General features: G+C 57.2%; 67 protein-coding genes (1 of these 67 cut by a window edge). 17 read left to right on the forward strand and 50 right to left on the reverse strand.

Going from position 1 to position 54,913, the window contains the following annotated elements:
• Window positions 1-17: 17 nt before the first annotated feature.
• Window positions 18-539: a DUF3304 domain-containing protein gene (locus VA599_RS13215; RefSeq protein ID WP_346788941.1), complete on the forward strand. Its 522-nt coding sequence runs from the start codon at window positions 18-20 to the stop codon at window positions 537-539.
• Window positions 536-2,671: a phospholipase effector Tle1 domain-containing protein gene (locus tag VA599_RS13220; RefSeq protein WP_346788942.1), complete on the forward strand. Its 2,136-nt coding sequence runs from the start codon at window positions 536-538 to the stop codon at window positions 2,669-2,671. Before VA599_RS13215 ends, VA599_RS13220 begins: the two co-directional genes overlap by 4 nt.
• A 407-nt stretch (window positions 2,672-3,078) precedes the next feature.
• Here VA599_RS13220 and VA599_RS13225 read toward each other — a convergent pair whose 3' ends face one another.
• Window positions 3,079-4,431, reverse strand: a complete 1,353-nt coding sequence (locus VA599_RS13225) for a DUF3100 domain-containing protein (RefSeq protein ID WP_346788943.1) — start codon at window positions 4,429-4,431, stop codon at window positions 3,079-3,081.
• A gap of 35 nt (window positions 4,432-4,466) precedes the next feature.
• On the reverse strand, window positions 4,467-5,621 hold the full coding sequence (locus tag VA599_RS13230) for a M20 aminoacylase family protein (RefSeq protein ID WP_346788945.1): 1,155 nt from the start codon (window positions 5,619-5,621) through the stop codon (window positions 4,467-4,469).
• A 203-nt stretch (window positions 5,622-5,824) separates the two neighbouring features.
• On the opposite strand from VA599_RS13230, the gene VA599_RS13235 reads away from it, so the two are divergent.
• From VA599_RS13235 to VA599_RS13250, 4 genes are all read left to right on the forward strand, one after another.
• Window positions 5,825-6,730 carry a LysR family transcriptional regulator gene (locus VA599_RS13235; protein WP_346788946.1) on the forward strand — a complete coding sequence of 302 codons (906 nt, stop codon included), beginning with the start codon at window positions 5,825-5,827 and terminating at the stop codon, window positions 6,728-6,730.
• Window positions 6,731-6,837: 107 nt separating this feature from the next.
• Window positions 6,838-7,098, forward strand: a complete 261-nt coding sequence (locus VA599_RS13240; RefSeq protein ID WP_346788948.1) for a hypothetical protein — start codon at window positions 6,838-6,840, stop codon at window positions 7,096-7,098.
• Between the two features lie 32 nt (window positions 7,099-7,130).
• A complete protein-coding gene (locus VA599_RS13245; protein WP_346788949.1) occupies window positions 7,131-7,424 on the forward strand; it encodes a hypothetical protein in 294 nt (97 codons plus the stop codon).
• Between the two features lie 69 nt (window positions 7,425-7,493).
• A complete protein-coding gene (locus VA599_RS13250) occupies window positions 7,494-8,972 on the forward strand; it encodes a recombinase family protein (protein WP_346788950.1) in 1,479 nt (492 codons plus the stop codon).
• A gap of 63 nt (window positions 8,973-9,035) precedes the next feature.
• Here the strand turns inward: VA599_RS13250 and VA599_RS13255 are convergent, their stop codons facing one another.
• From VA599_RS13255 to VA599_RS13320, 15 genes are all read right to left on the reverse strand, one after another.
• Window positions 9,036-11,183: a peptidase domain-containing ABC transporter gene (locus VA599_RS13255; RefSeq protein ID WP_346788951.1), complete on the reverse strand. Its 2,148-nt coding sequence runs from the start codon at window positions 11,181-11,183 to the stop codon at window positions 9,036-9,038.
• A 2-nt stretch (window positions 11,184-11,185) separates the two neighbouring features.
• Entirely contained in the window at window positions 11,186-12,427 is a 1,242-nt protein-coding gene (locus tag VA599_RS13260) for an HlyD family secretion protein (protein WP_346788952.1), read from the reverse strand.
• Window positions 12,428-12,448: 21 nt separating this feature from the next.
• The gene (locus VA599_RS13265; protein WP_346788953.1) at window positions 12,449-12,637 is read right to left on the reverse strand and encodes a hypothetical protein; all 189 of its coding nucleotides are present in this window, start codon (window positions 12,635-12,637) and stop codon (window positions 12,449-12,451) included.
• A 69-nt stretch (window positions 12,638-12,706) separates the two neighbouring features.
• Complete coding sequence (locus tag VA599_RS13270) at window positions 12,707-12,994, reverse strand: hypothetical protein (RefSeq protein WP_346788955.1); 288 nt, start codon at window positions 12,992-12,994, stop codon at window positions 12,707-12,709.
• Window positions 12,995-13,296: 302 nt separating this feature from the next.
• Entirely contained in the window at window positions 13,297-13,458 is a 162-nt protein-coding gene (locus VA599_RS24175) for a hypothetical protein (protein WP_429838762.1), read from the reverse strand.
• Window positions 13,382-13,705 (reverse strand): hypothetical protein, encoded by a 324-nt coding sequence (locus VA599_RS13275; RefSeq protein WP_346788956.1) that lies wholly within the window; start codon window positions 13,703-13,705, stop codon window positions 13,382-13,384. Before VA599_RS13275 ends, VA599_RS24175 begins: the two co-directional genes overlap by 77 nt.
• 89 nt (window positions 13,706-13,794) lie before the next feature.
• Window positions 13,795-14,241 carry a CHAP domain-containing protein gene (locus tag VA599_RS13280; RefSeq protein WP_346788958.1) on the reverse strand — a complete coding sequence of 149 codons (447 nt, stop codon included), beginning with the start codon at window positions 14,239-14,241 and terminating at the stop codon, window positions 13,795-13,797.
• A gap of 65 nt (window positions 14,242-14,306) precedes the next feature.
• Entirely contained in the window at window positions 14,307-14,603 is a 297-nt protein-coding gene (locus VA599_RS13285; protein WP_346788960.1) for a phage holin family protein, read from the reverse strand.
• A gap of 28 nt (window positions 14,604-14,631) precedes the next feature.
• Window positions 14,632-15,108 (reverse strand): hypothetical protein, encoded by a 477-nt coding sequence (locus VA599_RS13290; RefSeq protein WP_346788962.1) that lies wholly within the window; start codon window positions 15,106-15,108, stop codon window positions 14,632-14,634.
• Complete coding sequence (locus VA599_RS13295) at window positions 15,105-18,116, reverse strand: pyocin knob domain-containing S74 family peptidase (protein WP_346788964.1); 3,012 nt, start codon at window positions 18,114-18,116, stop codon at window positions 15,105-15,107. Before VA599_RS13295 ends, VA599_RS13290 begins: the two co-directional genes overlap by 4 nt.
• A gap of 52 nt (window positions 18,117-18,168) precedes the next feature.
• Window positions 18,169-18,909: a hypothetical protein gene (locus VA599_RS13300; RefSeq protein ID WP_346788965.1), complete on the reverse strand. Its 741-nt coding sequence runs from the start codon at window positions 18,907-18,909 to the stop codon at window positions 18,169-18,171.
• Window positions 18,906-19,208 carry a hypothetical protein gene (locus VA599_RS13305; protein ID WP_346788967.1) on the reverse strand — a complete coding sequence of 101 codons (303 nt, stop codon included), beginning with the start codon at window positions 19,206-19,208 and terminating at the stop codon, window positions 18,906-18,908. Before VA599_RS13305 ends, VA599_RS13300 begins: the two co-directional genes overlap by 4 nt.
• On the reverse strand, window positions 19,205-23,050 hold the full coding sequence (gpJ, locus tag VA599_RS13310; protein WP_346788968.1) for a TipJ family phage tail tip protein: 3,846 nt from the start codon (window positions 23,048-23,050) through the stop codon (window positions 19,205-19,207). Before gpJ ends, VA599_RS13305 begins: the two co-directional genes overlap by 4 nt.
• A 14-nt stretch (window positions 23,051-23,064) precedes the next feature.
• Entirely contained in the window at window positions 23,065-23,628 is a 564-nt protein-coding gene (locus VA599_RS13315; RefSeq protein ID WP_346788970.1) for a tail assembly protein, read from the reverse strand.
• Window positions 23,625-24,332, reverse strand: a complete 708-nt coding sequence (locus tag VA599_RS13320; RefSeq protein ID WP_346788971.1) for a C40 family peptidase — start codon at window positions 24,330-24,332, stop codon at window positions 23,625-23,627. Before VA599_RS13320 ends, VA599_RS13315 begins: the two co-directional genes overlap by 4 nt.
• A 141-nt stretch (window positions 24,333-24,473) precedes the next feature.
• On the opposite strand from VA599_RS13320, the gene VA599_RS13325 reads away from it, so the two are divergent.
• On the forward strand, window positions 24,474-24,953 hold the full coding sequence (locus tag VA599_RS13325) for a surface-adhesin E family protein (RefSeq protein WP_346788973.1): 480 nt from the start codon (window positions 24,474-24,476) through the stop codon (window positions 24,951-24,953).
• Between the two features lie 6 nt (window positions 24,954-24,959).
• On the opposite strand, the gene VA599_RS13330 is transcribed toward VA599_RS13325, so the two are convergent.
• The 29 genes from VA599_RS13330 to VA599_RS24180 all read right to left on the reverse strand — a co-directional run bounded on the left by VA599_RS13330 (window position 24,960) and on the right by VA599_RS24180 (window position 46,060).
• Window positions 24,960-25,652, reverse strand: a complete 693-nt coding sequence (locus VA599_RS13330; RefSeq protein ID WP_346788975.1) for a phage minor tail protein L — start codon at window positions 25,650-25,652, stop codon at window positions 24,960-24,962.
• The gene (locus tag VA599_RS13335) at window positions 25,653-26,027 is read right to left on the reverse strand and encodes a phage tail protein (RefSeq protein WP_346788977.1); all 375 of its coding nucleotides are present in this window, start codon (window positions 26,025-26,027) and stop codon (window positions 25,653-25,655) included.
• On the reverse strand, window positions 25,996-28,662 hold the full coding sequence (locus tag VA599_RS13340) for a tape measure protein (protein ID WP_346788978.1): 2,667 nt from the start codon (window positions 28,660-28,662) through the stop codon (window positions 25,996-25,998). Before VA599_RS13340 ends, VA599_RS13335 begins: the two co-directional genes overlap by 32 nt.
• On the reverse strand, window positions 28,663-29,001 hold the full coding sequence (locus tag VA599_RS13345; protein ID WP_346788980.1) for a DUF1799 domain-containing protein: 339 nt from the start codon (window positions 28,999-29,001) through the stop codon (window positions 28,663-28,665). It abuts the gene before it with no gap.
• Between the two features lie 8 nt (window positions 29,002-29,009).
• Window positions 29,010-29,390, reverse strand: a complete 381-nt coding sequence (locus tag VA599_RS13350; protein WP_346788981.1) for a hypothetical protein — start codon at window positions 29,388-29,390, stop codon at window positions 29,010-29,012.
• A gap of 9 nt (window positions 29,391-29,399) precedes the next feature.
• Window positions 29,400-29,543 carry a hypothetical protein gene (locus tag VA599_RS13355; RefSeq protein WP_346788982.1) on the reverse strand — a complete coding sequence of 48 codons (144 nt, stop codon included), beginning with the start codon at window positions 29,541-29,543 and terminating at the stop codon, window positions 29,400-29,402.
• A gap of 75 nt (window positions 29,544-29,618) precedes the next feature.
• Window positions 29,619-30,545, reverse strand: a complete 927-nt coding sequence (locus VA599_RS13360; RefSeq protein WP_346788983.1) for a phage tail tube protein — start codon at window positions 30,543-30,545, stop codon at window positions 29,619-29,621.
• An 82-nt stretch (window positions 30,546-30,627) separates the two neighbouring features.
• Window positions 30,628-31,035, reverse strand: a complete 408-nt coding sequence (locus VA599_RS13365) for a hypothetical protein (RefSeq protein ID WP_346788985.1) — start codon at window positions 31,033-31,035, stop codon at window positions 30,628-30,630.
• A complete protein-coding gene (gene gp17, locus VA599_RS13370; protein ID WP_346788986.1) occupies window positions 31,032-31,412 on the reverse strand; it encodes a tail completion protein gp17 in 381 nt (126 codons plus the stop codon). Before gp17 ends, VA599_RS13365 begins: the two co-directional genes overlap by 4 nt.
• On the reverse strand, window positions 31,409-31,882 hold the full coding sequence (locus VA599_RS13375; RefSeq protein ID WP_221668841.1) for an HK97-gp10 family putative phage morphogenesis protein: 474 nt from the start codon (window positions 31,880-31,882) through the stop codon (window positions 31,409-31,411). Before VA599_RS13375 ends, gp17 begins: the two co-directional genes overlap by 4 nt.
• Window positions 31,869-32,189, reverse strand: a complete 321-nt coding sequence (locus tag VA599_RS13380; protein ID WP_221668842.1) for a head-tail adaptor protein — start codon at window positions 32,187-32,189, stop codon at window positions 31,869-31,871. The genes VA599_RS13375 and VA599_RS13380 overlap by 14 nt, the downstream gene beginning before the upstream one ends.
• Complete coding sequence (locus VA599_RS13385; protein WP_221668843.1) at window positions 32,186-32,767, reverse strand: head-tail connector protein; 582 nt, start codon at window positions 32,765-32,767, stop codon at window positions 32,186-32,188. The genes VA599_RS13380 and VA599_RS13385 overlap by 4 nt, the downstream gene beginning before the upstream one ends.
• Window positions 32,767-32,970 (reverse strand): hypothetical protein, encoded by a 204-nt coding sequence (locus tag VA599_RS13390; RefSeq protein WP_221668844.1) that lies wholly within the window; start codon window positions 32,968-32,970, stop codon window positions 32,767-32,769. The genes VA599_RS13385 and VA599_RS13390 overlap by 1 nt, the downstream gene beginning before the upstream one ends.
• 52 nt (window positions 32,971-33,022) lie before the next feature.
• Entirely contained in the window at window positions 33,023-34,342 is a 1,320-nt protein-coding gene (locus VA599_RS13395) for a phage major capsid protein (RefSeq protein WP_221668845.1), read from the reverse strand.
• Between the two features lie 86 nt (window positions 34,343-34,428).
• Window positions 34,429-35,385 (reverse strand): S49 family peptidase, encoded by a 957-nt coding sequence (locus tag VA599_RS13400; RefSeq protein ID WP_346788989.1) that lies wholly within the window; start codon window positions 35,383-35,385, stop codon window positions 34,429-34,431.
• On the reverse strand, window positions 35,382-35,534 hold the full coding sequence (locus VA599_RS13405; RefSeq protein WP_346788990.1) for a hypothetical protein: 153 nt from the start codon (window positions 35,532-35,534) through the stop codon (window positions 35,382-35,384). The genes VA599_RS13400 and VA599_RS13405 overlap by 4 nt, the downstream gene beginning before the upstream one ends.
• A 57-nt stretch (window positions 35,535-35,591) precedes the next feature.
• Entirely contained in the window at window positions 35,592-36,425 is an 834-nt protein-coding gene (locus tag VA599_RS13410) for a DNA cytosine methyltransferase (protein WP_429838733.1), read from the reverse strand.
• A complete protein-coding gene (locus tag VA599_RS13415) occupies window positions 36,422-36,544 on the reverse strand; it encodes a hypothetical protein (protein ID WP_346788993.1) in 123 nt (40 codons plus the stop codon). The genes VA599_RS13410 and VA599_RS13415 overlap by 4 nt, the downstream gene beginning before the upstream one ends.
• A 122-nt stretch (window positions 36,545-36,666) precedes the next feature.
• A complete protein-coding gene (locus VA599_RS13420) occupies window positions 36,667-37,614 on the reverse strand; it encodes a hypothetical protein (RefSeq protein ID WP_346788994.1) in 948 nt (315 codons plus the stop codon).
• Between the two features lie 169 nt (window positions 37,615-37,783).
• Window positions 37,784-39,034, reverse strand: coding sequence for a phage portal protein (locus VA599_RS13425; protein WP_346788996.1), 1,251 nt, complete (start codon window positions 39,032-39,034; stop codon window positions 37,784-37,786).
• Window positions 39,034-39,198 (reverse strand): hypothetical protein, encoded by a 165-nt coding sequence (locus tag VA599_RS13430; RefSeq protein ID WP_346788997.1) that lies wholly within the window; start codon window positions 39,196-39,198, stop codon window positions 39,034-39,036. Before VA599_RS13430 ends, VA599_RS13425 begins: the two co-directional genes overlap by 1 nt.
• A complete protein-coding gene (locus VA599_RS13435) occupies window positions 39,195-40,847 on the reverse strand; it encodes a terminase large subunit (RefSeq protein WP_346789211.1) in 1,653 nt (550 codons plus the stop codon). Before VA599_RS13435 ends, VA599_RS13430 begins: the two co-directional genes overlap by 4 nt.
• Before the next feature lie 47 nt (window positions 40,848-40,894).
• Window positions 40,895-41,722 carry a hypothetical protein gene (locus VA599_RS13440; RefSeq protein ID WP_346788999.1) on the reverse strand — a complete coding sequence of 276 codons (828 nt, stop codon included), beginning with the start codon at window positions 41,720-41,722 and terminating at the stop codon, window positions 40,895-40,897.
• 154 nt (window positions 41,723-41,876) lie between these two features.
• The gene (locus tag VA599_RS13445; RefSeq protein WP_346789000.1) at window positions 41,877-42,293 is read right to left on the reverse strand and encodes an HNH endonuclease; all 417 of its coding nucleotides are present in this window, start codon (window positions 42,291-42,293) and stop codon (window positions 41,877-41,879) included.
• A 164-nt stretch (window positions 42,294-42,457) separates the two neighbouring features.
• Window positions 42,458-42,979, reverse strand: coding sequence for a hypothetical protein (locus VA599_RS13450; RefSeq protein WP_346789002.1), 522 nt, complete (start codon window positions 42,977-42,979; stop codon window positions 42,458-42,460).
• Between the two features lie 92 nt (window positions 42,980-43,071).
• Window positions 43,072-43,836, reverse strand: coding sequence for an ATP-binding protein (locus VA599_RS13455; RefSeq protein WP_080762358.1), 765 nt, complete (start codon window positions 43,834-43,836; stop codon window positions 43,072-43,074).
• Entirely contained in the window at window positions 43,820-44,725 is a 906-nt protein-coding gene (locus VA599_RS13460; RefSeq protein WP_346789005.1) for a hypothetical protein, read from the reverse strand. Before VA599_RS13460 ends, VA599_RS13455 begins: the two co-directional genes overlap by 17 nt.
• Before the next feature lie 388 nt (window positions 44,726-45,113).
• Entirely contained in the window at window positions 45,114-45,692 is a 579-nt protein-coding gene (locus VA599_RS13465; RefSeq protein ID WP_221668857.1) for a toxin YdaT family protein, read from the reverse strand.
• A gap of 125 nt (window positions 45,693-45,817) precedes the next feature.
• Window positions 45,818-46,060, reverse strand: a complete 243-nt coding sequence (locus tag VA599_RS24180; RefSeq protein ID WP_104946430.1) for a transcriptional regulator — start codon at window positions 46,058-46,060, stop codon at window positions 45,818-45,820.
• Between VA599_RS24180 and VA599_RS13470 the strand changes: the two genes are divergently transcribed.
• Window positions 46,041-46,568 carry a helix-turn-helix domain-containing protein gene (locus VA599_RS13470; RefSeq protein ID WP_158677527.1) on the forward strand — a complete coding sequence of 176 codons (528 nt, stop codon included), beginning with the start codon at window positions 46,041-46,043 and terminating at the stop codon, window positions 46,566-46,568. The genes VA599_RS24180 and VA599_RS13470 overlap by 20 nt on opposite strands.
• A gap of 40 nt (window positions 46,569-46,608) precedes the next feature.
• Here VA599_RS13470 and VA599_RS13475 read toward each other — a convergent pair whose 3' ends face one another.
• Together VA599_RS13475 and VA599_RS13480 are read right to left on the reverse strand one after the other, a co-directional pair.
• Window positions 46,609-46,782, reverse strand: coding sequence for a hypothetical protein (locus tag VA599_RS13475; RefSeq protein ID WP_346789007.1), 174 nt, complete (start codon window positions 46,780-46,782; stop codon window positions 46,609-46,611).
• A gap of 116 nt (window positions 46,783-46,898) precedes the next feature.
• The gene (locus tag VA599_RS13480; RefSeq protein WP_221668859.1) at window positions 46,899-47,651 is read right to left on the reverse strand and encodes a helix-turn-helix transcriptional regulator; all 753 of its coding nucleotides are present in this window, start codon (window positions 47,649-47,651) and stop codon (window positions 46,899-46,901) included.
• Between the two features lie 430 nt (window positions 47,652-48,081).
• Here VA599_RS13480 and VA599_RS13485 point away from each other — a divergent pair, with 430 nt between their 5' ends.
• From VA599_RS13485 to VA599_RS13515, 7 genes are all read left to right on the forward strand, one after another.
• Window positions 48,082-48,300, forward strand: coding sequence for a hypothetical protein (locus tag VA599_RS13485; RefSeq protein WP_346789009.1), 219 nt, complete (start codon window positions 48,082-48,084; stop codon window positions 48,298-48,300).
• Window positions 48,297-48,476 (forward strand): hypothetical protein, encoded by a 180-nt coding sequence (locus VA599_RS13490; protein WP_346789011.1) that lies wholly within the window; start codon window positions 48,297-48,299, stop codon window positions 48,474-48,476. Before VA599_RS13485 ends, VA599_RS13490 begins: the two co-directional genes overlap by 4 nt.
• A gap of 111 nt (window positions 48,477-48,587) precedes the next feature.
• Window positions 48,588-48,962 carry a hypothetical protein gene (locus tag VA599_RS13495; protein WP_346789013.1) on the forward strand — a complete coding sequence of 125 codons (375 nt, stop codon included), beginning with the start codon at window positions 48,588-48,590 and terminating at the stop codon, window positions 48,960-48,962.
• A gap of 4 nt (window positions 48,963-48,966) precedes the next feature.
• The gene (locus tag VA599_RS13500) at window positions 48,967-49,722 is read left to right on the forward strand and encodes a P-loop NTPase family protein (protein ID WP_346789015.1); all 756 of its coding nucleotides are present in this window, start codon (window positions 48,967-48,969) and stop codon (window positions 49,720-49,722) included.
• Complete coding sequence (locus tag VA599_RS13505) at window positions 49,719-50,009, forward strand: hypothetical protein (RefSeq protein WP_346789016.1); 291 nt, start codon at window positions 49,719-49,721, stop codon at window positions 50,007-50,009. Before VA599_RS13500 ends, VA599_RS13505 begins: the two co-directional genes overlap by 4 nt.
• Before the next feature lie 45 nt (window positions 50,010-50,054).
• Window positions 50,055-50,414: a hypothetical protein gene (locus VA599_RS13510; RefSeq protein ID WP_346789018.1), complete on the forward strand. Its 360-nt coding sequence runs from the start codon at window positions 50,055-50,057 to the stop codon at window positions 50,412-50,414.
• Window positions 50,415-50,693: 279 nt separating this feature from the next.
• Window positions 50,694-51,005, forward strand: a complete 312-nt coding sequence (locus tag VA599_RS13515) for a hypothetical protein (RefSeq protein ID WP_346789020.1) — start codon at window positions 50,694-50,696, stop codon at window positions 51,003-51,005.
• Window positions 51,006-51,014: 9 nt separating this feature from the next.
• Here VA599_RS13515 and VA599_RS13520 read toward each other — a convergent pair whose 3' ends face one another.
• Window positions 51,015-51,356 (reverse strand): helix-turn-helix domain-containing protein, encoded by a 342-nt coding sequence (locus VA599_RS13520; RefSeq protein WP_346789021.1) that lies wholly within the window; start codon window positions 51,354-51,356, stop codon window positions 51,015-51,017.
• Window positions 51,357-51,752: 396 nt separating this feature from the next.
• Between VA599_RS13520 and VA599_RS13525 the strand changes: the two genes are divergently transcribed.
• Window positions 51,753-52,865 carry a methyl-accepting chemotaxis protein gene (locus VA599_RS13525; protein ID WP_346789023.1) on the forward strand — a complete coding sequence of 371 codons (1,113 nt, stop codon included), beginning with the start codon at window positions 51,753-51,755 and terminating at the stop codon, window positions 52,863-52,865.
• Window positions 52,866-53,029: 164 nt separating this feature from the next.
• Window positions 53,030-54,412, forward strand: coding sequence for an ATP-dependent RNA helicase DbpA (dbpA, locus tag VA599_RS13530; RefSeq protein ID WP_104947435.1), 1,383 nt, complete (start codon window positions 53,030-53,032; stop codon window positions 54,410-54,412).
• A gap of 80 nt (window positions 54,413-54,492) precedes the next feature.
• Here dbpA and tauD read toward each other — a convergent pair whose 3' ends face one another.
• Window positions 54,493-54,913: the 3' portion of a taurine dioxygenase gene (tauD, locus tag VA599_RS13535; protein ID WP_346789025.1), read on the reverse strand. Its footprint extends 413 nt past the window's final position; the window shows 421 of its 834 coding nt (coding positions 414-834); the start codon falls outside the window, past its right edge; it ends in the stop codon at window positions 54,493-54,495.

Consider the following 54,913-nt stretch of genomic DNA (forward strand, 5'->3'; position numbering starts at 1 on the left):
ATTGAACAGACAAGAAAATGCGCATTCTATTCATACTATCCCTTATAGCCATACTAGCTGGATGCAAAGACGAAATGGTTTCAGTTCCCGTCGGCGCATACAACTACACCAATCATGACATAAATACAGTTTGGGCAAATGGAAAATGGGTAGGCGGACCAAGAGTTAATGAAGGAGGTGGAATTGCAGGATCAATTAACATTCCGATGCAATACACTCCCGGAACAACTGTAAAAGTTGAGTGGGAAAGAAATGCTTGCGTTCATGGAACAGAAGAATGCAAAAAAAGAAACGCTAGCGGAGAGATTATTCAAATATTTGGGAGAAAAACCGTAACTATTCCTCCATATGATGGATCATCAATGGCGGAGGTACAAATTCTCTTATTGCCAAATGACGAAGTTAGAGTCTACGCAGATAATAGAGGAATCACCCATCCAGATCACCCATCCCATAAGGAGTTCGGTACACTCCTCGACGATGGATTACGCCCATTGAATGGATTGTGGCCTTCAAAAGAGAAAGAGGCATCCAAATGAGCATACAGAATGCAAGCTGCCCCTCCCTCGAAAAAGAAAGCTCAGCTCAGAAAGCAGCACGCTATCAAAAAAAAGCAGAATTAACTGATAATAAAAAAAATAATGCCCCAAGCTGCAAAACAGATGTTTGGGTTACACTTTTCTTTGACGGAACGAATAACAACCGAGACAGAGATTTAGAGGAAGCCAAAAAAACTAAACCACGATCCCGTTGTGACCACTCTAATATTGTCTCACTTTTTGATACCGCCAAGCTTGATCCAGACGCACACTATTTTTCCTACTATATGCAAGGCGTTGGAACCATTTTTAAATTAATTGGCGAAGAAGAACCCGACGATCTTGGCCTTTCCATGGCTGCCGGCGGACAAGCCAGACTAAGTTATGCTTATTATCAACTTTGCAATGCCATTAGTTATTCATTCAACAAAATTCGAATATTTTCCGCTTCCGAATTTAAAAAAGAACTGAAAGTATCTAAAGATAGAAATCCCAACCCTAGATTTCCTGATCTTTCATCACTTGATGCTGTTCAGAAAAAACTAGCAATCCATGTCGGCAACAATAAAAATACGCCTAAAATTGAAATCGTCAATGTCGCTATTTTTGGATTCTCACGTGGCGCAGCCCTAGCAAGAGTATTTTCCCGCTGGTTGGAATTATCTTGTAAGCGCCAGGGGGATACTTGGCTTTTTGCCGGATGCATACCGATTCGGCTTTATTTCTTGGGGATATTTGACACAGTTGCATCTGTCGGAATGGCGCACTCAACGCCAGGCTTAGGGAGAGCGCCTGGCCGCTCAGCAAATGGCGTAGTCGATGGACAAAATAGCTGGGCGACGCCAGATATGTTGAAGGTGACTGCCTTCACGAAACAATGCCGCCATTATGTCGCCTCCCATGAAATCCGCTATTCATTCCCTTTAACGAGCATTCGACATGAAGATGGCAGCATGCCCCTGAATGCAGTTGAAGTTGTTTACCCTGGCTCTCATTCAGACGTCGGCGGCGGTTATGGGCCTGGCGACCAAGGAAAGGCTGTAGGCCATCGCCGCAAGCTACTCAGTCAAGTTCCACTGTTGAATATGTATAACGATGCCAGATCGGCCGGCGTGCCATTACAAGCATTTTCAACATTAGCAGACAAAGAAGTACAAGGTGACTTTGAGATTGACTCATCTCTAATAAAACGCTTCAATGCATATATGGCATGGGCCAGCGCAGGCGGCCGCATTGTAGAAGAGGCACTATATGCCCACTTAAAGAAATACTGGCATTGGCGCATTGCTACCAGCCCACAGTTTATGCAGCAAGATTGCATCCAACAGCTTAGCAAAGGCACCACGCTGCGCAGCTCGCGTTCCGACAAACAAGATTTAGAAGACATGCGCGCCAGCGAAAAAGATTGGCAAGGCGATTTATCCAGAGCACGCATAGTACAAAGCGACGTTAATGAAGCTGCTGAGCTATTGCGGCTACAATCTGAAGAGGCCGGAAAACCCGTCCCCAAAGATGTTCATGACTTTTTTGATCAACACCTTCATGACTCTCATGCCTCGTTCTATATGATCGGCCCGACAACAGCATGGCAGCGACAACAACGCATCGCAGATGCAAGGTATAAGAGCAAGAGCGTAATATATAACCCCGCCACCGGCCTAACGCCTAAGAAGCTTAGCCCATTCGAACAGAAGTTAGTAAAGTGCGCGCCAGGTGACTCGTCCGAACCCAATAAAATCGATAGCTCAAATTATCCCGTAGTGACGGATAGTGATTATTCCGATCTTGTCAAAGGTGATGGTGCTGGCGGTCGGGTCGCATCGGCAATGACGAATACCCGCCGTGAAGTCGGCGGACATGCCCACCAGCGCGCAACATTCGTCGGCCGCTACGAACGGTATGCAAAAACCACCAGTGCAATCGATTTTCTTGCACGCGACACGCTAAAAGGCCGCCAGGAACAGCTAGCTTACGACTACAAAGAACAAGTTAGGATGCGCAATCTTGCATTTGAAAACCAGAAAACCATTCTGAAAGATCAAGGTCTGCCGACAGACAAACTAGAGCAGGTTCATAAGCAGGACATGTTCCAACTTGGCGTTAAATTCCGCCAACAAATTCAGAGCCTTTAAGGATTGTACAGTAGTTCTAACAACTGATATCAATTTGAATCACAACTAAAACAACTGTTCTTTAGAGTATTGCCAGACAGAGCAGACAGCTGTATGCTGGCGAATCACTCCCACTTGTAAGTGGGCGTAGAAAAAAAGGGCCGCATTAAGCGGCCCCAAACGGGTAGATCACTGAAGCCCTGGCATTAGAGACTTCAGCCCACAAATAATAACATAGGCATTATATTTAGCCAATAAAAACCAGCCGCTTTTATGCGGCTGTTTTCTTTTTACCACGCCAAATAAATAGCACCAAAATAAAACAGAACCAATAAAAACAGCCGCATTTCTGCGGCTGTTCGCTTTTACTACTCCCCAATTACTTCAAACCCACTTCCTATTATCTTCCTCTTTTACCACTCAATGAATCAATGCTGCCCCAGCAAGGCAAACAAGACATCACTGACCAATGCGGAACCTAAGAATGTCCCGCCAAATACCAACATGGCGACAATCATCAATCGCCAGCCATCTCTCTTAAATATCGTGACTTCCTGCTTTGTCAGCGCCAAGCCCGCATAGGCTAGCACCAACGTTGCGCAAGATAATGCATCCACCTGACTAAACCATTGGTTTCTCAGATCAGCACCAGGCAGGCCCGGCAAGCTGGCCAATACGCCAATAATGGAAATCCAAATCAGTGTCGAAATCTTGAAAGGCAAATAGCGATTCAAGAAATAGCCACTGAGACAAATCCCCAGCATCAGCGCGATGCCCGGCACCACCATCACCAGCTCTTTCTTAGGCCCCATGACATGACTCAGCACAATGATGGCACCAGCCATCAACATATTGCTGACAAAGCCGGCAACACCCAGCTTAGGCTCTTCCGTCTTTACAACTTCGATATCCGACTCATGTATCTGGGCAGCGGCAGCTTGACGCGGCTGGCGCAGCTTGCTCAACACCTTGTATAAGGCATTGGCGAATGGCAAAGCCACGTACATGCCGAATATGACCCCGGTTGCCGACGTCAGCAGATTACTCGCCGCTGCCAGCGCAAACAGTTCATCTTTATGCGCGGGCAGGATCGCCGTCAGCGTCGCGGCGCAGGCGGCCATCATGCTGCCGCTACCAACGCCGCAAGCGATGCCCAGCGCCTTATTGCTGAACACGTCCCAAGAGAAAACCAGCGGCACCAGCAACGAGAAAAAGATCGTGCCGAACATCGTCCCTATCGCGTACACACTAAGCGTTCCCATGCCCTCCAGGCTACGCAGGCCGTAGCGCTCGGAAATGACGGCAATGTTTGGCTCGCGATCAATAGAGAAAGTCGCTCCTACCGCCTCCCGCCCCATGCGGAACAGCAGCACGGCAACCGGCATGGCCACTAGGGAAGTCGCCACGTTGCCGATCTCATGGAAGACCAGCACCGGCCCGGCCGCGATAATCGCTTTGATCTGCGGGCCTAGCAGGGTCGCCAGCTTGGCCCCCAGCGGTAACACCGCGATCAGTATCACCTGGCTAAGCGAATTGCCGACCGTCGGCCGCACCCAGCGCGCCGCCAAAGGATTAACGCAAGGATTGCATATCGCTCCTAGAACGAAGGCGTACAACAGGGGCAACAGAATGATATTGCCCTTCCCTACCGCGAATTTTTGGATATAGATCAGCTCGGCAATGATCACGATGCCTATCGTGATCAAATGCGCGAGCTTGTTGAACCCAATGCCATCTACCCCTTGCGACTCCCTATACTGCTCAACACTTGCATGTGCCATTTTTCTTCTTCCTGCAGCTTTACAATGAACCCGGCTTAGGGCGCCAGGACGGTTTCCACCAGCTTCACCCAATACGCGGCGCCCACGGCTAGCGCCTGATCGTTAAAGTCGTAATGCGGGTGATGTAGTCCCGCGCGATGCTCTCCCCCCCCAACACCCAACCAGGCATAGCAGCCCGGTCGCTGCTGCAGCATGAAGGCGAAATCTTCGGACCCCATCGACGGCCGCAGATTGTTCTTGATGTTGTCAGGCCCCAGCAAAGCCGCTGCGACTTCAATAGCCAGCCTAGCCTCTGCCTTAGAATTGATGGTGGCCGGGTAGCGATACCAGTAATCAAACTCGGCCTCGACGCCCATGGCCAAGGCCAGTTGCGCGACAACTTCACGCATACGGGCTTCGATCAGGGTTTGCACGGCCGTGGACGCATGCCGCACCGTACCGCGCAATACCGCGCGCTCAGGGAGGATGTTCCAGGTTGAACCCGCCTCCACTTGGGTGATCGACAGCACGGCCGGGTCTAAGGGATCGACATTGCGGCTGACGATGGTTTGCAGCATGTTCACCAACTGCGCTTGCGCCGCCACCACGTCATTGACCCGATTCGGCATCGCGGCATGGCCCCCCTTGCCGCGCAGACGGATTTCGAAAATATCGAAGGCGAACATGATCGGTCCCGGATGCGTCGCCATCTGGCCAACCGGCAAGTCCGGCCAGTTATGCAAGCCATAGACGCTATCCACATGGAAGCGCTCAAACAAGCCGTCATCCAGCATGTCGCGGGCACCGCCTTCATTCTCTTCAGCTGGCTGGAAGATGAAGTGCACAACGCCATCAAAATCCTTGCTATTGGCCAAATGCCGGGCCGCGCCCAGCAGCATCGCGCAATGGCCATCATGACCGCAGGCATGCATGCGGCCCTGATGCTCAGATCGATAGGGCAAGTCGCCCTCTTCCTGCAGATGCAGGGCGTCCATATCCGCCCTCAGACCAATAGCCCGCGTTCCCTTCCCCGCGCGCAGCGTTCCCACTACGCCGGTCTTGCCTATTCCCGTTGCCACCTCTAGGCCAAAGCTGCGCAATTGGCTGGCAATCAATCCCGCCGTCCTATGTTCTTCAAACGCCGTTTCAGGATGGCGATGAATATCTTGCCGCCAAGCCGCCATATCCCGCGCCTCCGCATCGGTAATCATCGAATGGCCTGTCACTCTCCCATGCATCGTTAATTCCACAGCACCCCCTATTTATTCCTGTTTAGGACTATATGTCTGATCACTTGAGACAAGTAAGAACCATGTCATAATGAGGGGCAATTCTAACCATGTGTTACTGTTTCTCCAATATCGCAAAAGATTTTTTTTGTTGCGTACACCGCAACGCATCTAATGAGAACAATATGGATTTTAATGATCAGCGCGTGGAATATTTTTTTGAGGCAACGCGATTAGGAGGAATTCGGGCCGCAGCCGATCATCTCGATGTTTCGCCCTCTGCCATAAGCCGGCAGATCAGCCAATTAGAAGATGAATTAGGCGCAGTATTATTTGAGCGTCACCGCAGAAGCATGATCCCAACATTGGAAGGGAATATCGTTCTAGAATATTACAAGAGACACAAGACCGAACAAGAGACCGTGATAACTCGCCTACAAGAAGTAAAGGGAATTCATCGCGGCCATGTTGGTATCGTGACAGGCGGAGGGGTAATCGATGATCTGCTCGAAGCTTCTAAAATATTCAGTAAGCAATACCCAAACATTACATATAACATCGATATTCATGGCACCAATGACATCGTAAGCGCCATTGTTACGGATAAAGCCCACATCGGCATTGTTTTCTATTCCATGCCCAATCCACAGCTAAGAGTGCATCGAACCTCTGTTCAGCCACTTTATGCAATTGCAGCTCGCGGCCACCCATTGGCCAATGAAAAGCAACCTATTAGCTTTGCGCGCTTGGTACAAGAAAAAATCATCATGCCAGATATCAGCTTTGGCGTACGGCAAATTCTACGCGATGCAGAAAAGAAAGAACGTTGCGAAATTTCACCCTATATCCAAACGAATAGTTTTGCCGTTATGGTCGAATTTGCGATTGCGGGAGAAGGCGTCACAATACAGCCCAAATTCTCAGTACGAAAAGAAATTGAAAATGGCAGTTTAGTGGCCATTCCGATTCAACAACAAAATCTTGAGCAAGCGGAACTACACCTTATCACCCACCAAGGCCGACAACTCGGAATTGGCCCTGCGCGCCTGCTGGATATTCTGGCAAACAATATGCCTGCTTTTGCAATCTGAAAAAATAAAAACCATCTCCCCTTGACGTAGCCCCATTGGGGCTATAGAATTCGGTTCATAGGGTAGCGCATCAGGCGCAGCCCGCCACCCCTGAAAAGGAAGACAAAATGGCAACAACCATCGCACAAGAAATTCATCGCCTGAAAATGCTAAGCAATCAAATTGAATCCTTAATTAAAAAGGAAACAGGCGCAAATATCGAATGGACATTTCGCGGGCAAGGAAATGAAAGATTCACAATCTCAGGCACGCCTAACGATGTTAATGCTGCGGTGGCATTCTCTGCCAAAATTAACTCCCTTCGACTTGAAGAACCCATCGTCTACGACGAAGAACTAGATACGTCCTTCGCCTATTTATGTAAATAAAACAGGGGCCTCGCATTGCGAGGCTTTTTCACATGAAAATTATTGAAAACTATACCGCTCCCAGCACAGACGACCTTGGTAATCTCAGAAAAGCCCTCGGCTTCCAAGGCGAGGAAATGGCACGCCTTGCCGGCGTAGCGGGAAATAGTCAATGGAGGAAATACACAGGCGGCGCAGAACCAAGAAAAATGAGTCTGCATATGCTGTTTTACACTGCCGCGCGCCTTACACTACCAGAACATGAAATTCTTCAAGTCTTGGACAAAATGCGTGAGATTGGCGCAACGTTCGACTATAAGGATACCTCGCAAAAGCCAGAGGACTGATAAATCACTTTGGTTTCTATCTTGATACTCAATGAAACCAGCCTTCCCTTAAGATCAATAAAATAAAAAATGGACCAAGTAAAAGTTTATAGTTATTTGCGTTTCAGTGACCCGCGTCAATCTACAGGGACATCTATAGAGAGACAGACTCAATATGCGCGGCAATGGGCTGCAGGACACGGCCTAAAGCTGGATGAATCTCTCAGCCTGCGTGATGAAGGTCTCAGTGCTTATCACCAGAAACATATCAAGCAAGGCGCACTAGGAACCTTTCTTGAGGCTGTTCAAGATGGACTTATAGCGGAAGGCTCTGTTCTTATAGTCGAAAGCCTAGACCGACTAAGCCGGGCAGAACCTATTCTTGCCCAAGGCCAGCTTTCCTTAATTATTAATGCTGGAATTACCGTTGTAACAGCAAGCGACAACAAAGAATATAATCGCGAGAAGCTAAAAGCGAATCCGATGGACTTGGTTTATAGCCTGTTGGTGATGATTCGCGCTCACGAAGAAAGCGACATCAAATCCAAACGCGTGAAAGCTGCTTTAAAATCTAGGCTAAAAGGATGGATTGACGGCACCTATCGCGGCCGTATTGCCGCTGGCAGTACGCCACAATGGCTAAGCTGGTCAACAGATCATTGGGAAGTCATCACCGACCGCGCCCAAGCTTACCAGATAGCAGTTAAGCTATACCGCCAAGGCAAGACATCCAGATCAATTATTTACCACCTTGAAAATCTTGGACTGGCCATGAATGAAAATGGCCTGCCCAAGCCCAATAACTTGGCAACACTTCTCAGAAATCCCGCTCTAACAGGTGTCAAAACTGTAAGCGTTGATGGCGAAAAATTTGAACTGGACGGTTATTATCCTGCACTAATCAGCAGCCGGGACCGCAAATCACTATTCTTGCCTCGGCATAAAAGACATAGAAAACCAGACGATATCGCCAGCGTGGTAACTGGCTCTAAATTGCTACGCTGCGGATATTGTGATTCTGCCGTTGTAGGTGGCAACTCACTTCAAAGAAAAAGACGCCCCAACGGCACGCCACAAAATGGCCATCGAAGACTTCACTGCTGCGGCAACAACAAACCTAAAAGACGCAGATGCACTACAAGCGCGTCATGCTCTGTGGTCCCTGTTGAAAATGCCATCATGGCTTACTGTAGCGACTCCCAGGGCTTGCAGCCATCAAATGAAGCGCCAAACACCATGCTTTACGAGAATTGGGCAAAGCTAATGGATGGCGTCAACTCGCTGGATTTTGACGCTAGAGAAATGGCTCAACACCTGATCAAAGAGACGTTTCAAAAAATCATCATATACATGAATGGCTTCACCCCTAAAAAAGCCAATGGCCCAATTCATACGCAGCCCCCTATTGACTTGACGTTAATACCCAAGCACGGCGAACCGAAATCATTGCATATCAATCGAAAAACGGGCGAATGGATGATTGATGACTCCACAATTAATCAATCGCGCTCAGTTGCAGTATTTCATCAAGCCGTAGAGCCTGATGAACCCACAAACAGCGACATGTAAGACACGTCTAGCCCTGAAAAATGCCCCGCATCGCGGGGCATTTTCTTTCCTAGCTCAATAATACTAGGAGTAAATCGGCACGGCCATATTATCAGAAGTTTGATCATGCTCAGAATGCCAAATCATACCATCCCTCATGACTACTACTCTCTTAGCCGTGCGAATAGTTTCCGGTCGATGAGCTATAATAATCTTCGTCAAAGGCAATTGCTCCATAGCCTCATTAACTAAGCGTTCATTATTCACATCTAAGTGACTTGTTGCCTCATCAAGAAATAGCAATTTCGGTTTCTTATACAATGCTCTAGCAAGTAAAATTCTTTGCTTTTGACCACCAGATAGAAATGTACCCATATCACCAATCAAAGTCTGATAACCCATCGGCATAGATGTAATATCATGATGGATAGCCGCTTTTTTAGTACAACTCTCAACCCATTCCCAATCAATATGTGATGAGAAAAAGGTAATATTCTCTGCAATAGACCCTGCAAACAATTGATCTTCCTGCATGACAGCACCCAGCTGTTCCCGCCACGCCCTCAAACCCATTGCACTCATAGTAACACCACCAATTAAAACTTCCCCTTTACTAGGCCGCAATAAACCCAACATTATTTTAACCAATGTCGTCTTACCACAGCCTGAAGGTCCTGTTATAGCAACCGAACTACCAGCCTCAATTATCAGATTTACCCCATTTACTATCCATGGCTCACCTTCCCCATAGCGAAAATGCACATCTCTCAGCTCTAAGCTTGGCTGGGTAAACTTAGTCATTTTAGACCCTAGCATTATCTCATCCCCAGCTTCAGGATCAGACAATACAATATCTGCCAATCGCTCTCGTTGAATTTTCAACATTCTAATTTGAAAGATCAAATCAACCAAATTACCAACCCTGCTTGAGAACTGAAGTTTATAGCTACCATAGGCGAAAATCATACCAATTGAAAATTGATGATCCATTACAAGCAATGCACCAAAGTACACCACCAAAATTCCTTCAACGCCAAATATAAGCCCATTAGATAGCTGGTAAAGCATAGTCATTCTTTGTGTAGCGAGACTACGATTCGTTGTATTAGCCACAAGGCCCAGCCATTGAACTCTTCTATCACCCTCCCGATTAAAGAGCTTTATTGACTGAATCCCGCGTATGCTTTCAATGAAGTGGCTCTGTTCTTTTGCAGAAAGCATCACCTGTTCTTCATTAGCCAATCTAAACGGCTCATATGTCGATATACGTATAATGATATAAATTACCAACGCCAATAGTGTTATCGCTGTCAGCTGAACGCTGTAAAATAGCATCATACATAAAGCTAGAATGGCCATCATCCCATCTAAAATGGAACTTAAAGCAGTAGTCGTTAATGTCTGACGAATGGTTTGGATAGAACCAAAGCGTGATACAACATCCCCCAAATGTCTCTTTTCAAAATAAGAGATTGGCAGTTTCAGTAGTTTTGAAAAAACTCCCGACATCCACTGCATATTTAATTGGGTAGAGAAGTAAATGACCAGCCATGAACGTAGCGATCCAATCAAAATTTGCACTACCATCAACAACAAAAATCCAAGCGCCAGGGCCTTTAATAAATCCCTATCACTTTGAACAATTACACCATCAATCACCCACTGTTGAAAAAATGGCGCTAATAGCGTCAACAACTCCAAAGCGCTAGACAATGCCAACACTTGGAAAACTGAACGTGCCAAACCTGCTACATTACCCACCAAGGTTTTCAGGCTAACATCTAGCCTCTCTTCCTTTTTCTCAAACAATGGCGTTGGATAAATCTCCAAAGCAATTCCAGTGAAATGCTTAGATATCTCATTAAAGCTTAATTTTCTAACCCCAAAAGCCGGATCATGAATTACGGCACATTTAGCAGAAACCGATTTCAAAACAACAAAATGATTTAAGTCCCAATGCAAAACACAAGGCATCTGCAACTGGTCCAGCTCATGTAATTCCAATCTTAATGGGCGTGCCTGAAAATTTAACACCTCGCCAAAATCTATCAATTGCTCCAGCGTCATGCCTTTAGCAGATAACTCGTACCGCCTCCTTAAGGTCGATATGTCCGTTACATAACCATGAAAGTTTGCAATCATTGCCAAGCATGCCAGGCCACACTCTGCCGCCTCAACTTGCAATAGCATCGGCAGTCTTCGCCCAAAGCCATAATGCAAAGCTTCCAACATATTTAGAATTTTCCCTTAATTGCTAGCAACGGCTCAAATATCCATTCGATAATTTTACGCCGATCTGCAAGAACATCCCCTTCTACTTTCATATCAGGCTGTAACGGCTCTTGCCTTCCATATGCCAAAACTGTTTGTTTATCCGGGCGAACAGTTACCTTATATTGTGGTTCATAAGTTGCTAAACGACTTTCCGTCACTCCAGCTATAGGCTGAGCACTACGGGCCACCTCAATTACCGTGCCATCGTATTGCCCGAACTTTTGATAGGGAAATGCCGCATAACGTAGTTGAACCCGCTGTCCAACCTTGACGAAGCCAATTGCACTTGAGGGCGCATAAAACCAGGCTTGTAAATAGGAATGCTCTGGAACGATAGCGGCCAGTGTTTGCCCTGATGCCACGGCCTGCCCATCTGTCGCTTGAATAGCCGTAACAACTCCCGAGATTGGCGCCACAATGACGATCTCCCGGTGAGTTTCAGTTTCACTGATATCTTGCTGAAGGCTGAATAGCGAGCGCTCAACATCAGCGCGCTGTGTCGCATTCTTGCGAGGCTGGGCTAAAATGTCTGCACGTACTGAATTAATCTGTGACTGCAAGTCAATCCCACTACGCTCTAGATTGGACAAATGGGATTGTTGATCTAATAATCCATCGCTTTTTTCTTGCACCTGCAAAGCCGGCGCAAAACCAGACTTAGCTAATAATTGATAACGCGCCAGCAATGCCTTAGCTGATTCAACCCGTCGTGTTTGAAAATCCTGCTCCCGCAACAACTCTGTTCTTTGCACCTGCAAGTCATGTAAACGCTGCTGTAACGCTTCCCGCTGTTCACGATCCAAACGATTCAAATTATCTAACTCTACTTGATAATTCTGTTGCCTCTGATGTAATGAATTTATAGATGCTGCGGCGGACTCCCCTAATTTAGTTACACGTTCACCAGATATTGAGAAAAGCACTTGCCCTCGTTGAACATGCTGACCTTCCTGTACCTTTCGACTTGACACAATGCCAGCTTGAAACACTGTTACTTGAGCAAGTCCTTTATCTGGCTGAAGACTACCACTTGTTGATATATGCTTGGTGTAATCGACCAAAACGAGAAGTGCAATGACTGCCACAGTAAAAGCTACTGACAAGGATACCAAGGCCCAGACCAGTCTAGGACTTCGCAATAAAACAACGCCAATAGCCGTACTTTGACTGCTATGCTCTAATACTTCTTTCCGATAGAACATACTTTGCTACCAACAAAACTTTCATTTTAACTGCGCTTTGGATTTTTTCATTTTCTCAACCAAACCGCTAATTAAATTAGCAACACCATAAACCAGAATACCAAACATTAATGCTGTATAAACATCCCTAACAACTAAATGCGTCTGGCTAAATAAAATAGCTGCCACCAGGCCACCAAAAATATATGAAAGTATCTTTACTATGCCCATCACAAACCTTTCGAATTTAAGGTAAACAGAAGCGATTGCAACTGTGGTCAGATTGCAATCGCTGATTATTTAGTCGTTATCACGGCCACAATCGGAGCGGTCACGGCAGGCGCCACCACGATCACCACCATCATTATTTCCACCATGGTCGTTGCCACAAAATGCATCGCCCATCCAACCACCAACAACCGAACCTACAGTTGCACCAGCAACAGCACCTAACATACCAGCTTTAGACTCCCCAAAAAGACCACCCATTGCACCCATCGCGCCGCTATAGGCATTTCGGCAGTCTTGCCCGGAGCCATCTTTACCACCAGCCACCATCGCAACTTGATATTTTTCTAATACTTGCATTTTTTATTTTCCTTCAGAAATTTACACGGAACAATCTGACCACGGCAGGAATCCTAATCTCTAACTGACGCCTCCTTCTATCGTATGTATGAAATTTGGTAAAATAGCATTACTCATATTTTAGTTTCGTTGCTTGCTGAAATTAAATTTCAACAACTCAACATTTATCAGAAATAAAAATCACACACTAAACAACTCTCACAAATAGAACCAACAAGCACCATATCTGTTAGTATATTTTCAAACATTTAAATTCAGCACTTAGATTATTGTTTCATTTCCAAATAAACGATCCAAAATAGTCACATTCTATTCCCCTCAGATGACACCAGACATTCACCAAACTGTAATGAAAGTCGAATATACCCATGCATGACAGCATCCCAACTATCCGCCGTCACCGGCTCCAGCTGCGGGCATGGCTTGGCCAAGTTGACCGGAACGGGCGGCGTTGGCGGCTTCAATCGCGGCATTGAGTTCGCGCAGCCTGTCAGCACCAGGGCGACAATCAGCAGGCAAGGGCTGCTTTTCCACGACATGGTTGTACCTTTCCATAATTTTGGGTTGCGCCTGGCGCAGTGCGCTCAACATGGTTTCAATGCGCTGTGATAGCGCATGCAGCCGCTCTGTCTCTGCCCGGTAGCCCTCCAGATCGGCGCGGGCCTCGGCCGCACCCCGCCGCGCATCCGCCATGGTCCATTGCTGGCGCATAACGTCCACGCCCTGGCCATATCCCCACCAGACCGACCCAAGCCAACCCGCAACCAGCACAACGCCACCAGCAGCCCGCCAACACTCTTTCACAGTCCCACCCGCAGAAATCCCTTGCACAGCTTCGCGCTGCGCACGCGCCTGCAGACGGCATAGCCTTCGCGCGCCCCATTGGCATTGGTGTTGCCCTCGATCGTCAGCAGCTTGTCGCCATCGACCCGCTCAACGATGCCGGTATGTCCCAGCCCTTTACCGAAATCCATGATGAACACGTCACCCGGCTGCGGCACGCTCACGCGCAACGCCTGGCGTTCGTTCCACTGCCGCAACACACCGCCAGTCTTCAGCAGCGGATTGACGCCGCCCGTCTCCTCCGCCGCGCGCTGTGCGCACCAGTAAACGAACGCCATGCACCAGGCTGCAGGAAAACCGATCCCCACCGCCTGCAGGTACTGGCGCACCTTCGGCCCATCGTTGGAGCCTCGCGGCTGCTCCTCAACGCCCAATTGAGTCATTGCAGTTTGTACCAATTCCATAACACCCCCTTAAAACAACAAAGCCCGCATTTGCGGGCCTTTTGATTATCTAAACTACGTTGTATTTAATTACTGAATTTATTGGCTTGCTTCTTCAACCATGCTTCTAGCCACTGCGCCCCCAAGATGCCAACCACAGAGCCGGCACCGATCAAAGCCGGCAAAGGCATATCTGGAAACCGCATCAACACCAAACCGGCAACCGTAGAAGTTGCGCCGCCCAAAATAGCGCGCCCGACTGCTAAACGGGCCGTCATCTCCTCACCACTTACCAGCATCTTTGCCAAAGCGATAGAGGCTCCAACCACCGCCAACATGATTACAACTAAAAGCGCTGCCACTCCTTTTCCAATTTCTTGCATGACACCTCGCTGATTGCAAACCATCTATTTATTTACGCCACTGGAAAGTAATCGATAGTACAGGGCTGACACCGATCAACTTATCGTCAACCAGACGCCGAACGGTACACTGCCATTGCACATCTTTAACAGGCTCTTTGCATTCCACGATTAGCGTCCTTAGTGTTGCCCTACCATTTTGCACTCTGACTTTTGGATTAATCTTCCCGACTTGATCCCATTGATATTTCATCGAATCCAACCCCGCATAATTCACGATGCAATTCACTGGATTTGACTGGAACCAGCCACCCACAACTTTCTCGGAATAGTCCTCCATTTTGGATAGTGTAATTTCTATCTCCATTTTTTTTCCCATAAAATCCTTGGCGGAATAGGCCCCATCCCCAGCTTGTGCCAAACGTCGAAATATCGCCTCTCCCGCACTTCCCGCCATAAGCTCGGATCGACCAACTTCAATGTTTAATTCCCTCGCCGAAAACGACCCGCTAGCCGGTAAAGTCATGCGGCCTCCAGTTGGGCAATGCGGGCCTCTAGCCGCTCGATGTGGCTCTGCTGTTCCTTCATCGCCTCGACAAACAGGCCGGCCAGGTTGCCGTAAGCAACCGTCAGCGTTTTGTCTTCATCAGCGGCCTCGATTACCGCCTCGGGCTGCACTGCCCGCACCTCTTGCGCGATCAGCCCCACCTGACGCGCGCCGGTATCGGTTCGGGTGAAGGTGTAGCCGTTCAGCCTGCAAACCTTGCTCAGCGCGTCCGTAATCGGCCGGATGTCCTTCTTCAGTCGTCTGTCCGAAAACCACGCCACATTACCGGCCGCTGTCATGTCGCCAGTCTTGGTATCGACATACCAGCGCCACGCCTCTGCCGACCAGCCGCCCAGGCCGAACACGCCATCATGGCGAAGCGCCAATTTCACCGCCCACGCATTCGGCACGTACCAGACGGCGGCAGCTGTCTGGCTATCCCCCTGGCCACCTGGCAAACCGCGCACCTCTAGCGAGGACGATTGATCCCCCTTCGCCATCACACCCGCCAGCCTGCCCGTCAGCAGCTTGTCGCCGGCCTCGATAACGCCCGCCGCTTTGTAATCGTCGCCCTGCCACAAATGCGGCATATCACTGCCCGCGCCGGCCAAGTGAAGCACCGCTTGCGCCGTCGCGTCATCTTTGCCGCCACCACACACGGCCATCGCTGCCACTTGACGCTTGCCTTCCTGCACCGCCCGCCAAACCGTATATGCCGATCCGCTCGAAGGGCAGGCGACTTGCAGACCACCCCAGCGCGCATCTGTCGACCAATCTTTCCAGGAACTGCCGTTCGGCTGAGACGTCAGCGGCGCGAGAAACCGCTTGTTGCCCGTTACCTGCTGATCCCCGGCCAGCGCCAGCAGATCAGCCGCCTGCAAACCGTCCACGGTATCGGCATTCAGGCCCGACCCTGCACCGTGGTTTTTGTCATGCCAAACTTTGACCCAAGCGCCCCACCGCTCGTTATACCGGCTGCGGAAATACAGCTGCGTGCTGTCCGGGTGATAGGTTTGATACTGCTGGAAAGTCATGCTGCCCTGCTCCAGCACCGACAACGCGCCGGCCACTGGCCACGGGTAATTGCTGCCCGTTGACGCATTCGCGTTGGCACCCTGCCAAAACCAGCCATTCTTCCGGCACGCGTTCAGGTCAGCATCCTTCCCCAAGCCCTCCCGATACATCAACAGCGCGCCATCGTTGCCGGTATGCCAATGGCGGTTCCAATCGCTCCACGTACCGTTTTCAAGCCGGGCTTCGTACACCTCGCCGCCCCACGCGCGGTATGTCAGCACGCCCCATTTGTCGCTCAGATAGTTGACCGTGAACATGCCATTAGCGGCATTGCCCGGCGCACCCTTGACGCCTTTGCCGGCATTGGATTGCGCATGGTAGAAGCCATTCGGCCGCTTGTCGGTTAGCTCGCCGCTGCCAACATTTTGCGCATTGCCGCCCATGCCATAGCTGGCCAGGTCTTGCGCCTCCAGCTTCTTGGCCAGCTGGCTGGCGACGGTATCGGAGAATTTGGCATCATTGTTCAACGCCGCGCCCAATTCCTTCAGCGTGTTCAGCGCATCCGGCGCGCTGTCCACGATCTTCGCCACGGCGGCGTCAACATAGGGCTTATCCGCGAACTTGTTTTCCAACAGGCCGTAAGCCTGCGACCACACTCGCCCCTGAAGATCAACCTCCAGCGTCTTCTTGCTGTTGATGAAAAACGCCAGGTTCTTCGTCCCGGTCATGGGCTTGTCGCCCTCATAGTCGGCAAACAGGCCCGTATCGGCGTCGTCGTCAAACCCATAGCCGACCACGGACGAATCCCCCTTATCCGGGTAGCCCTTGCCGGCGCGGACAGTGTTCGCACGCGACTGGCCGACCACGTCCAGCCGGCTCGGCATGCCGCTGCGGCCGATCACCACCCGCCCGCCTTCCTGATGCAGCAGGGTATCAGCCCCGCTCGCGCCAATCCGATGCTGTAGCGTCGCGCTGCCGTCGCCGGCGTGAATGTCCACCAGCGCCGGCCCCTTAGTCGTCACATTGCGAAACAGCCGCAACGTCGAACCAGACACACCATCCAGCGGCTGCGGGTCCAGATCGATCAGCGCGCCGCCGGTCGCGGCCTGCGCGAACAACCGACCGTTGCCGTCGCTGTGCACCACGTCCAATGAGACATACCCTTTGTCCGGCGACTTGGCCGAATTGACGCGCACCGGGTCGCCTTTGCGCGCGGCCCAGCTGGTAATTTTTTTGGCCTCCTCAATTGCCTGTGCGACATCGCTGATGGACGCCGCGCTGGCCGCCGCAGCCGTGGCGCTGTCGCCGCCGGCCTTGGCGCTGGCCGCCGCAGCGGCGGCGCTGGCGGCGGCGCTCTTCTCGCTACTCGCTGCCGCCGTCTGACTGGCCTTGGCCGCGTCCTGACTGGTCTTCGCTGCCGCCTGGCTGGCCTTGGCCGCCTTCTCGCTGGCCGCCGCGTTCTTCTCGCTTTCCGCCGCCGCATTGCGCGAGGCGATCAGGTCGGCGGAATTGTCCACCACCACCTTGCGCGCCGCTTCCATCGCGCCCAAGCCCTCCCTGGCCCCGCGACTGATGGCCAGCCAGGACATCACCTGTCGTCCCTCGCCCAGCTCGTCGTAAAGCATCACCTGATCGTTGTCAGTCAACAGCACATCGCGGAAGCCGGCCAGCGTCACCATCCAACGCCTTTGCATCTTGGCCAGCTCGGCCGCCACCTCGCCCAGCGGCGAGCCGGTGAAGTTGCGGACGATGGCGTAAGCATGGCCGGCGGCATTGCCGCCCGCGTAGGGCATGCGCAACTGCAAAGCGGCATCGGCTACCGAGGCGATTTCATATAGCTTGCCGTCCGGGCCGATCAGGATATCCCCCGGATTGGTCTGGCCCGCCCAATTCGTGCCTTGCCCGCTTACGGTCAATGCCCCCTGCTGCACGCTGATCTTGCCGACGCGATACCACGCAACATCCGTTGCCATTTCATTCACCCATAAAAAAAGCCCGCCGAAGCGGGCATTAACTTGAATTCAATTACACGTACAAACTGGCATCGGTAATCATGATGGTTTGCGAAATGCAGTCCATCGCGTCGCCACCATCCTGCCCGCCTCTAGCCAAATAACAAAAGTCGGTTCGAAACCCGCCATCCTCCAGCATCCCATTTAGCAGATCGTAATAAGAGTAATGGCCGTAATCGCTGACGTACTTGCCATTGATCGAATAACAATAGGCAGCATTCGGGCTATTCCAGCGAACCGGCGTGAATGTTCCCTCTGCTCGACGTCCGGGATTTCCCCCTGGCTGTTGCTTGATAATGTGGATATTCGACGGCGTATGCACAACCGCATCCATCAACACTAGATTGCGCTGATTGCTGTCATAGCAGATTGCGCCATCCTCGCGCCGCAATACCATGCCCCAACGCCCGGCGACCGCGTTCGGCGTCCGGCAGAACACCAAGACTTGCGGCTGGTGATTCGGGTAGACCGCAAGCGTGATTTCCCAACGACCCGGCCCGGCTCCCTGCACACCGACAATGCCGGCCCAGCCGCCAGAGCGGCGAATGAACGGCAACGGTTCATACGGGCAACTGACGTAGTAACGCAGCGTATACAGCGCCTTCATGAAGTCGTACCACCTTGGCACAATGCCGTTCGGCGATCCCGTCACCGCGTTGAACTGCGCAACGCCGGCAAATACCAACGAATACGTCCGGTCGCTGACAACGATGCCGCCATTGCCATTGCGGACCATAAAACCATGCTGACTCATCGAACGGACATCACATAAAGCGTGGTCGGCGCGACGTCGCCTGTCTGCTGCCACCAACGAACCAACGGATGCCCACGGCCGTAATCGATCCCGACGCCGTGCATGCGTCGTCGGCCGCCGCCAATCGTCGGCCCGTAAATCTGCGTCACACCCAGGGCAAACCCGGCCAATTCTGGATACGCCCGTTCGCCGTTGCCGCCGCCCAGGTAGATCACGTCCACCAGGCTGCTCGCCATTGAATCGGTATGCAGCATCGCCCGGCCGCTACCGTCCTTCACCATCAATCCATGACTGCTCATGCCGCCAGGTCTCCTATCTTGACGCGCTCGACGCCGTTTTCGTCGAACACGCGAATGACTCGATTACTGATTTCCGTGCGCGCGCCGCCGTCGCCGCTGCGGATCGACACATTGCCGCCGTTGTCCACGCTGAACCGGCCGCCGCCCATATTCATGCTGCCGCCACGAATCGACGCGGCGTAGAGCGCCACCTCGGCCCGCACCTCGCCGGCCGAAATCTTGTTGGCCGACATCGTGCCGTCTAGGATCAGATCCCCTGAAACACCGACCGCCGACCGGCCGCCAATGCTGCCCACCGTGAACACCTGGCGCACGCCCTCGCCGTCCGGCTGCGCCACATAGAACTTGTCGGCCAACACGGCGAATTCGCTGCCGTTCGTTCCGTTGTTCAGCGCCAGGCCGCTGGCGAAGGTCTTGCCGTTCGCCGTGCGGGTAATCTGCACCGACCATTTCCCCATCAGGCCATCAACCGATTTTGCCTGTTGCGTGATAGTCGCCTCGGCGTCGCCGACGCGGGTAGACATCTGGTCCAGACGCTGCGCCAGCGATCCGCTGGAGCCGGTCGCCGCTTGCAGCTCCTGGCGCACCGTCGCCAGCCCCGAATCCGTTTTGCTGGATAGCGTCTTGATGTCGCTGGCCATCGCTTTGTCCGCTTCAGCCCGCGCGGTTTGCTCTTGCAGCAAGCCGGCTTGCGTCGTCCGCTGCCCGTCCTCATGCTTGGCTGTCAGCTGATCCAGCCTCTTGGCCAGCGCCCCGCTTGTACCCGTCGCCGTCTGCAACTCTTGGCGCACCGTCGCCAGCCCCGAATCCGTCTTGCTGGATAGCGTCTTGATGTCGGCCGCCAGCGAGTCGTCTGCCTTGGCCCGCGCGGCTTGCTCTTGCAGCAAGCCGGCTTGCGTCGTCCGCTGCCCGTCCTCATGCTTGGCCGTCAGCTGGTCCAGCCGCTGCGCCAGCGAGCCGTCCGGGCCTGTTGCGGTTTTGAGTTCCTGGCGCACGGCCGCAAAGTCGGATTGCGTGCGGCTGGCCAACGTCTTGACGTCGCTGGCCATGGCTTTGTCCGCCTCCGCCCGCGCCGTCTGTTCCTGCACCAAGTCAGCCCGTGTGCCATCCAGTTTGGCCGACAGCTCCAGCCGCGCCGTCGCTTCCTGGCGCATGGCCTCGTTCGTGGTCTTCAGTTCTTGCTTGGCCAAGGCGCGATGCCGAACTTGCGTATCGCCCAGCTGGTCGCTGGTCAATACGCTTTGCAACGCGGTTTCGACGGCCGACTCTGCCAGCTTGGCGGCGCTATCCACTTCCGCCGTGATGTTGACCACTTTTTCCATCGGCTTGCGCAACTCGTCGGCCAGCTCGCTGCCACTAATGCCCCCCTGCAACTGCTGCAACAACAGCGACGGGTCGCGGATGGTCGCGGCATCGGCGCGGGCGCGCGGCGACACATTGCCCCAGCTGTCAGTCACTTGCAGCCAATAGTAGTAATGCACGCCCAGGCCGACGCCTTGATGCGTGAAGCTGTTCGCCGGATACGCCCGGTCGCATAGCGGCGTCGGATTGCCGTCGTTGGCATCGGCGCTGTAGAACAGCTCGGCGCGGACAAGCTCAGGCACCCCGGCCGGATAGCGCCAGGTCAAACTGATTTGCATCGGCCCGCCCACCGCCGACAGCGCCGGCATCGGCGGCGGCGTGGTATGGCCGCGGGCGTTGACCTTGCCCAGCGCCGGGATGCTGCGCAAGCCGGTCGCCGATACGCTGGACACGCGAACTTGCCAGACGCCCGGCTGCAAATCCTCCAGTTCGGCATGATTGGCCGACTGCTCCGGCAGCTCGCGCCAGTTGCCGCCCTCCTCGCGGTAGCCGACGACATAGCCGCGCAGGTAGGGATGATTGACCGCCGGCCAATCGACTTCCAGGCGCACCGCGCGGCGGCCGTCGCCGGTCAAATAGGACACCTCGCGCAGCGCCACCGCGCCGACAGCCGGAATCTGTGACGGGTCCGGCAGGCTCGATGTCGGCGGCTGCTCGATGTACAGCCCCTGTTCAATCGCCTCCCACTTGTGCGGGTTGTGCTGAAGCGCGCCGATTTCGTAGACGCCCGGTTCGCGCTCGCGCTTGGACACGCAACGCCAGATAGTCGGCTGCAGATTGGTCCCAATCAGCGCCCAGGTTGTGCCCTCCACCGGCTGCGCCGGGAACGGCGTGACCAGCTGCAGGCGATCCGTCTCGCCCGGCTTGACCACGACGCCGCGTTGCACCAGCTGGCCGTCCGGCATCGGGCATTCCAGGCTATAGGCGATGCCGGCATCCAGCACGACCGTCGCGTCCAGCGTCACCGTCTTGCCCTTCACCGCCAGCAACCGGCCGCCCATGCGCCGCCCGGCGACCGTTGGGTCAAACACCGTGAACAACTCGCCCGGCAGCAGATCGGCGGCATACAGACCAGCCCCGAAATTGACCAGATCCGTTTCCGTCTGCGCCGTTTCGAGGATGTAGCGCCCCAACTGCTGGGCCTGCGCGCGGCTGGTACAGCCAACCGCGACCACTTCGGCCGGCTGGTAGCCGTAGCGCGCCAGGCCCTCGGCCTCCTCGACGTACTCAATCGACCGCTTCCAGCCGTCCGCCGGATCGACAAACGACACGCTGGCCACCGTGTACCTGTCCGATTGCTCGGTGCTGGTATAGCTGAAGCGGCCATCCAGCACATTGGCCGGCGCGAAGTGCTTGCCCGGCACATCGCCGGGGATGTCGGCGACAACCCGAATGCCGCCAGCGGACGGAATGACTTTGCCGCAGAACACCGACGCCATGTCTTGCAGCGCTTTCCAGGCGTCCGCGCCGTCGCCGTGGTAGCCGTTCATTTCGAAGCGGCGGCGCATGCCGCCCGCGCCGTCGCTGACAAGCTGGTCGCACCATTGCCCGATGCGGTACAAGTCCCACTTCCACGCGCCGTCCGGCGGCAAGTTGATATTGAACCGCTCGTCGGTGGCGAAGGTGTACAAGCACCAGGCCGGATTACTGCTGAAGGCTGGCTTAAACGTGCCATCCCACGCGCCGCTATACGTCCCGGCAGCCGGATCGTAGTTGCTCGGCACTTGCAGCACCGACAGATTCCATTCGCTGGTGATTTCGGGCAGCGACGAAAACTGTTTGGCGTCGAATGTCACACCGAGTAGCGCATAACCGGGGTAGCTCAGTTGCAGCGGCTGCAACACGGTATAGCTGTCCCAGGCCGTCGCGTTGATCAGCTTTTGCGTCGTGCTGTCCGGCGTCAGCCGGCGCACCCGCACTTGCCACGGCCCGCGCCCCGGCAGATCGACGCGGACGCTGCGCTGGTAGTTGCCGCGCGCCTTGCCCTCGATGCCGATATTGCGCACCTGTTGCCAAGCCCCGCCCGGCTGGCAAACGTCAACGGCTAGATCTACCCGCGACGGGTTGGTGTCGCCTTCATCGTTGATCGACATCAGCCCCCGCACCGATACCGTGATGCGAATCGCGGCGGCATCCAGGTTGTCGATATTGCGCGCGATGCCCGCTTTGTCGCCGGACTTAACCTCGACCCCGACCGCGTATTCCGTTTCGATCTCATCGAACCCGGCCATCGGCGTTTGCGCCGCCGTGCCGACCCGATGTTCCACCCGCACCCGCTCGGCGTTGCGCGAACCGTCCGAATTTGCCAGCGGCACCCCGCTAAAGAAAACGGACTGGTCGCCATTGACCAGTCCGTCCATTTGTCCGATCCCCACCAGCATCAACACCCTGGCCGTGGCCAGTGATTGCAGCGAGTCAACCGCCTCGACAGGCCGGCGCGGCGCATCTGGCTTGCCGCCGCCAGCGCCGATGATTTCCATCACCTCCATATCCCTTACATGTCCTCTACGCTAATACCCGCCGAAATGATGATGCCGCCGGCCCGATGCCGCCCCCAGCCCCAGGGCGCCGGCACGCCCTGCGCGCTGCTGTTCGCCGCGCCGTTGAACAGGTAGGACGGCTTGCCCTGCTGCTGCTCGCTCTGCGACTGATCCAGGCGCGGAACCGGCGTCAACATCATCACCGCGCCGCTAACCATCAGACCGATGCCCAAGGCCATCAGCTGCGTTCCGCCGAATGCCCACGTCGCCGCGCCCACCGCGATCAACACGCTTCCCAAAATCTGGCGGCCGCCGCCGGCCCCGAACACTTCAGGCATCAACAGCACGTCGCCGCACGAAACCAGCGTCAGTTCTTGTTCCGCGATGTCCCTATCCGCGACCGTCACCCGAAACGCCAAGCCGTCCGCATCCATCGCCCGCAAAGCATTGTTGAAGCCCGGATGCAACGCATTCAGCGCAGGCACCACCTCGGCCACTGACGCCACAGCAAGCCGATGCTCGCGGCCGTATTGCTCGCCTAGTTCACCCCCAAGGCGAATCGTTCGAATCTCGTTCATGCGCGATACCTCGCCCGGCGCACCGTCACCCGTTGCCACCAGCCGCCATAGATGTGTGTTTCCGATTGCCGGTCGCGCAGATGGTGGAGAATGCGGCCATCGCCCAACCAGACTGCAACGTGGTTCGGCCGCTGGCCTCGTATCTGCATCAACAGCACGTCGCCCGCCTGCGCTTCGTCATCGACCCAAATAAAACCGGCGGCCTCGGCCGCCGTGCTGAACAGATCTAGACCGCGCTCCCACCAGCCGTCAGGCTCGTTCGGGCGCGGCAAGGACACGCCGCGCTCTCGCGCGTACCAGTCCCGCACCAACTCCCAGCAGTCGAACACGCCATAGCAGTAGGGCCGCCCCAGGTAGTCGGCCCGCCAGCCGCTCGGCGCGATATGGCGGTAATCGCCGCCCGGATGGCTGACGACATGCCACGGCAGGCCGGAACGCTCGCACATCGCCCGATCCACCAGCGACGGCTCGGCCGTGCCGTTCGGGTGGCTGTGCCAGATGCCGACGACGCGGCCCAACTGCTCGGCCGCCGCTCGCCCGGCGGGATCAATGCGGAAAAAGTGCTCTGGATCATCTGCCAGGTTGCGGCAGGGATAGACACGGCCGGAATCCAGCACCAGGCCGCAGGCTTCGCGCTCACCCGCCTGCGCCGCGTAGTCCAGCATGGCGGCGATTTGTTCGGATGTTGCAGTCGTTGCAGTCATCGCTTTACCCATGAAAAAAGCCGCTTTCGCGGCTTCTAAATTTGACAATCCTCTATTGCACATCTGGCAAATGCCATTATCTTGTCCGGCAGGGCATCCAGATTGCTCTACTTAACCTTATTTTCCGATGGAGAAGTACGAATGAAAAAAACTCTAATTGCTGCTTTAATGCTCTTTTCAGGCAGCGCGTTTGCCGCCAGCTGGGACTCCCACAATGGAACGATCAACAATGGATCACTATTGATTGATGCAGATAGTATTGCAGAAGCAAATGGCGCGACCAAAGTTTGGACCATTTTCTCTCCACTCGTTGACTATGGTCGCCCAAGTGCCGGCTATGCCTACAATATGACTCTACGCAATATCAATTGTGGAGCCAAAACGGTCTCTTACGTCAAAACCATCTACTACGACGCTGATCAAGTTCCCCATGAAGCCGCCGTATCGGACAAATCCTTTCAAGACATCATCCCAGACAGCGAAAACGATGTTTTGTGGAATTATGTTTGTAAACCGAACACCCGCAATGACTTAGTAACCCGCGTAACAAAAGTGCCTGAATACCTCAGAGGGCAGGCCAAGCTAACAAAACAGCAAGAACAAATGAACGCAAAAAAATAGTCACATTTAGTTATAACGCCTCATTCCAGGGCACCCGCCATAATTGGCCAGGTTGCCCCGGATACGGCAGCTGGCCAACCGTTTGCCGCATTTATCTAATCGCGGGTCAGTCACCGGCTGTTCCCGCGCGTCGAACATCGCCACGCCCTGATAGCCGCAATGCGCCCCCCGATAGACAACATGCGCCGGGCAATAGCGTGTCACCAGCACCCCCGGCGCACGCTTGCCCGCCAGGTCTAGCCGGCTGCGCAATTCGAACGTGATGGCGTCGCCGTTATCTGCTTCGCGGCGATTAATCAGCCAGATTTCCTCCGGGTACATTTCCGGGAAGTCGGCTAGTTCGCCCCCCGCGCAAAACTTGGCATGCGTCACCCGCCGCACCAACTGCCAGCCGACAAGGCCCTGATGCTGCATCACCAGGGCCGTGAAAATCCCCCGCACCTCTCGACCATCCGGCAGCGTCGCGACATTGCCGATTGACAGCTTCGGGCGCGGTGCGCCCTTCTGGCTGCTCTCGAAACCACGCGCATCTATTGCCCATGGCTCATAAGCCAGCCCTTGGAATGTCACCGCCTGGCCGTTGCCGCTGGCGGTAAACCGCATCGCCGGCACCGACACGCCAGGCGGCGGCCGAAGCTCGAACAGCTGCACAATCGCGTCAGGCACCAGGCGCTGTTTTTCCGCGTGTATCACACCCATTTATTCCCCCGGATCGAATACTTGTTCAAAGCTGGCGCTGATCACCTCTTCCCCCGCCGACAGATAGGAACGGTCCCATTCGGCGCAGCGCATCTTGCAGCGCACGGCGCCGGGATAGGTGAACCAGAACCAGCGTGCGCCGGCATGACGTATTAAGAACGCCTCAATGGCATCCGCTTCGGCCTGGCCAGCTGCAAATGACAGCTTGCGCACGCGCGGCATGCTGTTGATACCGTCCGGCACCCGCTGGCCATAGCCATCGCCAAACCGGGCTTCCTTCACTCGCGCCCGTATTGACGACGCACCACCAAACAACGGCGTCCAGCTAAAAACCTCCGCCACATCACCCCCTGACAAAGTTGTAGATGCCACCATCCGGCCGCATCGATTCTGCAAGCTTGTTTTCTACCACTCGCTCGACCAGAACCAGAATTTCCCGGCCGCCATCCGCCCCCTGCCGCTCCTCTGTACGCGCCGTCGCGCCCGGAGCCAGGTTGTTGACGACCACCCGCACCGGCTGGGCCGGCGCTGCAGGCGTGGCCACCGCCCCATTGACCCGCGACAAAAAGTCTTTCAGGTCACTGTTTGTCCTTCGGTCAACAACCCGCTCGCCGCGATCCAGCAACCACGTCCCTTCACGTGGGATAGTGTCGATACCGTCGTGCGCCATCCCCGACAAGTTCGTGCTGCTGATCGTGGACACCAGGCCAGCCGTAGACGACACAACCGACGCCATCGCGCCCATGTTCGCGGGCCACGGCGCCGAAGCGGCAGCGGTGGCGATGGCTTGTTGGATTTTGATAATGGAGTCAGCGATGGCAAAAGCTTTGCTCATGGCGAACATCGTTCGATAGAGCGCGGAATTCTTGCCTTTGAAGTTCGCCGCCAGACCGGCCAGGCCATCGAAAAGCTGGCTCGAACTCGACAGCATCGCGGATGCGCGGTTGCGCTCAAGGTTCAGCAAATCCGCGTTCAGCTGTTCCTGATTGCGGCGGATGTAGTCTGCGCGCTCGGTCTCTGTCAGCGTGGTCGCTTCCATGATCAACTGATAGCGACGGTCATACTGGTCGCGCAGCTGCTGGTCTTCGGACTGCAGGCCGATCCCCTGGCGCTCGCTGCTGCGAAGCGCCTCGGTCGCCCGTTCGTGCCGCTTGTCCTCGGCCCTGCCGAATTGGTCTTTCTCCTCCTGCGAAAGATTGCCGTTGTATTCGATATCGACTTTGCGTTGGCCATGTTCGCGCTGCAGGCGCTCGGCGGCGTTGTCGTACTCGCCGCCGCGCAGGCGCTGCGCCGTGTCGCGCTGCTGGGCCTCGTAGCGCTCGACATCGCGGTGCAGCTCGTCTAGGAAGCGCTTGTTTTCGGCGCGTAGCTGGCGGGTCGCGTCCAGCTCGGCCGCCAGCGCCAACAGCCGGGCCTGACTGGCGGTACTCCAGCCCGCATACTTGCCTTCCGCGATTTCAAAGCGCGCCTTCTCGACGGCAGACAGCTTTTCAACGCCCATGATTTCGCGTTGCATCGCATCGATGGCGGCATCCTCGCGCCGGCCCTGAACGCCAGCCCGTTTGCGCTCAGCGGCCTGTTTCTTGTCGAAGTCGTCGCGCAACTTGCTGACAGCCGTCTGGTGCGCGCTCTCTGCCTGCAGATACGCCTTGCTACCTTTCTGCAGCTCGGCCACGATCGACTTAAACGCTTCCTCCTCTTTCTTGACGCGCTTGTCGTATTGCTCCCGGTCGCTCAACCGGCTATCGTCTTCGGCGTATTTCTTCGCGCGGGCCTCGGCGTCCTTGCGCGCCGCCTCCGCCGCTTCCCTGGCTTTTTGCGCCGCGCCGGCATCCTTCGATACCACCTTCGCCCGGTTCTCCAGCTCGGCCAGCTCCGACCGCATCGCCACCAGGCCCGCCCGCTTTTGTTCCAGCGTCTGCGAAAACGACCATTCATACAGATTGGCTTCGCCGTCCTTGATGCGGCCCTTCAGCTGCGCCATCCGGGCGTTGTCGCTCGATGCGTCGTAGTGCAGCGCGTTGACCGGATTCAGGAAGCGCATAGCCGCGCCGCCGGCAGCCATTGCCTGCCCCCAAAACCCTGCCCCCTCTTTCCGGGCCTGGCGCATCGACTCTGCAACATCGTCGAAAGCGTCCGTCAAAATGGCCAGCTGGCCAGAAATGAAGGACGCGACGCCCGATTGCGCGACCTCGGTTTTCATCGCCTCCCAGGCATTGACGAAATTGGCGCTGGCCTTTTGCGCCTCCCCGCCAAAGGCTGCCGCGTCCGCGCTCATGCGCTTCAGTTCGGCGGCAAACTTGGGCAGGAAGTCAGCGGCCAGCAACTGGCCGCTTTCCAGCATCTTGCTGAATTCGCCCGTTGTGACGCCAAGCGCGCGCGCCGCCGCCTGCGTTGCCACCGGCAAATGCTCGGCCAGCTGGCCCCGGAACTCCTCCGCCGATACCACACCCTTGCCGGACATCTGCACCAGGGCCAGCATCGCCCCCTGCGCCGTTTCCGCCGACAAACCGAAAGCGCTGGCGGCCGTGGCCAGCGAGTCGAACACCTGGCGCGCATATGGCGCTAACGGCGTGCCTCTTACCGCGCCGGCAAACTGCGCATAAGACGCGGACGCCTGGCCAAATTCCGCCCCCAGCTGGGCCGACAGCTGACGCAACCAGGCGATATCCGACGCAATCGCGCGCAAGTCGCCGCCGTTGGCGTAGAACAACGATTTCTGCAGCCGCTCGCTGGCGATCTGCGCACCATTCAGTGCCTGTACAACGGAAAGAACGCTGTCTTTCATCGCCTGCAGCGAAAGCGCTGCAGCAGCAAACAGCCCACCTTGCGAAAGCATCGCCGCGCTGGACGCCATGCTTTCGAGTGCCTTGCCTGCCCGCTTGCTGTCGCGCTCGATGTTGGCGGCGGCGTCCTCCACCGCCTTCTTACCCGCAGCCATATCGCTTTGCAGTTGGCCGACACGCGCTTCCAGATTGATTACCAGCGAACCAACGTTTTGCGCCGCCATTTACTCCCCTTTCCCCGACATCAGGCGTAGCGCCTCCCGCTCCATCCCCTGCAAGGCGTCAAACAGCCCGCTATCCAGCGCCGCCCCACAGCGAGCCTCGACCACCGGCAGCGCGGCATAGTCCAGCCCGTAGGCACCGGCCGGGCCGACCCGCCATTGCGTTTGCATCGCGTTCCAGACCCGCCACGCCGGCAAACCTTCGGCCAGCAACTCGAACACCTCCGGCGCCTGCTCGGCCGGCAGCAACGCATCCACCTGATCCGCCGGCACACCGGCATCCAGCAGCGCGCGGCGGTTTTCCGACCGCGTGGCGGCGCGCTCCCCAAACTGCCAGCGCACCGCCTCAATCAGTTTTTTCGGACGGCGCCGCCAAACCGCAGCTCATGAACAGCGCGCTGCAGCGCGGCATTCACTGCCGGCCCATCGACGGACAACAGCGCAGCCTCCAGCGCCGCCAACGACAGCGGGACCGGCTGGCCATCCGGCCCCTGCACGCCATCCCAAGCCGTGAACGTTTCAGCGTACAGCCGCGCGTTCTGGCGATAGATGGCCGACAAGTCGGCCGCCTCATCTGCAGCGGCATGGCGCTGGAACAGTTCGTCCCAGGCCGGTTGCGACAACAGCCGGCCCGTCAGCTGGATGGTGATGACGCGTTCGGCGCCGGACTCGGCGCGCGCATGGATTTCGGCCGGTACTCGCGCCAGGCCGTCGTTTTTGATGATGAACATGCATACCTTTCACCAGGGCCAGAAAATCAGCACCGCCGCCACAACCGCCCTGACACGCAACGCAAAAGCGAGTGCCGCGCCGATATCGACAGGAAACGAAAGCTCGATGACACAACCCCGGATGGAGAACTTGAATTGAAAATTTCTCGACATGACTGGTCCTTTGTTTGAAAAGCCCAGTCACTATTGCAGCCCCTAGCTGGTGGGATAAGGGGTGGATTTGGACGGTTAGCGCACCGTCAGCTTGAATTCGTCGTCGCCATTGGTTGGCAGCAGCGACAGTTGCAACGTGGTCATGCTGATGTTGTCGCTATCGCCGTAGTCGGCATTGCCGATGCTGACGGTTGCGTCTATCTGAATGATGTTGCCGCGCGCCTTGCCGTGAACCAACGACAGCGGGCTATTCATCACGCGCCGCGCCAGGCCGAACCAATCGCGTTCAGCAATGCGGGTAGATTCGATTTGAAGCGAAGCCGTTGGCTTGCGGCCGGTAATCAGCACGCGTTCCGCGCCGCCGGGCAAGCTCCGGTGCTTGACCTCGTTGGCGATATCAATCGACAGGCTTTGCACGGCCGGGCTGAAGCCGAAGACTTGCAGGCTGGCGACATTGGCGGCATCGAACGGCATCGGCGTCTGAAATGGCGTCAGCTTCAGAGCCGGCGCCGCCTCATCGACAATGCCGCCATGGACGCCGGTAAACACGAATTTCATCTTTGGCAGTGCCTTATTCTGCAGGTCGAACGAGACATTGCCGCGCGCGCCCGTCAGCTTGTGCTGTACGCCATCCAGGTTGTAATAAATCGTCAGCGACTCATGGCCGGTGGAAACCGGGGTATAGCTGACTGCCTCCTTGTCGATAGCCTCGGCAAAACCGCAACCCTTCAACAGCACGCCCCAGGCCGGCGCCGTGCCGCGTGTCCCCGATCCGGCCAGCTCGACCTCGAATTCCGCTTTCATCCGCACCCCGGTCACAACGGATTCGGCATTGCCGAAGTAGGGGCGGACCACATTGCGTTCCGCCTTGTCGCTCTCGAATGGCGTGATTTTCGGGTTGGCGACCAGGATCGCGTTTGCGTCACCTGTCGGCACCGCATCGATGCCCTCTTGGCTTTCCACTTTGGCAACAATGGCCACCCGCTTACTGTTCAGCGGCATAAATCAGATCCCCCAAAACGCAAAAAAACCCGCCGAAGCGAGCCAGAACATTTTCAATTTCCAATTAGTATTCATTGGAAATTCACATCTCCCCTTCCCTACGCCGGTACGTCAACAGGTACTGCACGCGGCAGACGCCCAGGGCCGGGTTTTCCTCGTCATAGTCCCAATCGATCATCCCTTGCTGCAGGTCTTGCAGGCTGGACAGCGATTCATGCAAAACCAGATGCGCCGCCGTCAGCACCCCATCGCAAGCCGCGTGCGGCTCATCGCCATCCGCCTGAATTTCCAACTCCACCGACAATTGCCGGTACTCGTAACCGACCGGGCTACCGGACAGTGGCACGTCGCGCAGCTGATGCAGCACGATGGCCGGAAATTCTCCAAAGCTGTAACCCTTCTCAACATCGCGGCTGACGCGATCCGCTGCCGGCGTCGCGCCCCTCAATGCCTCTTCCATTGCCCGCATCAGGGCTTCAATCTTGCTCATTGCTCTTTCCAGTGAATGCGCCAGGTCATCGCCACCATATGCGGCGCGCCGTCCCCGACGTCTTGCGACGACTCTTCCAATGTGTCGTAAACCAGCACCCCACCCGCCCGGCCGCGCCAGCGCTCCAGGCGACGCCGGATCACCCAGGCCACCGCATAGGCGGCGTCATAGTCCGGCGCGACGATGGACAGCTGTACCAGGCTGCGCACCCGGCCCGATGGCCGGCGCGCGTTCTGCTGCCGCTTCTCGTCTATCACCTGATACGCGACCGCCGGCAAAACCGGCTCGTCCGGCAGATGCACCGGAAACACCCGATCCCCGACCAGGGCGGCCACTTCTGGCGCGGCCAGCAGTTCCACCAGCACCGCCCCTATCAACTCGACAACTCCCCGCTGAGCAGCGCGCCGCGCACTTCGTCCGCCACCGCGTCCAGGGCGCGCGGCAACTTGTCGGCGGCGGGCCGCATAAATGGATAGGGCGGGACAAATTGCCCCGCCCCTTTCAGGACTTCCCGCGTCGCGGCGCGTCTTCGTTCCCCGCCTGCGATCTTTTGCCCCCTCCCTCGTTTGATGTGGCCGTATTCCAGATAGCGGCCGTACCAGGCGCGCGACCGCAAGCCGACTTTGTAGGCGACCGCGCCGCGCTGGCCGCTGCCGCGCGAACTGGCGACCGTGATGGACTTGGCCAATCGTCCGGATCGACGTCGCACCCGGCGGCGGGCCTCGTCGCGCACCAGGGCGGCCCCCTTGCGCAAGCCGCGCCGTAAAATCTTGCGCTGCAGCTTGCGCGGCACCGCGTCCAGATGGCGCATAACCAGATCCAGACCGTGAACCTCAACCGTTGCCATCGTCCGTCCTCAGCATCAGCACCAAATAGCCTCGGTCTTTGTGCGGCTCGATGGTTTTGACCTTCAGCGGCAGACCATCCACCCAGGCCCGCCAGCCTTGCGCCACCGGGCGGCGCCGGATGGTGGCGCGCACGCTGCAGCCGGTTTGCTCGGCGAGCGCGGCCGTATAGGTCCGCGCGCCCAGGTAGTCCACTTTGGCGTGTACCGGCTTCGGCTCGCCCCAGCCTTCCCGCACCGCGCCGGACGGCTGACGCGACTTGATGGGCTGGCTAAGCCGAATGCGGTTGTTCAGCATGCTGGCGTTCATAGCGGGCTTTCCGTCGGCCGGTAATGGGCAATCAGGCTGTCCACCAGGCTGTCAGGCAATGCCACCACGCTGCCGGCGCTGACTTCCTCGCGGAAGGCGTACAACGTGGCCACACGGAAGCGCAGCCACTGCCGCACATCCTCCGGCACGTCCGGCCCGGCCTCGGCAAAGCCGGCGCGGTAAACGATGGCAATCGCCCCCGGCACCGGGTCCACCACCGGCCAGCCTTTCAGAGGTTTGATGCACAAACGCCGCTCACCGCGCTCGATATGGAAGGCATCCAGCGGCAGCGGCTGGCGCTGCCCTTGCTGCAGCGCCTCGATGGCGACCACCTCGCGCCCGCCCGCGATGTCCAGATACAACCAGGGCAGGCCCGGCCAGGCGTCCAACGTCTCGCGGCACTCGGCCAGCAGCAACGGCCCGCCGATCCGGGCCTCGGCGCTGGCCACGGCAGCGCGCTCGATCATCTGCAGCAGCGTGTCGTCGTCGGTCAAATCGGCATCAATCCGGCACTGCTCCCGCACTTCGTCCAGCGTCAGCACCGCCGCCGGATTGCGCCGGATCACCTCGGCGGCCATTACTCGCCGCCTGGCTGCGCCTTGGCCTTGCTCTTGGCCGCCGGCTTGGTTTCGACTGGCGTCGGCTCGCCCTCATCGTCCTCGGCCTCCAAAGCGGCCACGCCACGCGCAATCAGTTCATCGACGCGGGCCTGCCCCTCAAATCCAGCCACATCGCCCGGCGTATAAATGCCGTATGGCGCGGTAAACCTCACTGCAATCATGCTGTACCCTTCAAATGCAAAAAGGCCCGCCGTAGCGAGCCTTGAACCATGCTTACTTGCCCCACTTGATGCCGACGCCGACCGCAATCGACTCTTGGTGACGCGGGCCAAAATCGTGTTTGGCAATGACGCGGATAAGCGTCTGGTCGCGCTGGAAGGCGCTAACCATCTGGCCGTCGGTATCCTTGTAAGTGGCTTCCTTGGAAAAATCGATTACCAGGGACTGGTCTTCACCGATGAAGCAATCGCCGAAGTCGGCGAAATACAGCTCCGACTCGTCACCATCCTTGCCCAGGTTGTTCGGGATTTGCGTCGTCACGCCGACCGGGTAGCCCTTCAGCGTTCGATTGGCCAACTCCGGATAGACCTTGCTGCCCTTCATGTCCTTCAGGCCCTCCAGGAAACGGAACGTCCTCGGGGACATCACCCAGCCCGGCGACACCATATTGGCGTCCGCGCCTTCCAGCGACAGAATCAGCTTGTTCAGGAAGTTTTCCAGCACCTGCAGCGCGGCCGCGTCGATGGCGTTCAGGTCCGGCGCGGTAAACACGCTATTGGCCAGCGCCCAATGACGCAGGCCCTTGGGCAGGTTGCCGCTGCCGTCATCGCGCAGAAACGCCTTGTCTTCGCGCGCGCCAACCGACGATGTCAGGTCATCGACAATCAGTTGATCGACGTTCGGGCTGATGCCGGCATTGCTCAACAGGTCATTGCTGATCGGGACCAGTGCCGACATCTTTTTGCTCGACAGCTTCAGGTCATCGAACTTCACGCCGGTTACGGGCGCGTCGCTGTCAGAGCCGATATAGCCGACCGTCGCACCGCCTCGCAGGCGCGGAATCGTCAAATTGCCGTTGTTCAGCGGCAGCGAGCGCGCGCCCAGCTTGCGCACCACGGTTTTCGGGCGCAGCAGTTCGATCACTTCGCGCGCCATATTGGTCGGCACCAGCACGCCGCCAGCTGAAGGCGAGCCGGTATTGAGCGCCGCCGCCACCTCTTGCCCATAGCCGCGTTCATCCGCGATGTTGGCGGCCTCGCGGTAATTGCCCTGCGCCTCGATCAGCGCGGCCGCCATGCGCGCCATGCCGCCACCCTTCACGGTCGGCGCGGCCGGCGTCGCATGGATCGGCGCAGCGCCCGCGCGCGGGCCTTGCGGGTTGTCCACCGGCTGCGCGGTGGCGGCCGTCATGCGCTCGGCGGCTTCGGCGCGGGCGATCTTGGCCCCGATGTCGTCAAACTCTTTTTGCATCGCATCGATGCTGGCCACCTGTTCGGCGCTCAACGCGGCGCCGGTCGCCTCCAGGGCGGCCAGTTGGTTCACAGCGGCAGACAGATCGGCACGGCGTTTTTTCAACTCAAGCACTACGGACATCCAGACTCCAGACGTAAAAAAAGCCGCTGGAAGCGGCTGAAATGAAAAACGCGCCCGAAGGCGCGGTATGTTGGGTTTGTGTTGGCTTACAGCTGGGCGGCCATCGCCATGGCGGCGGCGGTCGCGCGCCGGGAAGGCGCAAGCGGCGGCGTTCGGCTCGCGGCCACCTCGGCGGCCATCCGGTTGATTGCCAGCTGCTGGCTTTCCACCCGGTCAGCCAGGCCGACAAGCACGGCCTCCGTGCCGAAGAACAGCCCGGCATCGGTCGCCTTGACCGCCGCGACGGAAAGGCCGCGATTGTTCGCCACCACCCCGGCGAACTTGTCGTAATAGGCATCCATGCGTTTTTCGACCGCCGCGCGGGCGTCATCCGACAGCGGCGCATCGCTGGACATGTCGTTCTTGCGCGCGCCCCGGTAAAACGTGGTGACAGCTACGCCGGCACTCGCCAGCTGCTGGCTGAAATCGGCGTGTTTCATGATCACGCCGATGGAGCCGACCCCGGACGATTCGGACAGCGTGATATCGCTGCAGGCGCAGGCGATGGCGTAGGCGGCGGAAAACGCGTTGAAATGCACCAGGGCGTGAATCGGCTTGACTGCCTTGGCCGCCTCGATGTCCGCCACCAGCTCGAAACAGCCGACCACCGCGCCGCCGGGGCTGTCCAGCTCCAGCACCATGGCGCTGATGCGCGGATCGTTCAGGCCCGCTTGTATCTGGCTGCGGATGCCTTCATAGCTGGTTTGGGTCGCGCACAGATTGACGTTCGCTTCGCGCGCCACCAACAGCCCTTGCACCGGAATCACCAGCAGGCCCGTTTGCTGCGCCGACTGCATCCGCTGTTCGGCCTGGCTGACCATCGCCGCCCGGCCGCCGTCATCGCGCCAGGCTGCAGGCTGCAGCGCGGCGGCGACGTGGACGCCCAGCTGGCGCAACTCGACGCCGGCCCGCTCTCCCGCCCAGGCCACGGCCTCATGCAGCACGTCCGGCAATACCATGTGCGGCTGATTGAACAACTGCGACAGCAGGAATTGCCCCCTCACTGGCCAGCCTTTGTCGGCAGCGTGGCCAGTTGTGGCAGCGAGGCCGCCACCGGGTGGCGCGACAATGCGCCGACCAGCACGGCCGCCAGCAGACTGCCGCCCTGGCCACCGATCACGGCCGCCGACGGCGTGTAGTTGGAAACGTTCATGTGTTGTCTTCCTCTTTCTGATTCTTGCGGGCTGCAAGGCTCTTTTCGCAGGCGGGGCTAGGCGGCGTTCGGTCCCAGGCAGGTCCATGCTGCCGCTGCCACTCTCGAAACTTGTCCATTCCCAAGGGCTTTAATCCGGTCCACCCGATGGGCCAGCCCATCAACCACTCGACCCATTCCGGGTTCAGCTGGCCATGGTCCGAAGCCATCACCGCATGGTCCAGCCGGTCGCGCTCCCGGCTGGCGCCGGTCTTCCGGATCAGCGAGCCGGGCGACGTTCCCTTGCTGGCGCAGGCGGTCGGCGTCGGCCACAGCTTCACTTGCGCGCTCAGCCTCGGCTCTCCCCGGCTGTTCCACTTGCCGGCCTTCCGCTCTATCGCATCGTCCGCGACCACGGTTTGCCACGGCGGCGAGCCAGATTCGATCCCGCTTATGGGGCGCTCCAAGATCGGATGCTGATAGGCAAGCCCATTCCGCATCGAACCCCATCTGGGCAAGATCACCGACGACCAGGGCAAGTCCTCGGCCCACAAGCAATGGTGAGTTTTCCAGCAAGACGAATCGGGGCTGTACTTCACCGATAATTCTTGCCATTTCGGCCCATAGTCCCGACCGCTCGCCCTCGATGCCGGCACCCCGTCCTGCGGCGCTGATGTCCTGGCAAGGGAAGCCGCCCGATACCACGTCAACAAGTCCCGCCCATGGTCTTCCGTCAAAACTGCACACGTCAGACCAAATTGGGAAAGGCGCGAGGCATCCATCGGTTTGTCGTTGCGCCAAAACTTGTGCGGCGTAGGCATCACGCTCAACGGCGCAGACGGTGCGCCATCCCAACAGGTGGCCACCGAGTATTCCGCCACCAGCCCCGCTGAAAAGAGCCAGCTCATTCATTCGGCTCCCCAGGCGCTTACCGGGTCATCCCAATCCATCACGTCGCGGCGGCCCTCCTTTACCGCCTCGATGATTTGCTCGCCGGTTTCCCGCGCCAGTTCCGAGTCAATTGGCTGCATATGCCTTACCTTCCCGCATAAAAAAACCCGCCTTGCGGCGGGCTGGTTACAAAACGGGTAGATATCTATTAATTCCAGGGACAGTTTATTCTGTGCGTAACTTTTCCAGCCAGAATTACCCCCTACTTGGTAGGAGTCATGACAACGAACGCGTTGCGATCATCGGATACCACACGATCATAGCGCTGGATAAATGTAAGCCATTTATCTGGAAATTCGTTGTATGAAACAATCCACTCTTGGATTGCCTCCGCAACATCATCGATCAACTTGTTGACGCTTATGTATTTCAACATTGGGTCCTTGCTGGGCGGATGCTCTTGACTACCAACATAGGGCATTAATCGAACGACCTTCCCCGCTGAAACCTTTCGTGAATCCAAGTTCGACATATGCAATAAGCTGTTACGAAACTCCCATAACTCTTCAGGTGTAGCGCCGGCCAAGTCTGAGGAGGCGAATGTTCGCACCCAGTCAGTGAAAACCGAAGGCTCACCCCGCTCACGATCACCAAACTCTACATACGCAATGGTATCCAGAAACGACATCAACAACTTTAAACATGAGATGTAATGCTGATTACGAAATAATAGCCGTATTGCTTTGAAGTAGTCATCATTGATTAAAGCGGGCATATCATATGTGCCAGACTCCTGATTCAAATATTTGATCAGGTAGTCATCCATCTTCCCACCGCCCGTAATATCATCAGGCAGTTTAGACATATCAAGTGGTCCTATCGGCACGCTTATATCGACAGTTGGAACACCATCGATGACAGGTGTAACGCAGTATAACGGCGACGACCCAGCTTTTACTTTGGCGAAGAGCGGTTCATATACAATAATATCATTCCCTAATCTTTGCCTTGCAAAGTACTCATCGTAGGGGATAGGCACTCCCACAGGAACACGCTGCACAGACGAAAAATCCAACATGGCGCGCTGACTTAAAAATGCTAATTTCTTGTCATCACTGCCTTGCCGGTAATACTCCTTGATTCCCATCTCCCGCAATTCGTTGGCTTCAATAAATACGTATATGTTGTACACCGGTTCGTGCTTTTCCATTGCCTTATCCTAACTCGTGTTTTCTAGAGAGTAACTAACGAAGGACTATTGCCAACGCACTAGCCATACGAAACTCGCCAGTCCGTAAGAAACGCACCTATGAATGCCTTCGGTGAGACCATGATACTTGGGTAAGCATCCTGAGAATAGGAGCAGATTGCTCAGCCAACTACGTTAGAATGTGTTCGATTTCCGCTAGGGCTTTGGCATCTGACTTGCCCTGCATCGATGCCCCGCGCGTGTCCACCATATTGAGCGGCTGCATATAAACATCGCCGCCCGGAATCGGCGGCAGGTTTTCCAAACGCCGGATATCGTTGGCAGACAACCAGCCCCATTGCCGCCCAATCGCATACGCGGCATAGCGGCTTTGCGTATCGCCGCGCAACAGGCCGGACACGTTGAATTCGATGTACAGCTCGCCACGCTCGGACGGCAACAGCAAGTCACGCATCCGGGCCTGTTCGTGCCGCTTGATCCAGGGCATCAAGCAATAGATCACATACTCAATGCCTTGATGCTCGATGTTATTGTTTGTCGCCCGGTCCAAGAGACCAACCTTGTGCGGCGGCATTTTGAAAATCTGCGCCACTTCCAGAGCGGACAACTTTCGCGCGTCGATCAGTTGGGCATCCGCATTCGTCATCGAAAGCGGTTTGAATGTGATGCCTTCCTGCAGCAACGCGACTTTCATCGCGTTGTCCCGGCCGGCATACTCCCTCTTCCACGCCGCTTTGATCTGCAGCACCCGTTCCGGACTCAGCGGCTTCACATCCTGGCCGCCGATCACCGCCGGACGTTCCAGCACGCCGGCCAGGTGCGTGCCGTTGGCAAACACGGCACTGGCGTGGCCATGCGTCGCCAGCGCCAGGCCCAGGCTATCGCAATGCAGCTGCACCGGGCTGACGCCGGTATAGCCATTGCGCGAAAACCATCGGACATGGTGCACCATGTGCGCCGGCATCGGCTCTTGTCCGTCAAAGCGGTAATACGGCATCAAGTCCGCGCCACGCAGCACCGACACCTTGCCGGCGTCCATCGGCAACAGCGCCACCGGCCGCCCGGCCTCGTCACGCTCGATGTAAGAAAAGGCGTTGCCATCATGCGCGGCGGCGATCTGCGCGCCTTCGGCATACTCGAACGGCGTTTGCCAGCCGTTGGGCTGGCGCAGCAGCTGGGCAACGGGATGATCCGTCACCCGCTCGCGCTGGTCGCCGTTGCGGCGATACAGTTCGCACGGCAGCTGCGCCAGCGACTCGGCCAGCGTGGTAATGCATGCCTGATACGTGGTAATCGAAAGCGCCTTGTCCGGCGATACCGCCACCCCGGCCGCGCTCCGGGCGCCGCCGCCCAGCAGGCTGGACAGCCAGCCCGGTTCGGGCGATGCCGCAGACTGGCCAAACTGCTGCGACATGAACATCAGCGCGCCCTTCCCGCGCTGCGCGCCGTCATCCACGACCAGGCCAGCGCAAAGCCGCCCCCCACCATCCAACCGGCCGCCGCGTGCAACAGCGACATACCGACCGTCACTGCCGCCGCGCCGGCCAGGCCGACCAGCAGCGTCAAATAGTCCAGCTTACTCACAAACACACCTCGTCTTCGTAGGCGGAAACAAACGATTCCGCCATGGGGTGATACATCGCCCGATTCAACGCCATGATCAACGCCACAATGCCGTCGATCTTCTCCCGCGACTTGCCCTTGTTGGGGCGATAGTTGTCGTTGGAGTCGCGCAGCACCACCACATTGCCGGCCATCCAGCGCAATACCGGATGCCCGCCATGGGCCAGCGACTGTGACTTGATCAAGGCTTCAAGCTCTTTGGTCGGCTCAGAAAGGTTCTGGAAATTCTGGCTTAGCGCCACCAGCTGCAGCCCGTCTTCCGTCAGTTCGCTGGCCAGCTTGCCGGCATTCCATTCGTCAAAGCCGATGGCCTGCAGATCGAACTGCCGGGCATCGGCCAGGATCTGGACGCGAATCACTTCCTGATCAATCCGCGTACCCGCCGTGGCCGTGATATGGTCTTGCCGCGCCCAGGTTGAATAGGCCACTCGGTCCTTCTGGTCGCGCGCCAGCATGTTGTCCGCTGGCACAAAAAAGCGCGGCAGAACCTGCCAGGGCTCGCCCGGCTTCTCGGGCGGGAACAGCAGCACCCAGGCGGCAATGTCTGTCTTGCTGGCCAAGTCCAGACCGCCATAGCAGCGCCGATGCCGCAGCGCTTCAGGATCGACCGCGGCAGCACCCTTGTCCCACTCGTCCAGGGCAATCCAGCTATCTACCGCTTGCGTCCAGATGTTCAGCCGCTTGGTCAAGAAATTGAATAGCGCGGTCGGCACCAAGCGCGCCTTTTGCGCCTGCGTGCGCAACTCTTCCAGGAACACCGACACGCCAAGATTCGGATTGGCCTTGCACCATACCGACTCGTCAAACCAATCGTCTTCCGGGTCCAGCGTGTAGATCACACCACCGAAACTGTCATCGTCCAACGCCGGGTCTTTGCCCTGATTTTCCAGAATCCTGATCAGGTAATTGCGCTGCTCCAGGCAGATGCTGCCCTCTTGGTTGAAACCGGCCGTAGTAATCGCGTGCATCACGCTGCGGCGCCGCGCGCCGCGACCGGTATCGATCACGTCCCATAGGTCGCGCGAGGGATGCGCGTGCAGCTCATCGATAATCGCGCCGTGGACGTTCAAGCCGTCCAACGTTTTGGCGTCCGCACCCAGCGGCACGAACTTGTTTGCCGTACCGGGTATCCACAGCTTGTTCTTGTGGTTCTGTACCAGTTGGCGCAGGGCGGGCGACTTGGCGACCATCATTTCCGCCGCCGCGTGCGTGATTTTGGCTTGCTCTAACTTCGTCGCCGCCGTGTAAACCTGCGCGCCGGCTTCCTTGTCGGCGGCGAACAGGTACAGGCCCAGGCCCGCGAGCTTGGTGGACTTGCCGTTTTTGCGCGCGACCTCTTCATAAAAGGTGCGAAAGCGGCGCCGGCCGTTCCGGTTGTACCAACCGAACTCGACCGCGATCCAAAACGCCTGCCATGGCGCTAGCTCCACCGGCTGGCCCGACCACTCGCCTTCGAAATGGCGGCAATAGCGCGGAAAAAAGGCCAACGCATGGGCGGCCATTTCCGGCCGCCAGACCAGTCCGCGCGCTTCCTGCTGCTGCAGATCGCGGAAATGCCGCTCTACTGCCAGCCGGACATAGCGGCCGACCTTGATGCGCCCTTCCAGCACGTCCAAGCCGTAGCGATCCCACGGCTGCAAAACGTAACAGGCCGGAATCAATCCGGCCTGTCGTTGATGTACCCCAGCAGCTCGGCCAAGTCCTCGCTGATTACCCGGCCCTTGCTTAGCGCCTTGGTTCTTGCGCATGAGGCCACCGTCATTCCATTTCGTTTGAGCAGTTCACGCATCTGTTTGGCGATCTTTGCCCGGTTGTAGCTGGCGCTGACTTCATAGCGGCGGCCAGTTTCTTTGGCTGCCGCGAAAATCTTGCCCCGATTGTCCAAAATCCACTGTTTGCAGGCTTTCCAGTCGGAAATAGCGGCGCAGATCAGGCCCAGCGCGATGCCCGCCGTGGAATAGTCGAATCCAGACGCCTGCAGCAGCGGCTGTATCTCGCGCCAGATTCGCGCTTCCGCCTTGGTCATCGACCAGGGCGGCTTTTGGGGAAGGTTGACGCTGCCGTTGTCCAGCTGATCCATCGCCGCGAAGGGATCGGCGGCGAACAAGTCCGCCGTTAACATCCGATCCAAGGCGCGCACCTGGCCGGCGGACATCACCGTCAAACCGCCTTCATCCAGGTCTTTCATCACCTCTCCCCGCGCCCGCCGTTCAGCGCGGGATTCATCGGTTTCCAGTGAACCGCCGTTGGCGTCCTCGTCGTAACGATGGCCGTAGCGGTCCACCTCCTCGACATGCGTTCGCCAGTCATCGACTTTGTCCGCCAGCAAGGCGACCTGCAGCAGCGCGGATGTCCAGTCCAGACCGGCGCTATCCAGCGCGTTGATGGTGTATTTCCAAACGTCGCGGGAACGCTTGGAAGTCAAAAAGGCGGGCGGTTTGGGCATGGCCCCGGAACCCGCGCGCAAAGGGGCTTTCCCGGCCATTTCAGAGCCTTTCTGTTAGTTGAGCGCGTTAGAAAACAAAAAAGCCCCTTTCGGGGCTTGATGGGAGGATTTAGACCCCCCCCTATGAAAATCCAGCGTGGAGAAAAACGCGGTTAGGCACGCGGTCTTGGCCAGGCGGCCGGGCGGAAGGATTTCACCCCCCTACCCCCTGGCCGGCCTCGCGCCGCCGGTTGCCGAACCCGCCGTCCTCCCTCGCGGTCTTGCGCGAGTGGCAGGAATGGCACAGGGCCTGATGATTGGACGACTCGATGAACAACGACCAGTCGCCGCGATGTGGCCGGATGTGGTCGCAGTCGGTCGCGCGGTTCACGCATCCCGCCGTGGCGCAGCGATAGAGCGCCGCCTTCAGACAAGCATCGCGCCGGGCGAACCAGATGCGTTGCCGATACCAGCGCCGGACCTTGGCCACGGTTTCATCCGACATCCGCCGCTGATCTGCAGCCCGGCGAACATTGGCCGCATGCTCCGGACAACAACTGTTGCCCGGCGCCGCCATCTGGCGACAGCCCTGCATCGCGTAGCGGCAGGGACGGGAAGGCGCGACAGGCATAAAAGCTCCAAAAAAAAGCCCCAACCAATAGGCCGGGGCGTCAAATGTGAGTTTCAGGAAAGTTCAGCATAGGCCAGGAATGCAAAAAGCCCAAGTCATGGACTTGGGCTTTGGACGCACCTCTGGCGGTGTTGACGGCATGTTATTGCGGAATTTATCCCACGTCAAGCCACACGCAACGCATCATCTTCCATCTGCCGCAATACAATCGGCTCCAGTGCGCCGCAGCCCGCCGATAGCCAGCCATCAAGCAAGACTTTGATATGGCTCCGGTAGAAGGTTGCCGCTGTCTGGCCATCGATCCCGAACTCCCGGCCGAACTCTCGAAACGACCCCATGCCGGTCAACCAGTAACGGACCCAATACGCTATCCCCTCCCGACCAAACCGCAAGGCGTTCAAGCCTCCCTTTTGGCCATAATGAGCAACATAGGCAGTCAACTCTTTGAACGATCCTTCCAAGTGCGGCAAGCTGCCGCTCAATACCCTTGCCATCAGTGCCACATGGAAACGTTGCTCCATCATCAGCGATGCCCGATGAAGTTCATGTGCGTTCATCAATGCCAATTCCGGCCCCCGCGACACCATCCCGTCACGCACTTCGCCAAAGGATGGCGCAGCCTTCAAACCACCCGCCCCGACCAGTTCCAGCGCCCAACGTACCGCACCCACAACATCAACAACCATTACGATTCCCCCAAATCTGTCAGCGAGGAAACCCCTTAGCCCGATCCGCGCCGGGCTTTGTTTTAGTTTGAAATTTTACCATGTAGGCGCGCTCAGCCAGCTAGGCGGCGGTCCCGATAATCCCCCCAGCTGCATTGCAGAATCAGGGCGTTTTCATACATCCGGCTCACGGCCCGATAGCCGATCATGTCCCGCAGACCGTCCTTTGTCTGGTTGCTGATGTAGACCGTTGGCAGCCCTTCCGCCGATCGGCTATCCACCACCCGATTCAAATACCGCAGGCCATGCCCGTTCGGGTCCAAGATTTCCACTTCATCAATGATCAGCACCGGATAGGCCGCGAAGCGGCTAAGCTCCGCATGCTCGCTTCGTCCAGGCCGCCCCCAGGTCTCGCATATCTCTGTCCGCATCTGGTCCGCCGTCACATAGCGCACCCCAAGGCCACGATGTCCAATCAGGTTTAAGGTCGCGGCGCTGGCCATATGGGTTTTACCCGTTCCCGGCCCGCCGGTTATCACCACGTTGCCGGCGTTGCGGTCCCGCCCCACCCAAGCCACCCAGCCCTTAAATGCCTCAATGACTGCCGCCTGCGCCTCACACACTGGCTGCAAGTCCCGAAACTTCGCCTGTCGATACCGCCCCGGAATGCCACAACCCTGCAACAACATTTCGCGCCGTTCCTGCATTCTTCGTTCCCTTTCCCGCTCATGACTGCACTTCAGACAAATCGGCTCCCGCCCCGGCAATAGCTCGGCTCCAAACTCGCCATGCACGGCACAGACACCCATCGCCGGCACCATGCGACCCAAGACCGCCAGACCATCAAAATATCGCAGCGCCTTATTCAATCCATCCATCGGCGGCCCCCTTCACGTTCCCTATCACAGCCGCCCCCTCATGCGCTTCCGCAGATGGCAGGCTTAACCAAGCCGGCGCAGGCCGTCCAGCCTGACCACCCTTCACCACTCGCAGCCCACGGCGTATGGCATGCCCTGCAGACGGTTTTTCCTCCTCGTCCATCGACTTCAAAACGCTGGCAAGATATTTGACCGGGATCGACTCACCCTCAGCAATGTAAGCGCGGCATCGGGCGATGCCTTCCTGCAGCTTCGGAACCGTCACCCCTGCATCCACCCATGCCAGCACGACAGGATGGGCAGCACCGCCGACCTTCACCCCCAGCCGACGCGCGGCAATCGCCAGTGTCACCGCTGGGCTTGTCTGTCCTGCGGCCTCTCCCTCACGCGCGGGATATGTATATTCATTTCCCTGACTCTCCGATATGTCCTGTTCATCCTGTCGGCTCCTATCCTGTTCAGTCGGTCTCAAATGGCCGGGAATGTGTTTCCAGACAAGGGCTTTCAGCGCTGCAAACTCTCCCCTTCCGCCTTTCCCTTTCATGTCCCGTTCCTCCTGCGGACGTACCAATGCCAACGGCAGTTTCACCACCAGCTTTTGTACTTCCTGCACCGCGGCCGCACGCTTGACCAGCCCGACCCGGATCAACTCCTCAATCAAGGCGTCAATCTGCTTATGCGACGGCCGCCAGGCCGGCCGCTTACTGCCACGCGGCGGCACATACTGGCAGTTGATCGCCAGCACGGCACGGCTGACGGGATACCCCCGGCCGACAATGCCTGTCTGCATGTCCATGCACGGCCGCAAGCCGGCCACATACAGCCGATATGCTTCCAGGCTGCATTCCAACAAAGTCGCCTGCTCCGGTTCAGATAGTAGAATTCTCATAGCCCCCCTTTCCCCCCAACCGCCGCCAGCGCGGCAAGTCGCGGGTTACTGTGTTTTTCCATCGGCAACGGCGGCAATTTCGACTCTGCCGCCGGCCAGTTTTCTTTAGCCGCCCGGCTCACGCTTTCACGATGCCCAGCGCCATAGACTCGGCCCAAGCGCCTCAACTCGCGTTCGCGTAGCTGTATGGTCGGCAAACTCAGCACATAGGCGGCATCAGCGACGACATCACCGCTTACCCTCACCCACTCCATCCCGGCTCCCCAAGGATTTTTTCAAAAGCTCGATATGGCGACGCCGCAGCCGTGGCTTATCCTCCGGCTTGGCCTTGGATACCTTCCACGCCAGGCGGTACAACTCCATGCGCAGCCAATCGGACATCAGCGCGCTACCTTCCTTCGACGGGCTGGGCCAATGCGCAGTCCACAAACCGCAGCAATTCGGCACTAGCGCTGATCGCCTCAGACAAGCCCGCCCTCGCCCTCGTCAACTGCTCACGCGTCATGTCCTCGGCCAATGCGGCAAACGCCGACAGGCCCAATCCGGTATCCTTCGTGGCCTCCATCATCAATGCGGCATGGCTGCCAACCGGTTCATGCATTAGCAGCTGCGCCGGGACCATGCCCAACGGCGCTAGCAGCTCGGTCAAGCACTGCAAGCGGATGCTCAGCGGCAATGTCATCAACACCACCGGCATTGCATTGCAATTGAGCAGGTTCTTTTCTTTCATCTGATCATCCAGCCAACGCCATATCCGATCAGAATTGGCCTTTAGCACCTGATACGCGTCACCCTCCACCATGAAATCAATGGGCCATACGCGCCCGTAGTCCATGGACAAATAGGTTTCCACGATCCGGGCGGCGGCTGCCTGACGGCTCAAGCCTTCCTGTTTGCGCCAAAGGTCTACGTAATCCCGAATCACTGCTATTGGCGTTTTGTGCGAACCATGGCGCATGCAATTCATGTTTATTCCAGCTAGCATATTTACCAATGTCATTTACAGAGGCCGCAGCCAGCGGCCATCACACAAGAAAAAAGCCGGACAAGCCGGCAAACGTTCCCGCTGACAGCAAGGGAACGAGGAGTAATCTAAGTTGGAGTCGAGGCCGCAGATGGGGCGGTCCCGCGCAGATAGGCCCAATCGATATCGGGCCGCAGGGACTCGCAACGAACACGTCCGTCAGTCAGTTTTTCCAAGTCGATACAGCGACCTGCAGGAACCTTGACCCGCCACTTGCAGACCGCCCACGGCGTTACACCGAGTGCACGACCGACAGCGGAAGGTCCATCCAGCAAGGCAAAAACGGCGTCAATGGGCGTAGTTTCTTTCATGGGGCGGGATTATCAACTTAAAGTTAACAAAAGGCAACTTTTAATACGCATGACCGCGCCCAACATTCCCGCTACCATTCGACCTATGGTAGAAGATACAAACACCGAAACCCTCTTGTCCCGGAACATCACGGCGCTCATGCAAATCCGTGGAGTTACCCCACGACCATTCGCCAAGCTAGTTCCTGTCAGTCACGTGATGATGCACCGCTACATGAGAGGCGAAGCCCGCCCGCGCCCAGAAAAGCTTGACAAGATAGCTGACCTCTTGGGAGTCTCAGCAGCGGAATTGGAATATGGGCATTTCACGTCAAATGTCATCGTGACCAGCCCTAACATCACCATCACCCAGCACGATGAGCCGATGCCTGAACCAGCCACCCCTCCGGATCGGACCACCACGATATCCGATCCGAGGGAACTGGCCAGTTGGCTAATCGCCCAGGGCGACGACGCACTAGCGGACTTTTTGAGAGGCTTGGCGGACACTTTGCAGAAGAAAAAATAAAAGCGGCCAACAGGCCGCTTTTTCTATTCAGGGTAATTCCCTATGCCGCTTTTGCAGGCAAGGGACGACGCTGTGCCATCATAGACGCCGAACTGAGCATGAAGGCCCACACGCGCGAGGCATCGCCCCACTCGTCAACAAGAATGCTGCCATCATTTTTAATTCTTACTCGTACCTCAGCAACGAATTCCGTATTTTCCGTATTTTTGTGCATTTTTATTTCTGCTTTTTGGGTAGTTCGAAGATGCAGCGCGAACTATACGCGTTCAAACAAACGAGCAAAACTAGACTTTCGTCTAATTACGTGTTTGTACTTACTTCAACGATTCTCTAACTCCCTTCCACAGCGGCAACTCGATACGCAAGCTGAGATAAGGTCTTGACTCCATGTAACTTTCTCATATTCCTCAGGTACAGTTTTACCGTACTCAGGCCAATGTCCAGGCGCTTGGCCACCTCCTTTTGCGTTAGCCCCTCCCATACCAGCAAGTCGAAAACCTCCCTTTCTCTATCCGTAAACTTAGCCATTCGTGCATCCCGCGCCAATACGCGGGCGGCAACATCTGCCAGGGACGGCAGCAACAAAGACAGCATCTGCCTCGTGTAAGCCTCGCGCTCGACCGACTCACCGATCATGGAAATGATCACCCTACATTCATCACGATCCGCAATATAGGTCAGACCATGCATCATCCCTGCTCGCTTGCAGGCTGATTTGAAATCACGCAGCCGCCTACTATCACCTTCCTGCGGCACCAACTCGTCAGACCAAACAATCGGCCGGCCCGCACCAGCCAAGATCACCGGATCGACCTCATGCCAAGAGCGGCGCCGATACAAATCCAGCCAGCGCCCTGGCCATCCCAAATCGATAGCCAAAATAGGTGTTCGTGACGGGATGTCCCGCGACATCCTGGCCAACAGCAAGGGCGGCGAGCCAGGCAAGCTGTACTGCAGCCCAAGCAAAAACGCCCTCAAATCATCCTGATCCGACATTGCCAGCAGCGACCGCTGCCAGGGCACCAGCTGGGCCATGGCCAAAGGCGTCACCTCTCGCAACATCGAAACAACTTCCGGTGTCATCCGCATAGACCTTGCAACCTACGATATCCCTCCAAAGCATAGGGCTTGATGCAAGGAGCAACCAGCCCACCCATGCTAAGTTAATGAATAATAACAATTTAAATGTGATTTCATTTTCAACACCCCATCAAATAGTTTACTTTTGTTAACTTTAAGTTGACATGTTAACTTTTGATTGTAAAATGCGCAGATACCTACCTTGAGTAGATCGCTCATTAACAATCTATGAAAACGTCTCGGCATCCGTACCGATGCCGTAACCGCATACCCGACATAGTCAGGCATGGGCACCAAGCTTATGCCGGCCAGCCGCACGATTAACAACGTGCGCGTCCCTGAACCGCTGGCCGGCATAAGCCTGCACCCGATAGCGCCTAATCGGACGCTATCGGATGCAGCCATGCGCTGCCGAATCTAAGGAGAATGGAAAATGCACCAAGCCTTCAAGCAAGAACTTGAACAGCTGCAACAGCAGCTGCAAGCCAAGCTCAACGAGGCCCGCAAGGCCATCAGCGACATGCCGGAAAACCAATTGCGATCCGCTAACGGCCAATCGCTGGAAGCCATGGCCGACAATCTGGATTCCTCGCTCTCTTGGCTCAATGAAGCCATTGCAGAGCTATCGCAAGCGATTGACGAAATGGAATGAGCCTACGCCATTACATCGTGCGGCAGATGCATCGACGCGAACAGCTGCTGCGCGTCTTGGCTCCTCCGGGCCTACCGCCAGAAATGGCCACCCGCAAGAATCGCACAAGACAACGAATCAACGACCGCGCAGAACGGATCTACCTGCGCGCCGACACCGCCAACGGCTGGGATTAACCAGCCGTTTTTTTACGCTCACTTCCGTTAGCACGCATCACCATCCGTTAGCGATTTGTTAGCGCGTTGTGAGCGCCCCGTTAGCGGGATGTGAGCCATTCGTTAGCCCCCATGAGCAAACCAGACGCCAACCAGTTGCTTGCGGCTCTAGCAGGAAAAGGCGAGAGCAAAGCGGCTCGATTCCGCACCCTGTTACCGCAGATAAACGCAGCAATAGAACGAGGAGTCCGGCACGCCCAAATCATCGAGGCACTGGCGGCCGATGGCCTGCACATGAGCCACGTTGAATTCCGGAACGCGCTCTATCGTGAACGCCGCCGCGAGGAAGGCAAGAAAGCCCCCCATGCCCAAGCAACCCCAAACACCCCGGCCAGCGCGGCCAGTATGCCCATCGCAGCCACGCCGGCCACCAAGACCACGCCACATTCAATCCGATCAGGTCGCTTTGACTACGGGAAATTCAGAGACAGAAAAACAAAATGGTGAACCTATGACATACAACGACACCCACATTACGCTTCAAGGCAAAGGCGGCGTAGGCAAGTCGCACATCACAAGCCTTCTCGCTCAAGCGATTTGGGCCATTTTTGGCACCCGTCCGCAGGGAATCGATACCGATCCTGTCAACAAAACCCTGATGCATTTCCCTGCCTTGCAAGCGCGGGGGCTGAACATCCTGAACCAGGATAACCAAATTAACAGCCGTCAGTTTGACACCATGGTGGAATGGTTGCTTGAGCATGACGGCCCCTCAGTCATCGACAACGGCGCGACATCGTTCATTCCTGCGACGGGCTATCTGGCAGAGACTGGCGCCATTGACGTACTCAACGCGGCAGGCCGCCGCGTGTTTATCCATACCGTACTTGTCGGCGGCCAAGCGATGGACGACACCATAGACGGCCTAGAGGCTCTACTCCACAGCACTTCAGCCCCCGTCGTGGTTTGGGAAAACGAACACTTTGGCCCGGTTGAACGAGACAGCCGCAGATTTCGGGACTCCAGCGTCTATCACGAAAACCGTGATCGCATCGCCGGCATTGTCACGCTACACCGCCCAAATGCCGATCTGGCCGGCCGTGATATTGCAGAACTCAGTATCAAAGGCCAGACCTTTGCCGAAGCCCTGGCAAGTCCGGAATGGGGACGCATGCCTAAGCACCGACTGCAAATGGTATGGGCCGACTACCTGCAGCAGCTTAAGCCAATCCTGACGCAAGGACTGCCGGAAGGACTGGTCGCATGATAGCCCGACCAAATAGCGTCCTTCCGCTGCAGGGGATGATGTCGCAACTGATGGCCTGCGGCTTCACCAATCCACTACGCATCAAAATGACTCAAAGGCAATTGATGCTTTTTGACGCAATGGAATCGCGCCAGCGGTACACCTTTCCCCAGCTTCACGCGGAAACCCAAAACGAGCATGCCGACCAGACTAGGCGCGATATCGCCAAACTAATGGCAATAGGCGCATTGCACATACAGCGCCAGCATAGTGCAAATGGCAAAACTTCAATGTACTGGAAAAAATAAAACAATGGCCAGCACCACACCGGAATATTTAATAGGAATTATTAAATGAAAATTCAAGACAACATTCAGGAACAAGCCCGCAATCTAGAAAAAGCGATGCCCAAGATTCAACAACATTTTTATATAATGAAAGAGCTATTGCTAGACATTTTAAGCCAACCTCTTACCAAAATTGAATACATAGACGCGCACCTTCAAACGAATGCCGGCCCACATGTTCGTATAATGGCCCTAACTGAAGGGATTCGGCTTGACGTATTAAAAGAACTAGCCACCAAGAGAAATCTTGCAGTTCACCGCTCAATAAAAACAGGTGATATTTACATCCACAGTGAACCATGGGCAGTGTTAGTTATATGCGACAGCCTACTCAACTTTCCTAGCAACCTTTTAGACGCAGCGTAACAAATAGCCCGCTCTCGGCGGGCTGTTTTTTGGCCGACTCCTCAACATCCAGTCCTGAAATGCAAAAAAGAAATACAAAAACTTATAGCTCCCATCCTCGCAGCAGGCGGCGAATTGCGACCTGGGCGGAAACATCCCGTTCTGATCTTACCGAGTGGAAAAAGAACAGGCATCCCAAACAATACAGGCGAGAAACGCGCGATTCATAATCTTCGCAGCCGACTGAATAGGCTACTAGAAACGAACCCAATCACAGCTTAATCATATAAGGAAAGTAAAATGTGCATCGGAAACATTAAAATAGGAAGCCTTGAGAAGGCTGACATGAGCGCCGTAATATTTGAGGGCCTTACCGTTAAAACTGCAGAGGGAAAACCGGCACAACTAGCCATCGTGGACGTAGACGGGAATGTAATTGAAATGGGGAATCAAGTCGCAATGGAAGCGTGGAATGTAGCAATTTCTAGCTACAAGAACTTTCTAATAGGAGAAGGACATATCCGGGTCCAGACATCCCCACCCGGACTAAAATTCCTAACCATTGATAAAAAATCAACTCAAGACGGAAAACCTTCAAAACTAGCTGCCTGATACAGAATTCTATTTTGATTTTTCTGCCAGCTTTCTAGATAGCGTCCGAACCTGATCCACCACGAAAAGGCGGTCCACGTCGTCAAGGGGTTCCATTTCCGCTTGAACCGTTGCAGCCAACGACGACAATCCGACAGAAGCCCCGCTCAACAGCTGTTGCAGCGGGATACCCAAAACATCCGCCAAGCGGTCAAGCGTCGCCAGGCTAGGCGATGCATTACCACGCTCGATCCGCGACAAAGACTCTGTTTCCATCCCAATGCGCTCAGCCACTACCTTTTGCGCCAGCCCGGCTCTCTTCCGGGCTTCCGCGATGTTTGTCCCGACTCTAACCGCAAGCGTTGTTCCCATTTTCTTTGACGTTTCGCATCTACATATGATGTTTAACGTTGCCTTAGCTTGCTCGCCAGTGGAATGACATGTTATGTTCACTATTGATGTATTACGTTAATTTCAGAATAAGCTTAGACAATGCAACTTGTCATAAGTCCGCAGTCAGGAAAGGAAGCCATGCAACTCATTACCTGCCCGCAGTGCAAAGGAAAGGGCCTTGTGCCATGCAACCTCCCATTTCTGACGGAACGACATCCCACACACTGCCCGATCTGCAAAGGGGATCAAGCTGTACGCATCCCCTGCACGCTCTGCCAAGGACGCCGCATCATTCCCTCAACATAAATTCGGTTCTACCCCTTCGCCCCCGGCCTTGCGCTGGGGGATTTTTTTGACCATCGTCAGCGTTTACCAATGACATCGCAAGCTAAACCATACGCGTCCGTCGACGCCTTCCGCACCCAAAGCATCCTGTTCGCGCTGTTCGCCTCGCTGCCGATGCTGGCGGTGGTCTATCTATTCATCCGCCGCTTCGTCACCCGCCCGCTGAGGGAGATGTCCGAAGGCCTGGCCGAACTGGCCAAGGGCGAAGGCGACCTCACCCGCCGCCTGCCGGAACGCAGCCGGGACGAGATCGGCGTCACTGCCCGCCTGTTCAACCAGATGCTGGGCACCGTGGCCGGCCTGGTGCGCCAAGTCAGCGACAGCGCCGACGCGGTGGCTCAGTCGGCGCGCAACCTGTCCGACGGCGCCGGCCAACTGGCCGCCAGCTCCCATCGCCAGAACAGCCAGTCGCAGGCCGCCGCCGAGGCGGTGGACCAGCTGGCCGCCCACATCGGCGAGATCGCCGGCAAGGCCGAGCACGTCAGCAGCGGCGCAGAGGAGAGCCTGCAGCGCTCGGAACAAGGCCGGCAAAGCCTGCACCGGCTGCAGCGCGAGGTGGGCCAGGCGGAAAGCGCGGTGCAGCTGATGGCGCAGGCGGAGAGCGAGCTGGTCAACTCCACCGCCGTGATCACCCACATGACCAAGCAGGTGCGCGAAATCGCCGAGCAAACCAATCTGCTGGCGCTGAACGCGGCGATAGAAGCCGCCCGCGCCGGCGAGCAAGGCCGCGGCTTCGCCGTGGTGGCCGACGAGGTGCGCAAGCTGGCGGAAAAGTCGGCCAAGTCCGCCAGCGAGATCGACGCCGTCACCGGCTCGCTGAACGACAAGACCGACGCGGTGCGCCAGGCGGTGAGCGCCGGCCTGCAATCGCTGGAGGCCAGCCGCCACGCCACCGACAGCGTGGCCGGCGTGCTGGACGCGGCCAACCAGTCGGTGGCCGAGGTGCGCAGCGGCCTCAGGCAGATCGTGGAAGTGACAGAGCAGCAGCGCCGCACCAGCCAGACGGTGAACGAGAACATCGACGCCATCGCCGGCATGGCGCGCACCAACGACGCCGACATCCGCCAGACCGTGGGCGCTGCCGAAGAGCTGGAGGCGCTGGCCAAGCGGCTGACCGACTCGGTGTCGCGGTTCCGGGTGTGAGCGCTAAACCCGGCAAAACCGGCGGCATCTGATAAAACGAGAGAGGCAGCTCCCCGCGCCCGGCTCGACCGGGCGTTTTTCCAACCGAAAATGCGCCGGGCATTTGGCCGCGAGCCTCACTGCTGTTACACTGCCCAGCCTTTAGCCAACCGCGCCAAGTCATTGTGAAACCAGCCGCTTTTTCCACCCTGCCCCTGCCCGCCCCGCTGCTGTCCAATCTGGACAGCCTGGGCTACCACCAGATGACCGCCATCCAGGCCGCCAGCCTGCCCGCCATTCTGGAAGGCCGCGACCTGATCGCCCAGGCCAAGACCGGCAGCGGCAAGACGGCTGCGTTCGGACTGGGCCTGTTGGCCAGCCTCAACCCGCGCTGGTTCGGCGTGCAGGCGCTGGTGATGTGCCCGACGCGTGAACTGGCCGACCAGGTGGCGCAGGAAATCCGCCGTCTGGCGCGCGCCATCGACAACATCAAGGTGGTGACGCTGACCGGCGGCACGCCGATGGGCCCGCAGATCGGCTCGCTGGAGCACGGCGCCCACATCGTGGTGGGCACGCCGGGCCGGCTGCAGGACCACCTGTTCCGCGAAACGCTGAACCTGACCGGCGTGAAGACGCTGGTGCTGGACGAGGCCGACCGCATGATAGACATGGGCTTCATCGAGGAGATCGTCGGCATCGTCCGCGCCTGCCCGAAGACCCGCCAGACCCTGCTGTTCTCCGCCACCTATCCGGAGGACATCCGCAAGGCCAGCGCGCAGTTCCTGAGAAACCCGGTGGAAGTGAAGGTGGAGTCGCTGCACAACGCCGACCACATCGAACAGTGGTTCTACAAGGTGAAGCCGGAGACCCGGCTGGAGACGGTCAGCCGCATCCTGCGCCATCTGCGCCCCACTTCGGCGCTGGCCTTCTGCAACACCCGCGAGCGCTGCAAGGAGCTGGTGCGCGAGCTGCAGGAACAGGGCTTCAACGCGCTGACCCTGCACGGCGACCTGGAACAGCGCGAGCGCGACCAGATCCTGCTGCGCTTCGCCAACAAGAGCGCCACCGTGCTGGTGGCCACCGACGTGGCGGCGCGCGGCCTGGACATCAAGGAACTGGACGTGGTGATCAACGTCGACGTCACCCATGATCCGGAAGTGCACATCCACCGCATCGGCCGCACCGGCCGCGGCGAGCAGCATGGCCTGGCGCTGACCCTTGCCACCGACAGCGAAGCCAAGCGCCTGGTGCAGATCGAAAACTACCAGCAGGCCGACCTGACCTGGGCCGACGTGGAAGAGCTGACCCCGGCCCCCGGCGGCCCGCTGCTGCCGCCGATGGTGACGCTGGAGATTGCCGGCGGCAAGCGCGAAAAGCTGCGCCCGGGCGACCTGTTGGGCGCGCTGACCGGCGACGCCGGCTTCCAGGGCAGCCAGATCGGCAAGATCAACATCTTCGAGTTCGCCAGCTTCGTCGCGCTGGAGCGCAGCATTGCAGAGCAGGCGCTGGCCAAGCTGTCGCAGTGCAAGATCAAGGGCAAGCAGTTCAAGATGCGGCTGGTCGGCTGATCCGTCCCGTCGTCATTCAAATGAAAAGGCCATCCCTATGGATGGCCTTTTTGCTGCCTGCAAGACTCAACGCCGCCGAACTAGTACGGCCGGTCTCCCAGTATCGTCGCCCGGTGCATCACCCGCCGCGCCGGCCGGTAGTCGTCCACCGCGTAATGGATGGTGCAGCGGTTGTCCCAGAACGCCACGTCGCCCGGCTGCCAGCGCCAGCGTATCGAAAACTCCGGCCGCGACTGGTGGGCGAACAGGAATTGCAACAGCGCCTGGCCTTCGGCTTCCGGCAGATCGTTGACGGCGACGGTGAAGCCCTCGCTGACGAACAGCGCGCGGCGGCCGCTTTCCGGATGTATGCGCACCAGCGGATGGCTGATGGGCGGATGCTTGCGCCGCGTCTCGTCCCAGCGGCGGCGGTCGTCGTCAGTCAGGCCGTAACGCGTGAGCGGGAAGGATTTGGCGAAATCATGCACCGCGCTCAAACCTTCCAGCCTGGCCTTCAGGCTG

Source organism: Chromobacterium indicum, assembly GCF_039708975.1.
GTDB lineage: Bacteria > Pseudomonadota > Gammaproteobacteria > Burkholderiales > Chromobacteriaceae > Chromobacterium > Chromobacterium piscinae.

Excerpts from the sequence above, each read along its gene's own strand:
- VA599_RS13215 (WP_346788941.1), top strand. The coding sequence starts at position 18 with ATGCGCATTCTATTCATACTATCCCTTATAGCCATACTAGCTGGATGC.
- VA599_RS13220 (WP_346788942.1), top strand. The coding sequence starts at position 536 with ATGAGCATACAGAATGCAAGCTGCCCCTCCCTCGAAAAAGAAAGCTCA.
- VA599_RS13225 (WP_346788943.1), bottom strand. The coding sequence starts at position 4,431 with ATGGCACATGCAAGTGTTGAGCAGTATAGGGAGTCGCAAGGGGTAGAT.
- VA599_RS13230 (WP_346788945.1), bottom strand. The coding sequence starts at position 5,621 with ATGATTACCGATGCGGAGGCGCGGGATATGGCGGCTTGGCGGCAAGAT.
- VA599_RS13235 (WP_346788946.1), top strand. The coding sequence starts at position 5,825 with ATGGATTTTAATGATCAGCGCGTGGAATATTTTTTTGAGGCAACGCGA.
- VA599_RS13240 (WP_346788948.1), top strand. The coding sequence starts at position 6,838 with ATGGCAACAACCATCGCACAAGAAATTCATCGCCTGAAAATGCTAAGC.
- VA599_RS13245 (WP_346788949.1), top strand. The coding sequence starts at position 7,131 with ATGAAAATTATTGAAAACTATACCGCTCCCAGCACAGACGACCTTGGT.
- VA599_RS13250 (WP_346788950.1), top strand. The coding sequence starts at position 7,494 with ATGGACCAAGTAAAAGTTTATAGTTATTTGCGTTTCAGTGACCCGCGT.
- VA599_RS13255 (WP_346788951.1), bottom strand. The coding sequence starts at position 11,183 with ATGTTGGAAGCTTTGCATTATGGCTTTGGGCGAAGACTGCCGATGCTA.
- VA599_RS13260 (WP_346788952.1), bottom strand. The coding sequence starts at position 12,427 with ATGTTCTATCGGAAAGAAGTATTAGAGCATAGCAGTCAAAGTACGGCT.
- VA599_RS13265 (WP_346788953.1), bottom strand. The coding sequence starts at position 12,637 with ATGGGCATAGTAAAGATACTTTCATATATTTTTGGTGGCCTGGTGGCA.
- VA599_RS13270 (WP_346788955.1), bottom strand. The coding sequence starts at position 12,994 with ATGCAAGTATTAGAAAAATATCAAGTTGCGATGGTGGCTGGTGGTAAA.
- VA599_RS13275 (WP_346788956.1), bottom strand. The coding sequence starts at position 13,705 with ATGCGCCAGCAATGGACCATGGCGGATGCGCGGCGGGGTGCGGCCGAG.
- VA599_RS13280 (WP_346788958.1), bottom strand. The coding sequence starts at position 14,241 with ATGGAATTGGTACAAACTGCAATGACTCAATTGGGCGTTGAGGAGCAG.
- VA599_RS13285 (WP_346788960.1), bottom strand. The coding sequence starts at position 14,603 with ATGCAAGAAATTGGAAAAGGAGTGGCAGCGCTTTTAGTTGTAATCATG.
- VA599_RS13290 (WP_346788962.1), bottom strand. The coding sequence starts at position 15,108 with ATGACTTTACCGGCTAGCGGGTCGTTTTCGGCGAGGGAATTAAACATT.
- VA599_RS13295 (WP_346788964.1), bottom strand. The coding sequence starts at position 18,116 with ATGGCAACGGATGTTGCGTGGTATCGCGTCGGCAAGATCAGCGTGCAG.
- VA599_RS13300 (WP_346788965.1), bottom strand. The coding sequence starts at position 18,909 with ATGAGTCAGCATGGTTTTATGGTCCGCAATGGCAATGGCGGCATCGTT.
- VA599_RS13305 (WP_346788967.1), bottom strand. The coding sequence starts at position 19,208 with ATGAGCAGTCATGGATTGATGGTGAAGGACGGTAGCGGCCGGGCGATG.
- gpJ (WP_346788968.1), bottom strand. The coding sequence starts at position 23,050 with ATGGAAATCATCGGCGCTGGCGGCGGCAAGCCAGATGCGCCGCGCCGG.
- VA599_RS13315 (WP_346788970.1), bottom strand. The coding sequence starts at position 23,628 with ATGAACGAGATTCGAACGATTCGCCTTGGGGGTGAACTAGGCGAGCAA.
- VA599_RS13320 (WP_346788971.1), bottom strand. The coding sequence starts at position 24,332 with ATGACTGCAACGACTGCAACATCCGAACAAATCGCCGCCATGCTGGAC.
- VA599_RS13325 (WP_346788973.1), top strand. The coding sequence starts at position 24,474 with ATGAAAAAAACTCTAATTGCTGCTTTAATGCTCTTTTCAGGCAGCGCG.
- VA599_RS13330 (WP_346788975.1), bottom strand. The coding sequence starts at position 25,652 with ATGGGTGTGATACACGCGGAAAAACAGCGCCTGGTGCCTGACGCGATT.
- VA599_RS13335 (WP_346788977.1), bottom strand. The coding sequence starts at position 26,027 with ATGGTGGCATCTACAACTTTGTCAGGGGGTGATGTGGCGGAGGTTTTT.
- VA599_RS13340 (WP_346788978.1), bottom strand. The coding sequence starts at position 28,662 with ATGGCGGCGCAAAACGTTGGTTCGCTGGTAATCAATCTGGAAGCGCGT.
- VA599_RS13350 (WP_346788981.1), bottom strand. The coding sequence starts at position 29,390 with ATGTTCATCATCAAAAACGACGGCCTGGCGCGAGTACCGGCCGAAATC.
- VA599_RS13355 (WP_346788982.1), bottom strand. The coding sequence starts at position 29,543 with ATGTCGAGAAATTTTCAATTCAAGTTCTCCATCCGGGGTTGTGTCATC.
- VA599_RS13360 (WP_346788983.1), bottom strand. The coding sequence starts at position 30,545 with ATGCCGCTGAACAGTAAGCGGGTGGCCATTGTTGCCAAAGTGGAAAGC.
- VA599_RS13365 (WP_346788985.1), bottom strand. The coding sequence starts at position 31,035 with ATGAGCAAGATTGAAGCCCTGATGCGGGCAATGGAAGAGGCATTGAGG.
- VA599_RS13375 (WP_221668841.1), bottom strand. The coding sequence starts at position 31,882 with ATGGCAACGGTTGAGGTTCACGGTCTGGATCTGGTTATGCGCCATCTG.
- VA599_RS13380 (WP_221668842.1), bottom strand. The coding sequence starts at position 32,189 with ATGAACGCCAGCATGCTGAACAACCGCATTCGGCTTAGCCAGCCCATC.
- VA599_RS13385 (WP_221668843.1), bottom strand. The coding sequence starts at position 32,767 with ATGGCCGCCGAGGTGATCCGGCGCAATCCGGCGGCGGTGCTGACGCTG.
- VA599_RS13390 (WP_221668844.1), bottom strand. The coding sequence starts at position 32,970 with ATGATTGCAGTGAGGTTTACCGCGCCATACGGCATTTATACGCCGGGC.
- VA599_RS13395 (WP_221668845.1), bottom strand. The coding sequence starts at position 34,342 with ATGTCCGTAGTGCTTGAGTTGAAAAAACGCCGTGCCGATCTGTCTGCC.
- VA599_RS13405 (WP_346788990.1), bottom strand. The coding sequence starts at position 35,534 with ATGAACGTTTCCAACTACACGCCGTCGGCGGCCGTGATCGGTGGCCAG.
- VA599_RS13410 (WP_429838733.1), bottom strand. The coding sequence starts at position 36,425 with ATGAATGAGCTGGCTCTTTTCAGCGGGGCTGGTGGCGGAATACTCGGT.
- VA599_RS13415 (WP_346788993.1), bottom strand. The coding sequence starts at position 36,544 with ATGCAGCCAATTGACTCGGAACTGGCGCGGGAAACCGGCGAGCAAATC.
- VA599_RS13420 (WP_346788994.1), bottom strand. The coding sequence starts at position 37,614 with ATGGAAAAGCACGAACCGGTGTACAACATATACGTATTTATTGAAGCC.
- VA599_RS13425 (WP_346788996.1), bottom strand. The coding sequence starts at position 39,034 with ATGTTCATGTCGCAGCAGTTTGGCCAGTCTGCGGCATCGCCCGAACCG.
- VA599_RS13440 (WP_346788999.1), bottom strand. The coding sequence starts at position 41,722 with ATGGCCGGGAAAGCCCCTTTGCGCGCGGGTTCCGGGGCCATGCCCAAA.
- VA599_RS13445 (WP_346789000.1), bottom strand. The coding sequence starts at position 42,293 with ATGCCTGTCGCGCCTTCCCGTCCCTGCCGCTACGCGATGCAGGGCTGT.
- VA599_RS13450 (WP_346789002.1), bottom strand. The coding sequence starts at position 42,979 with ATGGTTGTTGATGTTGTGGGTGCGGTACGTTGGGCGCTGGAACTGGTC.
- VA599_RS13455 (WP_080762358.1), bottom strand. The coding sequence starts at position 43,836 with ATGGATGGATTGAATAAGGCGCTGCGATATTTTGATGGTCTGGCGGTC.
- VA599_RS13460 (WP_346789005.1), bottom strand. The coding sequence starts at position 44,725 with ATGAGAATTCTACTATCTGAACCGGAGCAGGCGACTTTGTTGGAATGC.
- VA599_RS13465 (WP_221668857.1), bottom strand. The coding sequence starts at position 45,692 with ATGAATTGCATGCGCCATGGTTCGCACAAAACGCCAATAGCAGTGATT.
- VA599_RS13470 (WP_158677527.1), top strand. The coding sequence starts at position 46,041 with ATGGGCGTAGTTTCTTTCATGGGGCGGGATTATCAACTTAAAGTTAAC.
- VA599_RS24180 (WP_104946430.1), bottom strand. The coding sequence starts at position 46,060 with ATGAAAGAAACTACGCCCATTGACGCCGTTTTTGCCTTGCTGGATGGA.
- VA599_RS13475 (WP_346789007.1), bottom strand. The coding sequence starts at position 46,782 with ATGCACAAAAATACGGAAAATACGGAATTCGTTGCTGAGGTACGAGTA.
- VA599_RS13480 (WP_221668859.1), bottom strand. The coding sequence starts at position 47,651 with ATGACACCGGAAGTTGTTTCGATGTTGCGAGAGGTGACGCCTTTGGCC.
- VA599_RS13485 (WP_346789009.1), top strand. The coding sequence starts at position 48,082 with ATGCACCAAGCCTTCAAGCAAGAACTTGAACAGCTGCAACAGCAGCTG.
- VA599_RS13490 (WP_346789011.1), top strand. The coding sequence starts at position 48,297 with ATGAGCCTACGCCATTACATCGTGCGGCAGATGCATCGACGCGAACAG.
- VA599_RS13495 (WP_346789013.1), top strand. The coding sequence starts at position 48,588 with ATGAGCAAACCAGACGCCAACCAGTTGCTTGCGGCTCTAGCAGGAAAA.
- VA599_RS13500 (WP_346789015.1), top strand. The coding sequence starts at position 48,967 with ATGACATACAACGACACCCACATTACGCTTCAAGGCAAAGGCGGCGTA.
- VA599_RS13505 (WP_346789016.1), top strand. The coding sequence starts at position 49,719 with ATGATAGCCCGACCAAATAGCGTCCTTCCGCTGCAGGGGATGATGTCG.
- VA599_RS13510 (WP_346789018.1), top strand. The coding sequence starts at position 50,055 with ATGAAAATTCAAGACAACATTCAGGAACAAGCCCGCAATCTAGAAAAA.
- VA599_RS13515 (WP_346789020.1), top strand. The coding sequence starts at position 50,694 with ATGTGCATCGGAAACATTAAAATAGGAAGCCTTGAGAAGGCTGACATG.
- VA599_RS13520 (WP_346789021.1), bottom strand. The coding sequence starts at position 51,356 with ATGGGAACAACGCTTGCGGTTAGAGTCGGGACAAACATCGCGGAAGCC.
- VA599_RS13525 (WP_346789023.1), top strand. The coding sequence starts at position 51,753 with ATGACATCGCAAGCTAAACCATACGCGTCCGTCGACGCCTTCCGCACC.